The organism is Arthrobacter sp. BGA-UO-ETr-C19, from assembly GCF_059568005.1.
Genome location: NZ_JCAQPC010000012.1, coordinates 229,753 through 287,423 on the forward strand (window position 1 = coordinate 229,753; position 57,671 = coordinate 287,423).

Here is a 57,671-nt window from a genome sequence, read left to right on the forward strand (position 1 = left end):
CCAGCCGTCCATGGAAACGGTCCGTTCCGGCCGGCGCGGCTACGTGCCTTTGGACCAGCTGCACCTGGACAACCTGAAACGCGTCCTCGAACGGAACGGGCTCTCCCCTGCCGGATTCGCAAGCGAGGACCTCGAGGAACTCAACCGCGCCTGGGAACGCCTGCCAGCGTGGCCGGACAGCAGCGATGGCCTGAGCCAGCTGAAAAGCCGCTACGTCATCGGGCCGCTGTCCAACGGCAACACCGCCCTGCTGGTCAACATGGGCAAGGACGCCGGGCTGCCGTGGGATGTAGTTGTCGGCTCGGACCTGCTCCGGGTGTACAAGCCAGATCCCGCCGCCTATCTCGGCGCCGCCTCGGTCCTTCGGCTCGACCCGGGCGAGGTTATGCTGGTGGCCGCCCACAATGATGACCTCGGCGCTGCCCGGGACGCCGGGCTGGCCACCGGGTTCGTCCCGCGGGCCACCGAGCATGGGCCGGGGCAGACCACGGACCTGGCCCCGGCCTCAGACTGGGACGCAGTGGCGGCGGACTTCATCCAGCTGGCAAAAGTGCTGACCCTCGCCGAATGAGTTTTTGTACAGATATCGCGCCCTAATCGCCGCCTAAGTCGCGACAACTGGACAAAAACTCCAGAGGCTAGGCTTGGGGGCATGGCTCCCATTTACCCCTTCGCCGGCGACACGCCGGACATCCACCCCTCCGTTTTCGTTGCGCCGACGGCGTCGGTCATCGGCCGTGCCACGCTCGCCGAGGACGCCAGCGCGTTCTACGGCGTCTCGGTGCGTGCCGACACCGCCGCTATCACCGTGGGCACCGGCAGCAACCTGCAGGACAACGTGGTCCTGCACGCCGACCCGGGCTTCCCCTGCAGTGTCGGGGCGCGCGTCAGTGTCGGGCACAGCGCCGTCGTCCATGGCTGCACCGTGGAAGACGACTGCCTCATCGGCATGAGTGCCACCATCCTCAACGGAGCGGTGATCGGCGCCGGATCGCTCGTGGCCGCCGGCGCCGTCGTGCTGGAAGGCACGGTAGTCCCGCCCCGCTCGCTGGTGGCCGGTGTCCCGGCCAAGGTCCGCCGCGAACTCACCGATGAGGAGTTCGACGGCGTGAAGCGCAACGCGGCGCACTACCGCGAGCTCGCCCAGGCGCACCGCGAACTCCACGCACCCATGTAGGTCGCAGCACAGGGCGTTCCCAGCGCTGGGAACGCCCTGAAGTGCTACCCAGTTGGGCGCATTGGCTCAGTCCAGGCTGATCGGCCCCAGCTCGTCCAGCAGGTCGCCGGGGCCGGGATTGCCGGGTGCCGATGAGCCGCCGAGGTGGTTCACCACGCCCCACACCGCGTTCAGCCCGGTGGTCACTGCCCCCTCGGCCCAGCCGGCGGTGAAGGAAACGTCGTCGCCGGCGAGGAAGATGCCGCGCTGGCTTTCCGGCAGTTTGTCCTGCTTGAAGTGGGTGAAGAGCCGCTGCTGGTAACGGTAGTGGCCGGGCAGGTTCGCCTTGAACGCGCCCATGAAGTTGGGGTCGGCTTCCCAGGAGACGGTGATGGGCTGGCCCACGATGTGGCTGGCAATGTCCACGCCGGGGTAGATCTGCTCGAGCGAGTGCAGCATCAGCTCCACTCGTTCTTCGGCGTCGAGCGCCAGCCACTTCAGTGCGTCGTCGTTCCAGGTGTAGGACAGCAGGATCACGGCGGGCTGGTCGGGTCCGTTGTCCAGCAGGTACGTGGCGCGGTTGAGCCGGTCCGTGAGAGTCATTGACAGCACTTCCCTGCCGGTTTCCGGATCGATGTCCTTCCAGAACGGCCGGTCCACCATCACGAACGTCTTGGACGACTGCATGTAGTGCGAGCGCTCGATCGCTGTCCACAGCTCGGACGGGAACAGCGCCTCCTCGGTGTGGATCCGGGTGGACAGCAGCCATGACTGGCACGTGGTGACCACGGCCGGGTAGGAGGCTTCCCTCCCCCAGCGCTCCCGGATGCGGAGGTCGCCGTCGGCGTCCCGGCTGATCCGCTCCACCGCTCCGCGCGGGGAGCCTGAGTGCAGGGACGCCAGGGACGTCCCCTCCGGCCAGTGCACCATGCCCGACGGCGCGTGGCGCCAGAGTGCCTCGGGGAGCCTTTGCGCTCCGCCGGCGATGAGCCGGTGCTGGTCGTCGGCGTCGGTGTACACGACGCGCAGGATTTCCAGGATGGAGTTGGGGAAGTCAGTGTCCCAGCCGCCGGTGCCGAAGCCGACCTGGCCGAACGCCTCGCGGTGAGCGAAGCCCGCCTTCCGGAATGCCTGGCTGCTGGCGATGAAGCCGTAGAAGGTCTCCTCGTCGAGCTCCGGAAGAAGCTCGTTCCACAGTTCCTTGATCCGGGCCGTGTCCCGCGCCCGGATGGCCTCCTGCATCTGCGTGAACTGCGCGCCGTCGTTCACGGCTGCCTTCCAGGCGTCGGCCACTTCGCGGAAGAACGGCGGCAGGTCCGCGGAGGTGTTGGCGTAATGCTTCTGCCCTGCCAGCTCAATCACGGTGCTGGAGGTTGCCGGGGCCAGCGGATTCGGGAAATCCTGCGTCTCCAGTCCCAGCAGGTCAACGTAGTGGTAGAACGCCTTGCCGGAGACCGGGAACCGCATGCCGCCCAGGTCCGCCACCACATCCGGGGCTGCCGGGAAGCTGGCGGTGCGCAGGCGTCCGCCGAGCTGGTCTGCCTCGTAGAGCACCGGCCGCAGCCCGAGCTTCATCAGCTCGTAGGCGGTCACCAGCCCGGACAGCCCGGCGCCCACCACGGCGACTTCGGTGCCGTGCAGTTCCGGCGGGACCGAACCCAGTCCGTCCGGGTGGGCCAGATAGTGGTCGTAGCTGAACGGGAAGTCCGGGTTGAGCATGGTCACCGGGGCCTGGCCCGGCGCTCCGGCCCCGGGCAGGCCTGCTGCGGTGGTGGTCGTGCTGGACGGGTCGGAGGCCGGCAGTTCGGTAGCGGTTGTCATGGAAGGTCTGTCTCCGTGGTCTCGTGTGTTGTCTTACTGGTGAAGAGCTGTCGCTTCAGCGGATGCGGGGGCTGGGGAAAAGTCGCGGCCGGATAGTTCACGGTATTCCTCCTGCCCCAGCGCGGCCACCCTCGAGTGCCGCCTGCCGTAGCCGAAGTAGGCGGCCAGTCCCACGAGCATCCAGATCCCGAAGATCACCCATGTTTCCGCGCTCAGGTTGGCCATCAGGTAGACGCACATGAGCGCGCCCAGGATCGGCGTCAGCGGGAACAGGGGAACCCGGAAGCTCCGCGTGAGCTCCGGCCGGGTGCGGCGCAGGTAGATGACGGCCAGGTTCACCAGGGCGAAGGCGAACAGGGTGCCGATGCTGGTGGCGTCCGCGAGCGCCCCGAGCGGGACCAGCCCGGCAGTGAGGGCGACGGCGGTTCCCACTACCAGGGTTCCGGCAACGGGCGTGCCGGTGCGGTGCGAGACGCGGCCGAAGATGCCGGGAACCAGTCCGTCGCGGGACATGGACAGGAGGATGCGGGTCTGCCCGTAGAGGACGGTCAGCACAATGCTGGCAATGGCGAGCACAGCACCGACGGCGAACATCAGGGCGATCCACGGCTGGCCGGTGATTTCCTCCAGGATCTTCACCAGTGCAGCCTCGGTGCCGTCGAACCAGCCCCACGGGCGGGCGCCGATGGCGGCAACGGCAACCAGCACGTAGATGGTGGTGACGATCAGCATGGAGAGCATGATGGCCCGGGGCAGGTCGCGCTTGGGATTGCGGGCTTCCTCGCCGGCGGTGGAGGCAGCGTCGAAGCCGATGTAGGAGAAGAACACCCGGGAGGCGGCAGCCGAAACGCCGGCGGCGCCCATGGGCAGGAGCGGCTCGAAGTGGCCGCCGTTGAAAGCGGTGAAGGCCACAGCGCAGAAGAAGACCAGGATGCCCACCTTGACCAGCACGATCACGGTGTTGATCCACGCGCTCTCCTTGGCGCCGCGCACCAGCAGGATCATGGCCAGCACCACGATCAGCATGGCCGGGATATTGACCAGACCGCCGCCCCCGGGCGGCTGCGACACCGCATCCGGCAGGGCCTGCCCGAAGACCGCCAGCGTTTCGTTGACGTACTGGCCGGCGCCCACTGCCACCGCTGCCACGGAAACCGCGTACTCGAGCACTAGGCACCAGCCGCAGATCCAGGCCATGCCCTCGCCCATGGTGGCGTACGTGTACGAGTAGCTGGAGCCCGCCGCCGGCACCAGGCCGGCCATTTCGGCGTAGGACACGGCGGACAGCAGCGCGGCCAGGCCGGCGATGGCAAACGAGATCCAGATGGCCGGTCCCGCCAGCGGCACGGATTCGCCCAGGATCACGAGGATGCCGGTGCCGAGGGTGGCACCCACGCTGATCATCGTCAGCTGCAGGACCCCGAAGCTGCGGACCAGACGGGTTCCGCCGTGGCCTGTCTCGGCTTCCTGGACCATCTGCCCGATCGGCTTGCGGCGGAGCAGCTGGGCTGCCAGTCCGGGGCGGCCGGCCTGCACGGGAGGCCGCTGTCCTGCTTGGGTGGGCACAGTCATCGTTGACGTCCGTTCGTTGGTAGTTGGGGCGTTCCGTCCCTCCAGCCTAGGCGTGTGAGCCGTGTCTCACCGTTGTGCAAAATGACCTATAGTGTTTTGGCATGAGACGTAATGCACAACAGACAAGCACGCCAGAGGCGGTGCTTTCCGGGCAGGTCAGCGTTGATCTGTCCGCCATTTCAGACAACGTCCGGGCACTCCGGGCACTCACGCCGGCGCCACATTTCATGGCCGTGGTGAAGGGGAACGGCTACGGCCACGGCCTGGTCGACGTGGCCCGGGCAGCCCTCACGGCCGGCGCCGACTGGCTGGGAACCGCGCAGCTCACCGAGGCCCTGGCCCTGCGCCAGGCGGGCATCACTGCACCGGTGCTGTCGTGGCTGTACCTCGCCACCGCGTCAAGCGAAACGATCCGCGAGGCAGTCAGCCACGACGTCGACATCTCACTGGGCAGCGTCACGCAACTGGATATCGTGGCGGGCATCGCGCGTTCCCTGGGGCAGCCCGCGGCCGTCCACCTTGAGCTGGACAGCGGCCTGAGCCGTGGCGGCGCGCGTGCCGAGGACTGGGCCGTCCTGGTGGCGGCGGCGCGGCAGGCGGAGCTCGCAGGGCACCTGGTGGTGCGCGGCATCTGGACCCACCTGGCATGGGCCGACGTTCCCGCCCACCCGGGAAACGCGGCGGCGGTGGACGCATTCGAGACGGCCGTCGGCCAGGCACGCGAGGCAGGACTGGACCCGCAACTGCGCCACGTTTCCAGTTCGGCGAACATCCTGGACCGGCCGGAATTTGCGTTCGACATGGTGCGGGCGGGGCTGGCCATCTACGGCCTCGCTCCGGCGGACCACCTTAACCCGGCCGACTATGGTCTCCGCCCGGCCCTGTCAGTGACCGCCCCCGTGGTGCTGGTGAAGAAAGTTCCGGCCGGCACCGGCGTCAGCTATGAGCACCAGGCCATCACCCACGAGCCGAGGTCCCTGGCACTGATACCGCTGGGTTACGCCGACGGTATCCCGAAAGGCATTTCCGGCCGGAGTGTGGTGCAGCTGGGCGGCAGGAGGGTTCCCGTGATCGGCAAGGTGTGCATGGACCAGTTCATGGTGGATCTGGGGCCCGAACCTGGCGGAGTCAGCGTTGGTGACACCGCAGTCCTGTTCGGTGATCCGCGGAGCGGGGCCGCGAGCGCCGATGAGTGGGGCGCCGCCATCGGAAGCCACGGCGACGAGATCATCAACAGGATCGCACCGCGCCTGCCCCGCGCCTATAGCCTGCCGCAGGCACACGAGTGCCCGGATTACGAGGAGCCAGGGGACGGTGCCCCGGATGTCGCCTGAGGCAGGGGCGCGGACGGCGCCCGCAGCCAGTGCGGCGGCGGAGCGGCTGAGCGTCGTCACCCTGGAACAGTTCCTGGCGAAGCTGCCGCCGGAGCTCACGGTTCTTCACGACGGCGGCAACGGTTCGGGACTGCTGCGGTGGGTTGAGCCGAGTGAGCTGGAGGACCCCACGCCGTACCTGCTCGACGGCGAGTTCCTCCTCACGGCAGGTTTGCCCTTCGTTGGCGACGCGGGTGACGACGCCCGGGTTGACGCTTACGTGGGGCGCCTGGTGAAGGCCAGGGTGGCGGCCCTTGGCTTTGGCCTGGAGCCATACTTCAGCGCGGTGCCGGACGCTGTGGTGGAAGCCTGTGTCCGGCACAACCTGACCCTGGTGAAGGTGCCCAGCACGGTCCCGTTCGCTGCCATTGGGCTCGAGTTCTCCCAGTTGCTGGAGTCGGAGAACGCGAAAGTGTTCCGCCACCTCGCGGACACGAACCGGCAGCTCATGCGCGCCGTCCTGTCCGCCCGGCCCGAACATGAGCTCCTGGCCGCGCTGGTCCAGCGGGTCCCGGTCTGGGCCATGTTGGTCGGCGCGGACGGGCGGGTGCGCGCCCGGGCGGGCTCCGGCGTCGAGGTCACCATGCTGCAGCCGCTGCTGGACCGGCTGCTGGGGGGCAGCGGGCCGCGAGTGGAGATGGATTCCTTCGACGTCCCCGGATCTGCATTCGTGTTCGGTCATCCGCTGCGCAGCACCCGCGATGCCAACCTTGGCGCGCTTGTGCTGGGTACTGATTCGCCCCTGACCCCCGCGCAGAACAGCGTGGTCTCCTCCGCCGTCGGACTCCTTGAGCTGTTGGTCCGGCAACGGACCAGCGGGTCACTGGCACCGAGCCAGCTGGCGACGTCGCTGCTGCTGCACCCGGACAGCATGACCTCCGGCGGGGTGCGGCACATCAACGGGCTCCGGGACCTGCTGGCCCAGAGCACTTCCTCAACGCGTTCCGCTCCCCTGCGCGTCGTACAGGGCATCAGGGCGGGGCAGGGCATCAGGGCGGGGCAGGGCATCAGGGCGGGGCAAGCAACCGGGCGTACTGCGGAGAGCCCGGTGCGGGAGCTGCTGCAGTGGCGCCGCCTGTTCGACACCAAACTTGTGGAAATGACGGACTACGGTTTCGCCGCCATCACCCGGCTCAGGGTGGACGACGCACTGCTGGGCGAAGTCGAGAAGCTGGGGTGGCGGCTGGTCATCAGTGACGCCACCGAGCTCACGGACCTGAGCAGCGCCTACCAGCGGGTGACGGCGCTGCGGCAGCGCGTCCAGACAACCGGCAAGAGCGCCAGGGTGGGTGAAGTGACGTGGACCGTCGCCGGACTGCTGGGTCACGAAGCCGGAACCATGCTGGCCGGCCGGCTGCTGGAGCCCGTGCTCAGCCAGGACAGCGACCGCCGGACCGCGCACCTGTCCGTACTGCGGGCATGGCTCGGCGAGAACGGGAACTGGGATGCCACCGCCAAGGCGCTGGGACTGCACCGCAACAGCGTCCGGCGGCAGATCAACGCGGTGGCCGAACTGTTGGACACCGACCTGAACCAGGCGCAGGTCCGGGCCGAACTCTGGATCGCGCTGCAGTACGTGGACGGGCTGCCCGCCACTTAGCTGGACCCTATGACGGCTTTGCGGCGCCGCCGCTCCCTTCCCTGCCGTTCTCTTCCCAGGTGCGGTAAACATCAGGCCGCCGTTCGCGCAGATAAGGCACGGCGTCGCGCGCCTGGCGGGCCGCTTCGGCGCTGACCTCCGCGTACAGCAAGTCCGGGTGGGGACCGGCAGCGGCGAGCAGTTCGCCGTCGGGGCCGGCAATGACGCTTCCGCCCAGGAAAGTGCAGCCGTCCTCCTCCCCGGAGTGGTTGGCATACGCCACCGTCAACTGGCTCTCCAGGGCGCGGGCCCGCAGCAGCACCTGCGGCACGGATTCGAAGCCGTGGGCCAGCGCGGTGGGAACCAGGAGCAGGTCGGCGCCGGCGGCGGCCGCCGCGCGCACCGTTTCGGGAAACTCCACGTCATAGCAGATGGCCAGCGAGGTTTTAATGCCGCCCAGATCGACGACGGCGGGGGCTGCTTCCGCGGGGCTGAACGCCTTGCGCTCGTCCGGGCCAAAGAGGTGGACCTTGGCGTAGCTCAGGAGTTCGTCCCCGTGGCCGTCCAGGACCGTCGCGGTGATCTGCCACTGCCCGTCGGCCGTGACGGCGGGCAGGCTGTAGACCAGGGCGATCCGGCGCGTAGCAGCGATGCCGGCAAGGGTGCGCCGGATGCCGGGCAGGGTTTTGGGGTCCAGCTCCGCCCTGACGCGCAGCGGCGCATAACCCACCGGGAAAAGCTCGGGGGTCAGGAGCACGGCAGCGCCCGCTTCCGCGGCCCTCTGGGCCGCCTGGTCGATGGCTGCGCAGTTCCGTTCGATGTCCAAAACACTGGAGTTCGCCTGCATCAGCGCCAGCTTCACCGTGATCACCTCAAGTCTTCGTGCACGCCGCCCAACACCGGACGCCGTTTCCTTCAGCGTATCCGCGGCCGCGGCCGCGGATCCGGCCCATTTGCACCGTCCGGCACTGCCCGCGGGACGGTTTGCCCGTCGCATGCGCCTTTCCGGATGCCGAGGCATTGCGTTAACTTCTTGACTACAAGGCTGCCGATGGTGCAATGTTCATTTCATGCCCTCACCATCGCGCTCGACGAGGAGCCGAACCAAAAACCCCGGGTCGCAATCCGCCCTCAGGCACCTGAACCAGCAGCGGATCATCGAATGCCTGCTCAACGGCCCCTCGACCCAGGCGGAGCTTGCGCGGCAGACGGGACTGTCCACCGCGACGGTGTCCAACATCGTCAAAATCATGCAGGACTCCGGCCTGGCATCCACCGAACCGACCACCAGTTCCGGGCGGCGCGCACTCAACGTCCGGCTCAACAGCAACGGTGCCGTGGCAGTGGGCATCGACTTTGGCCGGCGGCACCTGCGGGTGGTTCTCGCCTCGCTCAGCTACCACATCATTGCCGAGGAATCCGTGCTCCTGCCGCTCGGGCACCACGCGGAGCAGGGTATCCAGGCCGCCGTCGCCCTGCTCGACAAACTGCTGGCCGACAGCGGGGTGGAGCGCAGCGCCGTGGTGGGTGCCGGCGTCGGAATCCCCGGTCCAATCGACCGCCGGACCAGCACGGTCGCCCAGGGGGCGATCCTGCCCGAGTGGGTGGGCATCGACATCCAGGAACGCCTCGAGGAGGCGTTCCAGTTCCCTATATTCATAGACAATGACTCGAATCTTGGCGCCTTGTCCGAGGTCACGTGGGGGCCGCACAGCGGCATCAGCAACCTGCTGTTCATGAAGATCGGTTCCGGCATTGGCGCGGGCCTGATCCTCAACGGCAACCCGTACTACGGCAACGTCGGGATCACCGGGGAAATCGGCCACGCGACCATCCACGAGCACGGCCTGATCTGCCGCTGCGGCAACAGGGGGTGCCTGGAAACCATTGCCTCCACCACCACCATGATTGAACTGCTGAGCCGGGGCGAGGAGCGGCCGCTCACGCCCGAGGACATCGTCCGCAAGGCACTGGCGAGGGATGCCGCCACCCTGCGCGTGGTGGACGACGCGGGTCTTGCGGTGGGCAGGGCGCTGGGGAACGTGGCCAACCTGATCAACCCCGAGGTGATCGTGGTGGGCGGCCCCCTGGCCGGGCTGGGGGACATCCTGCTGGACCCCATTAGGCGCGGGCTGGTACGGCATGCCGTGCCGGTCATCGGCGAAACCACCACCCTTACCATGTCCTCGCTGAACGACCGCGCGGAGGCCCTGGGCGCCGCATCCCTGGTCTTCCAGCATGCCGGAATCCGCCGCACATAGCGTTTCGTTATCCCGCCGTTGCGTTAAAGACTTGACGACAACGGCCTGCTCCATCTACTTTTTCATCAGACGGCCCTGCGGATTGCAGGGAAGACAACGAAGTCAATGCATTGGAGGCGTAAGGGCAAATGACGTCCCTCAACACGCAAAGCGAGCCGGTTCTCCTGGAGATGCGCTCCATCACCAAGGAATTCCCCGGCGTTAAAGCCTTGTCCGATGTGAGCCTGCGGGTGAAGGCCGGGGAAATCCACGCGATCTGCGGGGAGAACGGCGCCGGCAAGTCCACCCTCATGAAGGTCCTGTCCGGCGTGTACCCCTACGGCAGCTACAGCGGCGACATCGTGTACCAAAACGAGGTACAGCAGTTCAAGGACATCCGGGCCAGCGAGCACGCCGGCATCGTGATTATCCACCAGGAACTGGCGCTCATCCCGGAGTTGTCCATCACGGAGAACATCTTCCTGGGCAACGAACCGGTCAAGCGCGGCGTGATCGACTGGGCCGAGGCCCGCACCAGGACCCGCGAACTGCTCGCCCGGGTAGGCCTCCGCGAGGACCCGGACACCCCGGTCAAGGAAATCGGCGTCGGCAAGCAGCAGCTGGTGGAGATCGCCAAGGCGCTGAACAAGGCCGTGAAGCTGCTCATCCTCGACGAGCCCACCGCCGCCCTGAACGAATCCGACTCCCAGCACCTGCTGGACCTGATCCTGGGATTGAAGGGCAAGGGCATTACCTCGATCATCATTTCCCACAAGCTCAACGAGATCGAGCAGATCGCCGACGAGATCACCATCATCCGCGATGGAAAGTCGATCGAGACGCTGAACGTCAAACGCGACGGCGTCGACGAGGACCGGATCATCAAGGGCATGGTGGGCCGCACGCTTGAGTCCCGGTTCCCGGACCACGAGCCCAAGATCGGCGAGGTCCTGTTTGAGGTCAAGAACTGGACCGTCGGGCACCCGCAGGTCCAGGACCGGATGGTCTGCAAAGGCTCCAACTTCTTCGTCCGCCGGGGCGAGATCGTGGGCTTCGCGGGCCTCATGGGAGCCGGCCGCACCGAACTGGCACGGTCGGTGTTCGGCCGTTCCTACGGCCGCTTCATCTCCGGCAGCATCTATAAGAACGGCAAGGAACTCCACCTCAAGAACGTCAAGCAGGCCATCGACGCCGGGCTCGGCTACGTCACCGAGGACCGGAAGTCCCTGGGCCTGAACCTCCTGGACGACATCAAGACCACCACGGTCTCGGCCGCGCTGCACAAGATCAGCAAGCACTTCGTGGTGGATGCCAACAAGGAATTCACGGTGGCCGAGCAGTACCGCAAATCGCTGCGGACCAAGACGCCCTCCGTGGAGGAAGGCGTGGCCAAGCTCTCCGGCGGCAACCAGCAGAAGGTGGTGCTGGCCAAGTGGATGTTCACCGATCCTGACCTGCTGATCCTGGATGAGCCCACCCGCGGCATCGACGTCGGCGCCAAGTACGAGATCTACGGGATCATCCAGCAGCTGGCCAACCAGGGCAAGGGCGTGATCGTGATCTCCTCCGAACTCCCCGAACTGCTGGGCCTCTCCGACCGGATCTACACCATCTTTGAAGGCGCCATCACCGGAGTCCTGAACAAGGACGACGCCAGCCAGGAAAGCCTCATGAAACTCATGACCTCCGCCAGAAAAACCGCCTGACCCTCTGGAACCCTCCAGAACCTTCCAGAACAAGGACTGACAAATGAACGCGCTCAAGAAGCTCTTTGGCGGCAACACCCGCCAATTCGGCATGATCTTCGCCCTGGTTGCACTGATCGTCTTCTTCCAATTCGCCACCGAAGGCCGCACGCTCACCCCGGGCAACGTCATCAACCTCTTCAACGGCAACTCCTACATCCTGATCCTGGCCATCGGCATGGTGCTGGTCATCATCGCCGGCCACATCGACCTGTCAGTCGGCTCCGTCGCGGCCTTCGTCGGAGTCACCGTGGCCCTGGCCATCAGGGACTGGGGAATCCCCTGGTACCTGGGCATCCTGCTCGGACTCGCGCTCGGAGTCCTGATCGGGGCCTGGCAAGGGTTCTGGACGGCCTATGTGGGGATTCCGGCCTTCATCGTGACGCTGGCCGGCATGCTGCTGTTCCGCGGCTTCAACCAGTTCGTCGGCAAGTCCAACACCATCCCGGTCCCCGCCGACTTCCAGTACATCGGCTCCGGATACCTTCCCGAGGTCGGCCCGAGCACCGGCTACAACAACCTCACCCTGCTGCTGGGCCTGCTGGGGGTCGCGTTCGTGGTCTTCAGCGAACTGCGCGCCCGCCGCACCGCCAAGGCGCTCGGCGCTGAGGTCCCCGAGGGCTGGGTGGTCGTCACCAAGCTTGTGCTGGTCTGCGGTGCCATCCTGTACGCCACGTACCTCTTCGCCACGGGCCGCCCGGGAACCTCGTTCCCGATCCCCGGCCTCATCCTCGCCGTCCTGGTCCTGATCTACGGCTTCATCTCCTCCAAGACGGTCGTCGGCCGCCACGTCTACGCAGTGGGCGGGAACCGGCACGCGGCCGAGCTGTCCGGCGTCCAGTCCAAGAAGGTCAACTTCCTGGTCATGATGAACATGTCCATCCTGGCCGGCCTGGCCGGCATGATCTTCGTTGGCCGGTCGACCGCCTCCGGCCCGTTCGACGGCGTGGGCTGGGAACTCGATGCCATCGCAGCTGTGTTCATTGGCGGCGCAGCTGTCACCGGCGGCGTGGGCACCGTGATCGGCTCGATCGTCGGCGGCCTGGTCATGGCCGTGCTGAACAACGGCCTGCAGCTGCTCGGCGTCGGCGCCGACCTGACCCAGATCATCAAGGGCCTGGTCCTGCTGATCGCCGTCGCGTTCGACGTCTACAACAAGAGCCAGGGCAAGCGCTCCATCATCGGCATGCTGACCCAGGGCTTCAACCGCCCCAGCGGCGGCACCCCGCTCCAGCCCGACGAAGTGTCCTCCACCAAGGAAACCATCTCCCGGGAAGCCTGAGCACCGCCCGCTCCCCGGCTGCATTTCCCATCCCTAAAGAAAGTGAATCGAACAAATGCGAATGATTGGTAAGGCAGGAAAGGCGGCAGCAATCGCTGCCATCGCGGCACTGGCGCTGACAGCCTGCGGCCGTTCCGACTCAGGTACTACAGGCGGCGGCACAGCCGGCGGTGAGGCGTTCCCCAAGGATTCCTCGATCGGCGTCGCACTCCCCCAGAAAACCAGTGAGAACTGGGTCCTGGCGGAGAAGCTGTTCAACGACGGCCTCAAGGAAGCCGGCTTCAAGCCGGACGTCCAGTTTGCCAACGGCGGCGTCTCGGAGCAGCAGAACCAGATCAGCGCCATGATCACCAAGGGCGCCAAGGTCATCATCGTCGGCGCGATCGACGGCGCCCAGCTGGGCACCCAGCTGAAGCAGGCCAAGGACGCCGGCGCCACGATCATCGCCTACGACCGGCTGCTGCTGAACACCGCGAACGTGGACTACTACGTGGCCTATGACAACTTCAAGGTGGGCGAGCTGCAGGGCAAGGCCCTGCTGGACGGCATGAAGGCCAAGAAGCCGAACGGCCCGTACAACGTTGAGCTTTTCGCCGGTTCCCCTGACGATGCCAACGCCAAGGTCTTCTTCGACGGTGCCATGAGCGTCCTGCAGCCGAAGATCGACGACGGCACCCTCAAGGTGCTGTCCGGACAGAAGTCCTTCGAGCAGGCTGTCACCCAGGGCTGGAAGGCAGAAAACGCCCAGCGCCGTGCGGACACGCTCCTGACCGGCAGCTACTCGTCCGCGTCGCTGGACGGCGTCCTTTCCCCGAACGACACCCTGGCCCGCGCAGTGCTGACCTCGGTCAAGGCTGCCGGCAAGCCGCTTCCGGTGGTCACCGGGCAGGACTCCGAGGTTGAGTCGGTCAAGTCCATCATGGCGGGCGAGCAGTACTCCACCATCAACAAGGACACCCGCAAGCTCGTTGAGCACGCGATCGTCATGGTCAAGGACATCCAGGCCGGCAAGACGCCTGAAATCAACGATGACAAGTCCTACAACAACAAGGTCAAGACCGTTCCGGCCTACCTGCTGGAACCGGTCATCGTGACCAAGGAAAACGTCAAGACGGCCTACGTGGACGATCCGGTTCTCGGCCCGATCACCAAGTAGCGGCTTCGCCACAGACGCTGACCAGAGCCCCGGCTCCCCCGCGAGTGACCAGTTCACAAGGGAGGGCCGGGGCTCTTCCGTTACCACCCAATGCTCGCCCGCCGCCTGCGGCTCCTAACCCAACGCTCCCTCACTTTTCGCGCTCCTAGCCTCACAGCGGAAACATAGGCTCAGCCCGTTTCCTGCACAGCAGCGGGCACCAGTGTGGGATCCGAAGCCGGCCAATCCCCCGGCATGTGATCCCAAGGAGTGCAGTGAGCGTCCTCGCCCGAAGTGTAGGCAATGCGTTTAGAAACAAGGTCCGGACGGCCGCGGTTGTGGCCGTGCTGGCGGTCGCGATCGGGCTGGCTTTGGCCATGCTGGTGGCCAACCAGGCAGTCGGGGCCAAAGTCGAGGAGCTGAACGCCTCGGTGGGCACGGTGCTGACGGTGAACCCGGCCGGCGGCCAGGGCTTCGAAGGCGGCGGCGAGCCGCTCACTGCCGAGCAGGCGGCGACAGCGGCCGACGTTCCGAACGTGAGCGCCGTCGTCGGAACAAAAGCGCTGCGGCTGCGCAACGCGACCGAGGCCGCCGCACAGGCGGCAGCCGGCACCCAGGGCGGTCCGGGCGGCGGGCAGGGCGGCCCGGGCGGGCAGACCACCACCACGCTGACCACCAGCCTCACCGCCGCGGTCGACGCCGGAACTCTCGGCGCGCGCAACCAGGACAGCTCCGGAACCACCGGTGCCACGGGAAGTACGGGGACCACGGGCACCACCCCGGCCCGGTCCCTGCCCATCACGGCCACCGGCACCGGGGCAGAGGTGGACAGCACCGGCAAGGCCCTCGCACTGACGGCGGGCACCGGGCTGGGCGACTACGCGGCCGAGTCCACCAAGGCGCTGCTGGGCACCACCCTTGCCGAAAAGAACAACCTGAAGGTTGGCTCCACCTTCACCATCAACAGCAAGACCTTCACCGTTGCCGGCCTGTTCGACGCCGGCACCGCGTTCGGCAACAACGCCCTCTACGTCACTCTCCCCACCGCCCAGACCCTGGCCGAGCTGCCCGGCGAGCTGTCCACGATGATCGTGACGGTGGACAGCATGGAGCACGTCGACGCCGCCAAGACGGCACTGCAGAACGCGCTCGGCACCGACAAGGCCGACGTCACCCAGGGCCAGCGCAACCTCGAAACCGCCGTCACCTCCCTGGACAGCGTCAAGAACATCTCCATGGTGGCGTTCATCGCGGCACTTGGCACCGCGGGACTGATTATCCTGCTGATCATGGTCATGCTGGTCCGCGAGCGCCGCCGCGAAATCGGCGTCCTCAAGGCCATCGGCGCACCGAACCGCACCATCGGCCTCCAGTTCGTGCTCGAGGCCCTGGTCCTGGTGGCCCTCGGCAGCGTTGTAGGCGCCGTTATCGCCTCCTTCGCCAGCGGCGGCATCGCCTCCGCACTGGTCAGCTCCAGCACAGGCACGACGGCGGCCCCCGCCGGCCAGCGCGCCGGCGGGTTCGCCGGGGCGGCGGGCGGATTCCCGGGTGGCCAGGGCGGTCCGTTCGGCGGCGCCTCCCAGCTGCTCACCTCCGTCACCGCCAGCGTGTCCCCCGAAATCCTTGCGGCCGGCATCGCGGCAGTGTTCGGCGTCGCCATCATCGGCGCACTGGTTCCGGCCCTGCTCACCGCCCGCATCCGCCCCATCGAAGTCCTCCGAGGAGAATAGCCATGATTGAAGTCAAGGATCTGGTCCGCACGTTCAAGTCCGGCGACCGCACCATCAAGCCGGTCAACGGCGTCAGCTTCGAGCTGGAGCAGGGCACGCTGGCGTCAATCGTGGGCAAGAGCGGCAGCGGCAAGAGCACACTGCTTTCCCTCCTGGGTGCCCTGGACAAACCCACCAGCGGAGACGTCGTCGTCAACGGGGTGAGCCTGGCGGGCATGCCGGACGGCAAGCTGACTGACTACCGGCGCCGGGACATCGGCTTCGTGTTCCAGCAGTTCAACCTGGTGCCCAACCTCTCCGCGCTGGACAACGTCATGCTGCCCATGGAGTTCGCCGGGGTGCGGAAGTCCGTCCGGGCGGAGCGGGCCCGGGCTTTGCTGGAGCAGGTGCAGCTCGATCCGGACAAGCATGGCCGCCGCATCAACCGTCTCTCCGGGGGCGAGCAGCAGCGCGTGGCCATCGCCCGGGCCCTCGCCAACGAACCCAAGCTGATCCTCGCCGACGAGCCCACGGGCAACCTCGATGAGCAGACGGGCGAGCACATCATCGAATTGCTCAGCTCCCTCAGCCGCGACTACAACACCACGATCCTCGTGGTCACGCACGACCGCATGCTCGCCAACAAGACGGACCGCCGGTTCCGCCTCCAGCAGGGGAAGCTCACGGAGGAACCGGTCCGCGGCCGTGCTGCGGAGCCGGCGGCAGTGTAGGCAGCACGGAAGGTGCGGGCGGGCGTAAACCCTCCCGCACCTTCCGCAGGCTTTCACCCGATCCTTCCTCACCTCTCGCAGGCTTTCACCCGATCCTTCCTCACCTCTCGCAGGTTTTCACCCGATCCTTCCTCACCTCTCGCAGGTTTTTGACCCAACGCTCCCGCACCCGGGTGAGAGGATGGCGTCATGACGTCACCGATCGCCAAGCCGTGGCTCTTCAGCCAGTCCAATCAGGATCCCCTTGCCGCCACGGGCCAGCCGCTGCGGTGGGGTGTCATTGCCACCGGCCGGATCGCCTCCCTGGTGTCGCGGGACCTGGCACTTCTGGAGGACGCGGAGCTGTACGCCGTCAGCTCCCGCGCCCAGCACACCGCGGACGCGTTTGCGGGCGAGTTCGGCTTTGCCGTGGCCTACGGGGACGACGGCGGGCAGCACGGCTATGAGCGGCTCCTCGCCGACGACGCGGTGGACGTGGTTTACGTGGCCACGCCGCACGCGCAGCACCACCGGGTAGTGCTGGCGGCCCTTCGCGCGGGCAAGCATGTGCTCTGCGAAAAGGCATTCACCATCAACGCCCGCGAAGCCTCCGAGCTGATCGACGTAGCCCGTGAAAAGAAGCTGTTCCTGATGGAAGCCGTGTGGAGCCGCTTCCTGCCCAGCATGCAGAGGGCCTTCGAGATCGCACATTCCGGCGAGCTCGGAACCGTCCAGTGGGTCACGGCGGACCTCGGCTTCCCGGCACCTTACTCCCCCACCGCCAGGCTCTGGGCCGTCCAGGACGGCGGCGGCGCGCTTCTCGACATCACCGTCTACCCGCTGTTGTGGGCCCTCGGGACCCTGGGTTTTCCGCAGACGGTCAGTGCCATGGGCACTTTGAACGACGACGGCGTGGACGCCCAGAATGCGCTCACCCTGGGTTACCATCACGGCGCGCAGGCACAGCTCACTTCCTCCTTGCTCGCCCACGGCCCGCGCACCGCCACGGTTGCCGGCAGCCTGGGGTACCTGCAGACACTCGGCTCGATCAACAACCCCAGGAAGCTGGTAGTGGGGATCGGGCAGGAGGCACCGCGGACGGAACACTTCGAGGTGACGGGGCGGGGTTATACGTACGAGCTTCGTGAGGTGACCCGGTGCATCCAGCAGGGCCTCACCGAGAGCCCGGTCATGCCGCTCGAGGACTCGCTGAATACGATGCGGCTGTTCGATGGCGTCCGCGCCCAGCTCGGTGTCGCATATCCCAACGACGCCCACTGAGCAGCTTTTCCGGCCTTCGTCGAATCGAAAGAATTATTCTCCCGGGTCTGGACTCCCACTTTGGGGCAGGCTTAGGCTTTAGTCGATCGTCGATTCATTCGGTGAGCTTGGGGGTGTTAAGCATGACCATTGCGGGTTTGTCGTGGTCTGCGTTGCGCCCTTTGCGCCCGGTTTTCTTGGCCGGGGCCGCCGCTGTGGCCTGGCTTGCTGTATCCGCCCCGGCCGCCGACGCCGACACTTCGGACCGCTCTGACTCGTCTGGTGGCAGTATTTCCTCGGCCGTCTCGTCCGTCAAAGGAAGTGCGGACAGCGTGGTAGGACGCGTTGGCGCGCTGGTCTCCTCTAAGGCACATCAAGCCCGCGCCGCTGCTCAGCCCACGCCGGCCGTAGCTCCCCTGCCACTTCCAGCCGTCGACCCGGCAGCCATCCCGGCACCATTGCCGGCGACAGCTGGGCCGGCCGCACAGCCGTCGGTCGTTGCGCCTCCGCCCCCGCCTCCCACTCCGCCGGCGCCAACACCTGTGGCCGTCGTTGCCCCGGTTGTGTCGGACATTGTGGAGCCCGTTGACGCCGCGCTCGGCGGGGCGATTCCCGACGACACCCTGGCTGGGATTGCCGATCCCGTTGCCTCCGTTGCTGATGGGGCGCTGACGGACGCGGCCGAAACTATCGGCTCGCCGATCGCGGAGATCGTGAAGCCAGTTGCCGAGGTCGTGAAACCAGTCACAGACGCCGTGAGCCCGGTGACCGAGGCTCTCCCGGTTGAGCTTCCCGTCGAGCCAGTCACAGACGTGCTCGTGCAGACACCTCCTCTGACTGCGCCGATCGCTGCGCCCGCCAAGGACGTCGTGGCTGGCATTGTCGCGGATCCAAAACCGCTACCCGCAGTTGGCCTCGCCGTAACGGGACAAATTTCCGCAGGTCCGGCGGCCCCGCCTGGCATAACCGCCGGGCCCGTCGTGGTGTCCGCGGCGCCTGTCCAACCGGCCGCTGCATCGCCGGCTACTTTCAGCCACTCTATTGCGCCGAAACCCGCCAGCCCCACGGGGTCTGCCCCGAAGGTTCCGGCCGGCGGAGACTCCCCATCCGGTGGCGACGGCACGTCGTCTCCCGAGGCGCTGCTTCCCTCTCCCGCCTCAGGCTCGGGTAGTGGCACGTCCTCCAGCGGTCCTTCGGCTTCGGCAGCCTGGCTGAACAACCCCTTTGAATACCTGCCGCTCATGGGCTTTGTCCCTGTCAGCGGACCTCTTCAGCATGTTCCTTCGCCGGTGGCCATCGACCCCGGCTCCTCTCCTGACTAGTTGGGCCACCTCTGCCTCGCTGCGGCAGACACACGGCCAATCAGGTTGCCATGAGCACCTGACAACAACTTTTCAGGAGACATCACAATGCACCAGACAGTTCGCAGGGGCCTACTGGGCACCCTCTTTGCCGGAGGGTTGCTAGCCCTCGGCGCTACCGCGGCCAGCGCGGATACCACTGCCACGGGCGCGGTCAACATCGCGTCCGAAACCGTTTCGGCGGACCTTAATGCTTCGACGTCGCTGGGTCTGCTGGGTGGCCCAGCGCCGTCGAATTCTTCCGCGGTCAGCGTTAATGCCGACCTCGACCTCAACACCGGTACCCCAAACGGCAGCACCAGCGCCGTGGCACCGGCCGCGACCGCCCTGGTCGACGTCAACCTCGGAAACACGGCGGCGACCGGTGCCGCCCCGGCTGCCCCCGCAGCCAACGTGGCAGCCGCCGCCGACATCAACCTCGGTGGAACGGGTACCGGAACCGGAGCTGTCGCTCCTGCGACCGACGCCACCGCCCTGGTCGACGTCAGCCTCGGTGGGACAGGCACCGGAACCGGGGCTGTCGCTCCTGCGGCTGATGCCACCGCCGTTGTCGACGTGAACCTCGGCAACACCGCAGTCACGGGAACCGACACCACCGTTCCCGCCACCGACGCCACCGCCCTGGTCGACGTGAACCTCGGTGGGACAGGCACCGGAACCGGAGCTGTCGCTCCTGCCGCTGACGCCACCGCCCTGGTGGACGTGAACCTCGGCAACACCGCAGTGACAGGGACCGACACCACCGTTCCCGCCACCGACGCCACCGCCCTGGTCGACGTGAACCTCGGCAACACCGCAGTGACAGGGACCGACACCACCGTTCCCGCCAGCAGCGTGGCAGCCGCCGCCGACATCAACCTCGGTGGAACGGGTACCGGAACCGGAGCTGTCGCTCCTGCGACCGACGCCACCGCGGTGGTCGACGTCAACCTCGGCAACACGACCGGAACGGGTAGCACCACTCCGGCCGCCGACGTGGCAGCCGCTGTCGCCGTCAACCTGGGTGGAACCGCAACCGGAACCGGAACCACCATCCCCGACGCGACCGCCGTCGTCGACGTCAACCTCGGTAACACCGGTGTCCTCGGAGATGGTGCTGACGGCACCCTCGCCGACGCTCTCGTCGACATCAGCCTTGGCACCAACAGCGGCACCGGAACCGGAACCACCATTCCCGACGCGACCGCCGTCGTCGACGTCAACCTCGGCAACACGGGTTCCCTGGGAACTGGTGCGGAAGGCACCGTTGACCTCGGGCTCGGCACGGGTGCTGGTGCAGCCGTGGACCTGGGTGTCGACTTGGGCATCGGACTTGGCGCAGGAACTGTAACGACGCCGCCCGCTACTGATCCGGGTGACGGAACCGGCAACGGCTCCGATCCGGGCGACGGAACGGACGGAACCGGAACGGATGGAACCGGTACCGATGGAGCAGGAACGGGAGCCGACGGCACGGGCACTGACGGAACTGGCACCGGCACCGCCGGAACTGACGGCAGCGGATCCGGCACCGGCACGGCCGGTGGATCCGCAACCGGCGCTGGCACCGTGACCACCACGGCTGGCGCTGCCATCCTGCCCGCGGGCTCGGTGACCACGGGCGTATCCGCGTCGGAGAGCACGGCATCTATGGCCAACGGAAACATGGCCACCGCACAGCAGACGCTCGCCAACACGGGAGCCGACGCTGGGCTGCTGCCACTCGCCCTGGTCCTGCTCGCCATCGGCGCACTCCTGGTGATCCGCAGGAGGAAGGCCTAGCAGCCCGGATCCTGTCCGGACAGGAGTAACTGCCCTTCGTCGGCGGTCCGCATCACGGCAGTCCTCTGGACTTCCGGATCCGGGCCCCCGGCGAGGCCGTGCCCCCGCCTGCGCGCCATCCAGGCACCGTAGCGCCAGCCAGCAACCAGTCAGACAGCCACCCAGATAGCCAGCGGCCTGAATTACTAAGTACACGTATTATCCTTAACACCGAGCCAGAGCTGATAAGGACGGCAACGTGTTAGAAGAATCGCCCAGCGGGGTGACTACGGATGTACTGGGCGGGCGCTACCGGCTGGGCAAGGTGATCGGACGAGGCGGCATGTCGTCGGTCTATGCGGCCAGGGACCAGAACCTGGGCCGGGACGTTGCCCTGAAACTCTTCGCGCCGCAGGCCGCAGATGCCGATGAACTGAAAAGGCAGGAAGCCGAGATCAGGCTCCTGGCAACCCTGAACCATCCCAGCCTTGTCACCCTTTTCGACGCCGGCGTGGATACCCGCGTGCCTGACCAGCCCCGTCCCTTCCTGACCATGGAACTCGTGGAGGGCCAGGACCTGCGCAGCCGCATCCGGCACAGCCGCGTTCCGCTCGACGAGCTGTCCGTCGTCGGCGCCGGGGTGGCCGATGCCCTCGCCTACGTTCACGGGCTGGGCATCATCCACCGCGACATCAAGCCCGCCAACATTCTCCTCGTGCAGGTACGCCCCGGCGAGCCGGTGCGGCCCAAGCTAACAGACTTCGGCATTGCCCGGATCGCCGACGGCACCCGCCTCACGGCCACCGGCACCATGGTGGGCACGGCAGCGTACCTAAGCCCCGAGCAGGCAATGGGCTCCCCGCTTTCCCCCGCGTCGGACATCTATTCGCTGGGCCTCGTGCTGTTGGAATGCATCAAGGGCACGGTTGAGTACCCGGGCGGCGCGGTGGAGTCGGCAGTGGCACGGCTGCACCGTGCCCCGGAAATCCCTGGTGACCTGCCCACGGAATGGCAGCACCTGCTGGCCTCCATGACCGCGCTCGAGCCGCTGGAGCGGCCCTCCGCCTCGGATCTGGAAGCGGCCCTCCGGCACGCGCTCGTTTCACCGGAATCCGCCCCAGCAGACCTGGCCGGGGAGCACACCCGGGTACTCCCGGCGTTGCCGTCCCGGCCGCCGTCAGTTCTCCCGTCCGGGCCTTCCGGGACATCCGTGGCACCCGGTCTCTCCGAGACGCAGTCCACTGCCAAGACAACAGCAAAAACACCAGCGAGCCGGACATCAGCGCGCCCCGCCGGCCGGCCCGCCGGCGCGAAAAGGCGCCGGCGCTTCCGGATCGGCGCCGCCCTCGCCGCGGCAGTCCTGCTCGGCGGAGCCGCAGCGGTGACCGTCGCCGCCAACTCACCGGTAACGCCCGACGTCGTCCCTTACCCCAGCGTGAGCGGCACCTTGGGTGACCATCTCGTGGAGCTGCAAAGGAGCGTTGAACCATGACCCCAAGCCAGGCACCGGCCGCATGGCGCCGGGCGATGGCCGCCCTCACGGGGTTCACGTTGGCAGCCGCACTGGCAGGCTGCGGCGGCGCCGCCCCGGAGCTCGGAACGGACGCGGCTGCAAAGCTTCAGGAGCGGGTTCTTGAGGTCACCAGGTCTGCTGCGGTTAGCAACCCCGCCGCCGCCCTGAAGTCGCTGGCTCGCCTGTCCTCTGAGCTTGATGCTGCGGCGGCTGCCGGGCAAGTTTCCTTCAAACGCCACCGGAGCATTTCGGCGGCCATCAACTCCGTGCGGGCCGACCTCACAGCAGCGCAGGCAGCCAAGAACGCCGCTGCCCAGGCTGCCGCAGCGAAGGCCACGGCAGCCCCGAAGCCGTCACCGACGACTGCGCCGGCTGCCGTAGTCCCGGTCCCCGTCCCCGCGCCGTCCCCCGCAAACAGTGGAAGGCAAGGCAACTCCGGGAAGGGCAGCTCGGAGAGGAAAGGGGACAAGGGTTCGGGCAAGAACAAGGACTAGCCCGCCGTGGGCCAGTCCTTGTTCGTCAAACCTCAAGGACGTTTCTCCGCCCTTTAGGAACATTCGCCCGTCAGGAAGTCGCTGCCGGGAAACGCTCCCACGCCCGGTGGGCGGCCAACAGCTCCTGGATCTGCGAAACCACCGGCTCGGCACTGTCGCCCCGCACCACGCCTGCTGCGTCGTCCGGGATGCTCGCCGCGTCCACACCGGCAGAGCCTGACCCCCACGCGCCGATGGCCTTGGCGTGGCGGAAGGCCTCTGACAGCAGGAGCACCACGCGCGGATCAAGCGAAGCACCGGGATCACCGGCTTTCGCGTCCAGCCCCTGTTCGGCGTCGTCCGCCGGCGCCCCGGATCCTGCCACGATGACGGCGTCGAACTCGGTGGAGCGGGCGGTGAGATAGGTCCGCTGAACCGGGATCCCGCCGTCGGCCTCTCCCCCGAGCGTCCCGCCGGACGGTGCGATCACCAGCGGAACGATGCCGGCGTCGTCGAGCGCCTTGCGGGCGTCCCGGACAGCCTCGAGGTCACTGGACTCGTCCGCCACGATGCCGACGACGCGGCCTGCGACCGGCCAGGTCTTCCCCAGCTGGGACAGGGCCGGGCTGGGCTGGGCATCCGGCACGTCCTCGGTGGCCTCGGGAGCAGGCATCCCCAGCCCCCGGGCCACGGCGGCGCACAGCGCGGCATCGATGTTGGCCAGGGCCAGAAGCTGGCGCTCACGGACCGGCTTCTCGTAGCACTTGCCCAGCTCGAACGTGTAGGCCTGGATCACATGGTCCTGCTCTACCGGACTGAGGCTGCGGAAGAACAGCCGGGGCTGGCTGTAGTGGTCGTCAAAAGAGGCCGGGTTCTTCCGTTGCTTGATGGCCTCCGCCACCGCTTCCGGAACATCCACGAACGCCCCGAGGTCTGCGCCGGCCTTGAACGGGCAGCCGCCGTCGAGGGAATTGGGCCGGTACGGGGCAACACCGGAATGGACGGCTGTCTGGTGCATGCCGTCGCGCAGCATGTCGTTCACCGGGGCGTGGGGCCGGTTGATGGGGATCTGAGCGAAGTTCGGCCCGCCCAGCCGCGAAATCTGGGTGTCCAGGTAGGAGAACAGCCTGACCTGCAGCAGCGGATCGTTGGTGACGTCAATGCCCGGCACGAGGTGCCCGGGGTGGAAGGCTACCTGCTCCGTCTCGGCGAAGTAGTTCACCGGGTTGGCGTTGAGCGTCATCAGCCCGATCGGCTGCACGGGGGCCAGCTCCTCGGGCACGAACTTCGTGGGATCCAGCAGGTCGATCCCCTCGAACATCTGGTCCTCGGTGTCCGGGAAGGTCTGGATTCCCAGTTCCCATTCCGGGTAGGCGCCAGCCTCGATCGCGTCGGCCAGGTCCCGCCGGTGGAAGTCCGGGTCCATGCCGTTGATGATCTGGGCCTCCTCCCAGACCAGCGAGTGCACGCCCTGCTTCGGCTTCCAGTGGAACTTGACGAGCGTCGTGGCGCCTTCGGCGTCAACCAGGCGGAAGGTGTGGACGCCGAAGCCTTCCATGGTGCGGTACGAACGCGGGATGCCCCGGTCGGACATGTTCCACATGGTGTGCGCCTGCGCCTCGGTGTGCAGGGACACGAAGTCCCAGAACGTGTCGTGAGCGCTCTGGGCCTGCGGAATTTCGCGGTCCGGGTGCGGCTTTGCGGCGTGCACTATGTCCGGGAACTTGATCCCGTCCTGGATGAAGAACACCGGAATGTTGTTGCCCACAAGATCGTACGTTCCTTCATCGGTGTAGAACTTGGTGGAGAATCCGCGGGTGTCCCGGACCGTGTCGGCGGAGCCGCGCGAGCCGAGGACCGTGGAAAACCTGACGAACACTGGCGTTTCCACGTCCTTGGCGAGGAAGCCTGCGCGGGTGATGTTCGCCGCCGTGCCGTATGAGCGGAATACGCCGTGCGCGCCGGCACCCCGGGCATGCACCACGCGCTCCGGAATCCTCTCGTGGTCGAAGTGGGTGATCTTCTCCCGGAGGTGGTGGTCCTGCAGCAGGATCGGTCCCCGCGGCCCGGCCTTCAGTGAGTGGTCGGTGTCCGCCAGCCGGAGCCCCTGCGCGGTGGTCAGGTACTGGCCGGACTGCGCCCGGGAGTGTTCCGGCGCACCCGTGGGGCTGCCGGTCGGAGACACCGCTTCCGGCCCCTGCTGGTCCGGTTTGGGCGGCAAGGGTTCCCGCGGGTTCGTGGGTTCGACGACGGCGGGTTGCTCGCCTGCCGGCGCTCCCGGAATGTTGATTGCTGTTTCTTCAGGCACAGAGATGATCCTTTCCGAAGCGGCGGCCTAACCGGACTCGGCCTTGGGCGTTGGGCACCCGGCCGAAAGATAAGCCTGCTTAGTACCCTAGGAAATCCCGGGCCCGCCCACAACCGCGTCCGTCATTTGGGCAGTCCACGCTTCATAGTCAGCAGCCTTACCTTCTCTCTTCAAATGCCGACTGCTTCCCGCTACCTTGGAGATGTTCCATCCGAACAAGGCAATCAGAACCACGGGCCCATCCGCCCGTACGCTGAAGGAGTGAACCAAGCATGGCAACTGTCCAGGAATCGATCACTGTCGATGTCCCCGTACGCCAGGCCTACAACCAATGGACCCAGTTTGAGGATTTCCCCAATTTCATGAGCGGAGTGGACGCCGTCCGCCAGCTCGATGACACCACTGTTCATTTCGAAACCAGCATTGCCGGTGTGAAGCGCGAGTACGACGCCCAGATCACCGTCCAGGAGCCGGACCAGCGCGTCACGTGGGAGAGCCTGAACGAGCCACGCAACTCGGGCACCGTTTGGTTTGAGTCCCTCGGCGACAATGAAACCAAGGTGAATGTGGAGCTGACCTGGGAGCCTGAATCGGCAGTGGAGAAGCTTGGTGCGGCCACCGGACTCGATTCCCGGCAGGTCGCCTCGGACCTGAGGAAGTTCAAGAAGTTCATCGAGGAACGCGATACGGAAACGGGCGCCTGGCGTGAAAGCGTGAGCGGTGGCGAGGTGGAAGGTGACGCCGGTTCCACAGGAGTTGGCACAGGCGCCGGAACAACGGGAGCCGGAACGCCCGGCGCCGGAACAACGGGAGCCGGAACGCCCGGCGCCGGAACAACGGGAGCCGGAACGCCCGGCGTCGGACCAACGGGAGCCGGAGCGGCCGGCGTCGGCATGGGTGCTACGGCGGCAGGAGGCAACGGTGACCCGGGCGCAAGCACCGGCTACTCCGAGGGTGCCGGCATGGACGCAGTCCCGGGCCGCAGCTACGAGTCCGGTGACGCGTACGACGCCGCGGCAACGGAACGGCCGGTGGATGCGGACCCGGACATGGCGGTCGACGCCCCCTACGGGGAAGACGACGGCACTGGTGAGCCGCGGAACGAAACCCGGCACACGGACACGCGCCGCGACGATATCCCCGACAGGTAGGTCACCCGACAGGTAACTCAGGGTTCAGGCGGGCAGTCCCCGGCAAGCAAGGAAGCGCCCCGTCACTCCAACGAGTGGCGGGGCGCTTCTCAGCTCGGTAGCTCGGTAGCTCGGCCGCGGGGCCGGAGACCTAGCTCAGGCTGGCGACGATCTTGTTGAGGGTGGCGGACGGCCGCATGACGGCGGCAGCCTTCTCGGCGTCCGGGCGGTAGTAGCCGCCGATGTCCACCGGCTGGCCCTGGACGCCCAGCAGTTCGGAAACGATGGCCTCCTCGTTGGAGGTCAGCGCGTCGGCGACCGATGCGAAGGAGGCTGCCAGTTCTGCGTCCTCGGTCTGCTTGGCCAGTTCCTGTGCCCAGTACTGGGCCAGGTAGTAGTGGCTGCCGCGGTTGTCGATCTCGCCGGCCTTGCGGCTCGGGGACTTGTTCTCCAGCAGGAACGTGCCGGTGGCGCGGTCCAGGGTGTCGGCCAGGACCTGGGCGCGGGCGTTGTCCGTGGTGGTGGCCAGGTGCTCGAAGCTGACGGCCAGTGCCAGGAACTCACCCAGGCTGTCCCAGCGCAGGTGGTTTTCCTTCAGCAGCTGCTGGACGTGCTTCGGGGCGGAGCCGCCGGCACCGGTCTCGAAGAGGCCGCCGCCGTTGATCAGCGGAACGATGGACAGCATCTTGGCGCTGGTGCCCAGTTCCAGGATCGGGAACAGGTCCGTCAGGTAGTCGCGGAGCACGTTGCCGGTGACGGAGATGGTGTCTTCGCCCTTGCGGATGCGCTCCAGGGTGAAGGCGGTGGCCTTCACCGGGGACAGGATCTCGATCTGCAGGCCCTCGGTGTCGTGCTCCTGCAGGTATTCGCGGACCTTCTCGATGAGCTTGGCGTCGTGCGCGCGGGTCTCGTCGAGCCAGAACACAGCGGGGGTCTGGGAGGCGCGGGCGCGGTTCACGGCCAGCTTCACCCAGTCGCGGATGGGGAGGTCCTTGGTCTGGCAGGCGCGCCAGATGTCACCCGGGGCAACTTCGTGTTCGATCAGGACGCTGCCCGAGCCGTCAACCACCTGGATCTTGCCGGGAACCTGGGCCTCGAAGGTCTTGTCGTGGCTGCCGTACTCTTCGGCGGCCTGGGCCATGAGGCCAACGTTCGGGACGGTGCCCATGGTGGTGGGGTCGAAGGCGCCGTTGGCGCGGCAGTCGTCGATGACAACCTGGTAGATGCCGGCGTAGGAGCTGTCCGGGAGGACTGCCAGGGTGTCGGCTTCCTTGCCGTCCGGGCCCCACATGTGGCCGGAGGTGCGGATCATGGCGGGCATGGACGCGTCCACGATGACGTCGCTGGGGACGTGCAGGTTGGTGATGCCCTTGTCGGAGTCGACCATGGCGATTGCCGGGCCTTCTTCGAGGCCCTTCTTGATGGCGGCCTGGACGCCTTCGCGGACGTCCTCGGGCAGCTCCTCCAGTCCGTTGAGGATGGAGGCGAGGCCGTTGTTGGCGCTGAGGCCGGCCGCGGCAAGCTGCTTGCCGTAGGTGTCGAACAGCTCGGAGAAGTAAGCCTTCACCACGTGGCCGAAGATGATGGGGTCGGAGACCTTCATCATGGTGGCCTTCAGGTGTGCGGAGAAGAGCACACCCTCTTCCTTGGCGCGGACAACCTGTGCTGCCAGGAATTCGTCCAGGGCGGCGGCGCGCATCACGGTGCCGTCGATGACCTCGCCGGCGAGGACCGGGAAGGCCTTCTTCAGGACCTTGACGGTGCCGTCCTCGCGGACCAGCTGGATTTCGATGGTGCCGTCGGCCGGGATAACCACGGACTTCTCGTTGGAGCGGAAGTCGTCGGCGTCCATGTGTGCCACGTTGGTCTTGGACTCGGGGGTCCAAGCACCCATGGAGTGCGGGTTCTGGCGGGCGTAGTTCTTGACAGACAGCGGTGCGCGGCGGTCGGAGTTGCCTTCACGCAGGACCGGGTTCACGGCGGAGCCCTTGATCTTGTCGTAGCGGGACCGGATGGCTGTCTCTTCGTCGGACGTGGGGTTGTCCGGGTAGTCCGGCAGCTTGTAGCCCTGCGACTGCAGCTCGGCAATGGCGGCCTTCAGCTGCGGCACGGATGCGCTGATGTTGGGGAGCTTGATGATGTTGGCTTCCGGCTTCTTCGCCAGTTCACCGAGTTCAGCCAGGGCGTCGCCGATCCGCTGCTCTTCAGTGAGGTAGTCGCCGAAGACGGCGATGATGCGGCCGGCCAGCGAAATGTCGCGGGTCTCCACCTGCACACCTGCCGTGGAGGCGAACGCCTCAATGATCGGCAGGAACGAATATGTGGCCAGCATCGGCGCTTCGTCGGTGTGGGTATAGATAATTTTGGCCATGCTCGGGCGTCTCCCTGAAGGTCGGCTTGTATCTGGTATTCCGGCTATTTCACCAACCTTTAACTTACCCGAGGTGTACCGGATGAACCTTACCCGGACGGCCGGATGCCCTTCCATGACCCCATTCCCGTGACTTCCGCCACACTATCCATTGTCCCCGGCGCGGAGGAGCTCTAATCTTTCTCTCATAAAGGAATACCGCTTCGGCGGCTGAACTGAGTTGTACCCCTTGCGGCAGGGGCAGATCAGCACCACCCCTACCTGGCAAACAAAACTTGAAACGTTACTAACAGAGCTTGTCATCCCCGGGTAGGTCAATCAGTCACCCGGCGTGCCTCCCAGGCCCGCCCCACCTGATAGGTAGGACCGCAATGACGAGCAAAAAGACTCTGGCCGGCAGCCTTCTGAGCCTTTCCACAGGCCTGCTGCTGGCACTGAGCGCCATCGGCGGCGCAACGGCCTCTTCTGCAACGTCGCAGGACTCAACTCAACTGCAGGTCGCAAGCACCCCCGTGTCCAGCCCGCAGGGCTACTGGACACCCGAGCGCATGCGCGCCGCCGTTCCCGGCGATGTGCTGGCTGCCAAGGCCGTGGCCCGGCAGGACAACAAAGGCCCCTCGTCCGATGCCGCAGTGGAGTCGGGAGCCTTAACGAGATTTGCCGGCACCGCCGCGCAGACCCCGGTCACCACTGCCCTGCACACAAATGAAGCCCCGGTGAAGCACGTCGGCAAGGTCTTCTTCACCCTCGCCGGAAACAACTACGTCTGCTCCGGAAACTCCATCGCTGCCCAGAACAAGAGCCTCGTGGCCACAGCTGGCCACTGCGTTAATGAGGGGCCCGGCGCCTTCGCCACCAACTGGGTCTTCGTTCCCGGCTACGTCAACGGGAAGGCCCCCTACGGTCAGTGGCCGGCCCGGTCACTGCACGCCGCACGGAACTGGACGTCCGGCGGCGACATCCGGTACGACACCGGTTTCGCCGTGGTTGCCCGGGTGGGAGGCAAGTCCCTGGCCGACGTGGTGGGGGCGTCCGGCGTCGAGTTCAACCAGCCCCGCGGCCTGACATACAAGTCGTTTGGCTACCCGGCCGCGGCCCCGTTCACCGGCCAGACCCTGGTCAGCTGCACGGGCACGGCGCGGGATGACACCATCAACCCGCAGTTCAACTCCCAGGGCATTTCGTGCGACATGACGGGCGGTTCCTCGGGCGGCCCGTGGTTCGCCCAGGGCGACACGGACGCTGTGAGCGGGGCGGACGGCTTCCAGAACTCAGTCAACAGTTACGGCTATGGAACGAATTCCACCACGATGTTCGGGCCGTTCTGGGGCTCAACCACCATGAAGGTCTACGACACTGCACAGAGGAAATAGTGCCCAGAGGAAATAAGGATGACGCGGGCTCCTCGGGCGATGTGGTGAGCCACAGCGTCAGCGAGGCGCCTGAGGAGATCCTGTCCTATTGGACCCCGGAACGGATGGCCGAAGCGGTCCCCCGGGACATCCGGTTGCCGGATCCGGAGGATGGGAGCCCCAAGCCGAAAGAAGGTAGCCCAAGTTAAAGCCCGACGGCGGCCGTCCCCTTAAGGGGGCAGCCGCCGTCGGGCTTTACTTCCGGAGTGGAAGCTTTGCCTTGGCGCACGCCGAGGCGGTGGGGACTAGTGGAAGAAGTGGCGGGCGCCGGTGAAGTACATGGTGATGCCCGCAGCGTTGGCCGCAGCGACGACTTCCTCGTCACGGACCGAGCCGCCGGGCTGCACCACGGCCTTCACGCCGGCGTCGATCAGGATCTGAAGGCCGTCGGCGAACGGGAAGAATGCGTCGGAGGCTGCCACTGCGCCGCGTGCGCGCTGGGGTGCTCCGCTTGCATCGGCGTTGGTGGCGCCGCCGGCACCTTCGACGTCTGACTCGACCTGCACGCCCAGCGTGTTGGCCCGCTCAACGGCGAGCTTGCAGGAGTCCAGGCGGTTGACCTGGCCCATGCCGATGCCCACTGCGGCGCCGTTGGAGGCGAGCAGGATCGCGTTGGACTTGGCCGCGCGGCAGGCGGTCCAGGCGAAGGCGAGGTCGGCCAGCGTGGCGTCGTCAGCGGCTTCGCCGGCTGCAAGAGTCCAGTTGGCGGGGTTGTCGCCGTCCGCGTCTACCTTGTCGGTGACCTGGACGAGCACACCGCCGGAGACCTGGCGGATTTCGGCCGGGTAGCGGCCGTAGCCTTCGGGCAGCGCCAGCAGGCGGATGTTCTTCTTCTTGGAGAGGATCTCCACCGCCTCGGGCTCGAAGCCGGGGGCGATGACCACCTCGGTGAAGATGCCGGCCACGGTCTGGGCCATGCCGGCGGTGACCGTGCGGTTGGCCGCGATGACGCCGCCGAAGGCGGAGACGGGGTCGCAGGCGTGGGCCTTGGCGTGGGCGTCGGCGATCGGGTCTGCAGCGTCAGGGGACGCCACTGCCACGCCGCAGGGGTTGGCGTGCTTGATGATGGCCACGGCGGGCTCGGCGAAGTCGTAGGCGGCGCGGAGTGCTGCGTCGGCATCCACGAAGTTGTTGTAGCTCATGGCCTTGCCGTGGATCTGGTCTGCCTGGGCGATGCCCGCGGGGGCTGCCTTGTCGACATAGAGAGCGGCCTGCTGGTGCGGGTTCTCGCCGTAGCGCAGCACCTCGGAGCGTTCCAGCGCGAGGCCGGCGTAGGCAGGCCAGTCGATGACGCCGTCGCCGTCCTCGTCGAGGAACTGGCTGGCGGTCCAGGTGGCTACGGCGGTGTCGTAGGTGGCGGTGTGCGCGAACGCCTTCGCGGCGAGCCGGCGGCGGGTCTTGAGGTCGAAGCCCCCTTCAGCGGCGGCGCGGACCACGTCGCCGTAGAACGTCGGGTCCACCACAATGGCGACGGCGGCGTGGTTCTTGGCGGCGGAGCGCACCATGGCGGGCCCTCCGATGTCGATCTGCTCCACGACGTCGTCCTGCGCGGCGCCGGACTTGACCGTCTCCACGAACGGGTAGAGGTTCACCACGACGAGGTCGAAGGCCTCGATCTCCATCTTGGCGAGGGTCTCCATGTGGGCGGGGACGCGGCGGTCGGCGAGGATGCCGCCGTGGACGCGCGGGTGCAGGGTCTTGACCCGGCCATCGAGCATCTCGGGGGAACCGGTGACCTCTTCGACTTCCTGGACCGGAATGCCGGCCGCAGCGATCTTCTTGGCGGTCGAGCCGGTGGAAACAATTTTGACGCCTGCTGCGTGCAGGCCCTTGGCGAGCTCCTCCAGACCGGTTTTGTCGTATACCGAGATCAGGGCCCGGCGGATGGGAACACGGTCAAGCTGCGTCAAGCTCACAAAAGTCTCCGTCTTTATCTCGCGGTTGATGTGCCGCGGTTGGTGGGGATACGGCCCAGTTTATCGTGTCGACGGACCCCCTCCTGCTGGCGGGCCCAGTGTGAAGGCCGGGCTGTTCCCGACGCGGGGGCGGGCGTGGGGGCGGGCGCCGGGGCGGGCGTGGGGGCGGGCGCTCCCGGGGCATGCGCAACGTAAGGTTTAAGCAGGAGGCCGAGATGAACATTTACACCGCTGTGCCCAGTGGCGAGCAGGTAGTCCAGGAGCTGCCGTGGCGCTGGAAAGTGCAGGGCCGGATCTTCGTGATCGGCGGCCTGGGATTCATGTTCGATGCCTGGGACGTCACCCTCAACGGCATCCTCATTCCGCTGCTGTCCACGCACTGGAGCCTCACCCCGGGCGAGGCCGGCTGGATCGGCACGGCGAATCTGATCGGCATGGCGCTGGGTGCCTTCATCTGGGGCACCATCGCGGACACCATCGGGCGCAGGAAGGCCTTCACGGCCACGCTGCTGATCTTCTCGCTTTTCACGGTCCTCGGCGCCTTCTCCCCCGACTTCCTCTGGTTCTGCGTGTTCCGCTTCATGGCCGGGTTCGGCCTGGGCGGCTGCATTCCCGTGGACTACGCCTTGGTGGGTGAGTTCACGCCGCGCCGGCAGCGCGGCAGGGTCCTCACCGCCATGGACGGCTGGTGGCCTGTGGGTGCGGCGCTCTGCGGGTTCGTATCCGCCTGGCTCGTCGCCGCCTTTGCCGACTGGCGCCTGACCATGCTCGTTATGGTGCTGCCTGCCCTGCTGGTGTTCTGGGTGCGGCGCAGCGTTCCCGAGTCGCCGCTGTTCCTGATCCGCAAGGGCCGCCGTGAGGAGGCCGCCCGGGTGATTGACAGCCTGGTGGAGGCCACCGGCGCCGAGGCCCGGGCCTACAGCCTGCCCGAGCCGCAGGCTGTACCGCGGCTTTCCGCTGGCAGCGCGTGGCAGCAGCTGCGCGGGGTCTGGCAGTTCAACTGGAAGATCACGGCTGCTGCGTGGGCGCTGTTCATGAGCATCCTGCTGGTCTACTACCTGTCCCTCACATGGATGCCGCGGATCCTGATCGGCGCCGGGTTCGCCGAATACAAGGCGTTCCTGACGACGGCGGGGATGGCCGCCGTCGGACTCCTTGGCGTGATCGCGGCAGCGCTGCTCGTTGAGCGCGTGGGCCGCAAGTGGCTGCTGGCCATCACGGGACCGCTGTCCGCGCTCATCCTGGTGGTTGTGGCGTTCGTGGTGGACGTGCCCACGGCGGCGGTGTTCTGGCTGCTGGTGTTCGGGTTCGTGGTGCAGGTGGCCATCCCGGTGCTCTACACCTACGTGTCCGAGCTGTACCCCACGGAGCTGCGCGGCAGTGGCTTCGGCTGGGCGTCCACGTTCTCGCGGCTGGGGGCAGGCTTCGGCCCGCTCATTTTCGCGAACTACTTCTGGCCGCAGCTGGGGCTCGCCACTTCCTTCGCCCTCGCCGGCGGCCTGGTGGTCCTGTCCGTCCTGTGGATGGCGTTCTTCTCCCCCGAAACCCGCCAGCGCCGCCTCGAGTAGGTGCCTCTGTCCCCCAACTGACTCGCAGTTGTTGTCGTTTTGAGCCCTCAAAACGACAACAACTGCGAGTCACTTGGGTTACGGGCCACGCATCCGGAAGCGAGAAGCTGTTGCGCCGGACCGCTCTGATGTCGGAGGCAGCGGCTAATCTCCGGCAGGAAGGCTGGGGACCGACTCCGGCCATGGTTGGGAGGCCGAATGACTGCGAATGAGACGTCCTCAGGTTCGAGGCCTGATCACAGCACTGTCAGCGAAGTTCGAGGCTGGGTTGGGAATCGAGTTCGCCGGGCGGAAGTGGCCATGCAGGGATAGTGTGTCGCACCGCGGCAAACAGGAGACAGATGGAACTTTGATCTCGTGTCTGTATCTCCGAAGGGCATGGACTTTCTGTCCTGCACAATCTGGGAGGGCCAGGCTCCCAAGATCGATTCAAAGCTGCAAGAAACCGGACTTGCCCTGGAACAAGCCATGACGGCGGGAATGACGCTCAAACTGACCGGGACCACGTGGTTGGGCAAAGACGGCAAGGTAGGCGTGACCGTGGTGGCGATCGAGCCGGAGTTCGTGCGTCACGGTAGCCTCTACCTGGAGGACAAGAAGGCCATGGCCGCGTTGATGGCGGCTGGCGTGGCCAGCGAACGTTTGTGCGAGAGCTTCACTCACGACAACCCCAAGTCCGCCTTCCGCAACTTTGATCGCAAGCCTATGCGCGTACTGGTTCTGGGGCCCGCGGGGGCCCAGGGCATTGGCGATTTTGAGCGGCGTCTCCGCAATAGTAGGACTTCTTCGCCGAAGGTCGTCTACCGTGCTCTGTCCTGGACCCTTGGTGGCAATATACGAACCGTACAGGCGCATCTTGACGACGCGTACCGCCAAAAAATCGATCTGGTCCTTCTCGTTCAAGGTGGGGTCACTGGAGTATGCTCCGTGGCTACGAACGTGAAGACCTCGCCATTGCCATTCACCGCTCTCTCGTCCCCGTGGCAACAGCGGTTGGCCATGATGCCAATGTTTCTTTAGCGGACCGAGCCGCCAAGCTGTCTTTCATGACGCCGACGGCAGCAGCGGAAGCAATTGGAAACGCGTTGGACTACCAGCAATACCGGCAGAGGAACGGTGTCCGAGAGGCTGCTGCGCAGGAAAAGCGGAAGGCGGACCTCGCCGCAAAGACGGCCGAACGGGCAACTTTCACGGGAAAGATCCGTGACCTGAAGACCGAGGTTCAATGCCTGGAGAAAAAGTTGGCCAAGGCCCTGCGGGATACAGACCTTTCCCAGATGCAGCGCAGCGCGGATGTGCACCGGGCAACCTCTGCTCATAACCAGGACCTCCTGGAATCGGCGATGCAGCGGGTTCGGTTCATTTCGCGGCTGGCAACAGCGGCCACCTTGGTCGCAGTCGCCACGCTGATCGCTGGCACCCATGAGCTTATGGGCCTACTCCGGATCGATAGAGGTCCAGCCGAGCAATGGTTGTACGCGACCTCGCTCGCCCTACTCGGAGCAGCCCTGGTGCTCAGACAACGAGTGGCGAGACGAAACACCACGCGTCCATCGGCGACGCCCATGAAGCGCCCGCCCGCGAATGCGGATACATGGCGATTCGCCATCAAAAGGGTCCGTACCATCAGAGGTCTGCGCAAACTTCGCCACCACACCCCGCTATAGCTCCCCAACTGACTCGCAGTTGTTGTCGTTTTGAGCCCTCAAAACGACAACAACTGCGACTCACTTGGGTGACCAGCCCCTGCTGAGCAGCGCGGCGCGGACTTTCGCGACGGCGGGCCGAGCATCGTTCTGCATGTGGCGCTTCGAGATTCTGATGACCAGCCAGCCTGCACGGCTGTAGTCCTCCTCCCGGGCTATATCCCGAATGATCTGCTCGGCCCGAGAATGGCCCTCGCCCTCGTATTCCACGGCGACCTGATGTTCGGGATAGCCGATGTCGGGCTGACGTACGACGCCGGAACACAGTTCGGTGCGCACGTTCAGGTACGGTTCCGGCAGGCCAGCCTGCGCTAACGCCAGCCGCAGCCGCGTTTCCGGCGCAGAATCTGCACCGACACGTGCCAAGTCCAAGGCGAGCCTCGCCTTCCGGATGCCCGGCGTACCTTTGTGCCTGTCCAGCATGTCGGCCAACTGCTCGAGGGTTGAGTGCGGCTCTTCTCTGGCTTCAAACTCGGGCCGGGGAATTCGCACGAGATGGTCTGCCACCACGGTCAGCTCATCAACCGTCATCTTCCGTGCGATGTCCAGCCATGTCCGGACTCTGCTCGTCACCAGCAGTCCGTCAACACACACGATTTCGTCGTCGAAGAACTGTCCCACATGGCCGATGACGCCCGTGCGCCGGGGAATGGCCAACGTATCCGGCCGGGAGATGTGGACGCGCGGATCCTGTTGACCGGGCAGGAACCCAGGGAACTGCCAGAAGGTGAAGGCGGTGGCGTGGGATGCGGCCGAAAACTCGGTCACCCGCGTGAACGGTCGAATAGTCTCCGGCGTGCACGGCTCCGCCGGCGCAAGGGCGGCGGATCCATAATTGGGTACCCTGACGCCCCGGCTGGGTGTGTACAGCGCTTCATGCCGCAGCCGCCGCAGGCTGACACCGGCGGCGGCCGCTTCCTGGCAGGTGAACGGGGCTATGGCCAGTGACTCGGGAAGAGGACGAGGGGTCTTCACGGGACCATGGTCGCAAATCCGGAACTCGCTTCCGCGGTTATCCACAGGCCAATGTGCCGCTAGGCCAACTGACTGGCAGTTGTTGTCGTTTTGAGGGCTGAAAACGACATTAAATGCGAGCTAGTTGGGGGACTTCGCCGCGGAAGCGTACTCCGCAGCCAGCGACGCGAGCGTGGAGACCAGGAGCCGGCGCTCCACCACCTTGATCCGTTCGTGCAGGGTTTCCTCGGTGTCAGCGTCCTCGATGGCCACCGCCTCCTGCGCGATGATGGGCCCGGTGTCCACGCCGGCATCGGCCCAGTGGACGGTGCAGCCCGTGACCTTCACGCCGTAGGCCATGGCGTCGCGGACTCCGTGGGCGCCGGGGAAGGACGGCAGCAGGGCGGGGTGCGTGTTGAGGTATTTTCCGTCAAAGGCGTCAATGAACTCGGGGCTCACGATCCGCATGAAGCCTGAGGACACCACCACATCGGGCTGGTACGCGGCAACGGCTTCCGTCAGCGCGGCGTTCCACTCCGCGCGGTCCTGGTATGCCTTGAAGTCCACCACGAACGTGTCGATCCCGGCGGCGGCTGACCGCTCCACGCCGTAGGTTCCCGGGCGGTCCGCGCCCACCGCGGCGATTTCAACATCGAGGTCCCCGGCTTGAACGGCGTCAATGACGGCTTGGAGGTTGGAACCGGTTCCGGAAACGAGGACTACTATGCGCATTGCTCAAGCTTAGGCGGCCGCTCGCGTAGGCTGGAAAACATGAACCCCACTCCGGGCCCCCAGGGGTCGCAGCGGACCGCGCGTCCGCTCAGCGAGGAAGCCAAAGCCTCGCTCCAGAAGACGCACACGCTGTTCCGCATGTTCATTGTGGCCGTACTGGGCGCGTTCTTCGTGTTCCAGCTGGACATCGCCTACCTCTGGCTCACGGCCATTCTGACCGCGGCCGGCATCGCGCTGGGGATCATCGTGCTCATCCGGGCCATCCGGTTCAAGGAATCCAAACTGGTGCTCTTCGGCACCATCTCCGGCCTGGTGGTTACCGCCGTCATGATCCTCCTGGTCCTTACCTCGGCGCTGTTCTTCAACCAGGTACGGGACTTCCAGCAGTGCTCCCGCCAGGCACTGACCAGCAAGGCAAGCACGGAATGCCGGGTCCAGCTGGAGAACTCGCTGCCCGCACCGCTCAGGCAACCTGTGCGCTAGAGCCGCCCCGGCGCGGAAGACTTATTTACTGCTCGGGGCAGTCCCCAGCTCGGCGTCCCGCAGTTGCCGGCGTTCCAGCCACGGTCCCGCAGCGTACCCAATTACGACGCCGATGCCCACTTCCGCTGCCAGCCAGACTGCCGTCCACCACGGGTCCGGGCCAATCTCCGCTAGCCGGCCGATGCCGGCCGAGCCGCGCGCCAGCCACGCGAGGGCTGCGGCCAGCACACCGGCAGCGGCCCCTACGATCAGTGCCAGGAACAGCGTGGACGCGGCGGCGGTCAGCCATCGGACGCGGAGTTTGATGGACAGCCATTCATCGAAGTGGTTTTCACCTTCGCGCAGGAACCACCAGCCCGCCAGGACTCCGGCGAGCACGGGAACCACCAGCGCCACCGGCCCGAAATCGAGCGGGCCGGAGGGGATCGCAGCAAATACCGGGATAGTGGGCAGCGGTCCCACGGCGGTTCCCAGCGGGCCCACCTGGGAGCCTGCGCCGAGCGCGAATCCGGAGCCGGTCAGCCACGCGAGGGCGAAGACGGCGATGTTGGGCAGGAAGCCGAGCTGCGCAATGGTGAGGGCGGCGCCTCCTACGGGTCCGGCGTCGAGCGCTTCATAGACCGCCACCACAAGGTTCCAGTGGATGAAAAGATCCACGGCCAGCAACGCCGAGGAGATGGCGAGCGCCGCGATGACGGCCACGAAGCCCGCCTTGGCTGCCGAGGCCAGATATGATCCCGCCCACCGCGAATGCTGGCTGGTGCGGGCGATCCAGTCCACGGCGTCGACGCCGATCAGCCGGCTCCATGAACCGGCCTCCCGCCGGGCGCCGATCACCATCCCGAGGCCGAACGGAACCAGCGGAAGAAGTCCCGCCCACCACAGGAAAACCTCAACGTCCTCGGTCCGGCAAATGAACCCGGTGGCGATGCCAAAACCTGCATAGACCAGCCACGAGCCGAGCAGCGCCTGCCACAGCTGGTCCGTGTACGACGCCCTTGCCAGGCGCCTGCCCGCCCGCCAGGCCAGCAGGAACGGGATAAGGGTGAGGCCCAGCGGAAGCAGCGACAGTGTGCCGGTCTCCGGCCTCGCGGCAGCACCCTCCCCCACGGTGGTGAGATACAGGGGCACCCCGTGGATGACCAGCCACGCCTGGCCGGCCAGCCGGGCCAGGACATCGAGGCCTGCGTTCCCGAAACCCGAGGTCGCCCACACTGCAACGATGGGGGCGATGACCACCAGCGCGGAAATGATGGCCGCCTGCGCGGACTCAAGCCCGCCCTGCAGCCACAGGGGCATGGGTAGGCCACGGTCTCCGGTCTGGTCAGCACGCAGTTTCATCGCCTCCCATCGTGCCATGCGGGGTCCGGCCCGAACGTTTTCGACAGGCTCAACAGCGCGAGAATTCGGACGGGAATGCGCCTGCGCCGGTACACGGCAGGCTCGACTGCGGGCGCTTTTTCGGGAGGCCCGTCGTAAAATGAGGTTGTCCGCATTCAGTGGTTGGAGGCAGAAAATGACTACCGCATCCCCACATGCACACGGCGTCCACTTTGGCAGGACTGACGTCCAGAACGCTGGCATGGGTGTAGGTATTGTCTTGATGGTGGTCGGTGTGCTGGGGTTTATCCCGGGCATCACCGCGCGGTATGGCGAATTGATGTTCCTTGGGCCTGATTCGCACGCCATGTTCCTCGGCCTGTTCCAGGTATCCATGCTGCTCAACATCGTGCAGCTGGTCATTGGCGCAACCGGCTGGGCCATGTCCCGCGGCGAGATGGGTGCCCGGAGGTTCCTCATGGGAGCCGGTGGGCTGTACCTCGTCCTTAGCATCTACGGGCTCAGTGTCGGAGTGGATTCGGCGGCCAACTTCCTGTCGCTGAATATGCTGGACAACTGGACCATGATGGTGGCTGGTGTATTAATGATTGCCGCTGGCTGGATGTTTTCACGGCATTCGGTCGAGGACAGGAAATAGCCCGGAACGCGAACGCCGGGAACTAGGAGCCGCGAATGAATAGATATCTAATCTGAGTATTCGTACTACCGGTTGGTGCAGGCGGCCACGCAAGTCGTGGGCGGCTGCACCAACTTCGTGCGGAGCCTCTTTGTGTGGAACCTCTTTGTGCGGAAAAGCTGCTGCTTGCCCGCAATGACTGGCCGGCCGAAGAGGACTCGGCCGGTTTGCAGGAATCACGCAAGGGACAGAACGAAGGAGAGCACGAACCCGGCCGTCGTGCTGAGCGCCACTGCGGGCCCGCCGTGCTCGAAGGCCTCCGGCATCAGGGTGTCCGCGAGGGAGGCAATGACGGCCCCGCCTGCAAAAGCCAGCGGCAGGGAGATGGTTTTCGGATCCGTGCCGGACAACGGGCCAGCAGCGAGGACCACGGCTGCCAAGAGCAGCACGGCGCAGACGGTCCAGAGTGCCATGATTGCGGCCCACTGTCCCCCTCCGCCAGCGAAACGCCCAGGGCTACGTTCCAGCAGGCCAGGCGCGGCCCGAAGTACGGTGACAGCTATTTGAAACGAATCTGGACGTAGGGCTCACTGGGCAGATTCCCGGCAGTCCACGGCTCCTCGGACGGTTCCGTGCGGACTTCACCGCGCCCGTCGCGCAGGACGGCCAGCACTGTGGCCGCAATGGCGACGACGGCAATTACAGTCAACAGCACAAGGACGACGACGATGGATCCTGACATTCTTACGGCACCTTCTGCTTCAATTTTAGAGCGTTCCCACCCCCTCGATCATGCGCGAATGTTTTTCCTCTGGACGGAACCGGGCTCCGGGCATATTCTGGTCTCCCACCGCGCTGGGGGGTGATTCGGATGGGCAACAGCTTGTGGGTTCTCAAGTCTGCGGTTGTACGTGCCCTTCTGGTGCCCGTTCTCCTGGCGTTAGCCTGGATTATTTGGGGCGCAGCGTCCGCCGGTGCAGCCTCCGGGGACAGTGTCACGGGCGGTCAGGTTGGCGCTGTTTCGCTGGATACCGGTTCCCTCAACGCTGATTCCCTTGTCAAGAAGCCCGCGGCTACCATTGCGAAGTCGGCGGTGTCTGCTCCGCCGGCTTCTGCGGCTCCCCAAGTGGCCCCTGCGGCCAAGTTGCTTCCGGTCGTTCCGGTCCTGCCGGCGGCCCCCAACGTTACGGCCGCGGTCACCAAGCCTGTGTCGGCTGTGGTCGGCACAGTGGCGGACACGGCCGGCACCGTGATCAACGAGGCATCGACGGCACTCAACTCCGTGACCACTAATGTGGCACCCGTGCTCGACAAGGCGGACAGCCTGGTTTCGGCCGCGGAAGACATCGTTTCGGCGGTGCCGCAGCTGCCCGTGAGGCCAGGTATGCCCGCTATTCCTTCGCTGCCGGTTCCTACTCTGCCGGTCCCGTCGCTGCCGGTCCCATCTGTGCCTGTCCCGTCAGTGCCGGTCCCATCAGTGCCGGCGCCGGAGCTGCCCGCGGCTCCCGTACCGGGAGTTACGCCGCCGATGCCGGTCCCCGGCGCCGGAGGCAACCCGCAAGATCCCTCTGCACCGCCTCCAGCCGCTTCGCCGTCCCCGGTTCGGCCGGGGGCGAGCACTGCAAAGTCTGCGGACCATGAGCGGTCGGCAACAGCGGCCAACACAACAGTTCCGGCCAGATCCACTACCGGCGCCGGCCTGCCGCTCGCCGGCACGGGCCGCTCGCTGGCCGAGCTTCAGATGACCACGCCCGGGCAGCGAGAGCCGGCAGGTGCCAGCCCCGCAACCCAGAAAATACACGTTGGTCACCGGCCCGGCGACGGCCATTTTCAGTCCCTTGCCGTGCATGAGGGAACGTCGGGGAACTCCTCCTCAGGCTCCGAAGGCTCCGGCGCCCAGGCCGCTGAAGTGGCCGGAGATTGGGACCGGACGCCACTGCACGCCGGGGCCCGGGCGTTCGATGCTGCCCAGGACCTTCCCGACAGCCCAGCCTTCGATCCGGGGTCTTCCCCCGACTGAACAGGTCAGCCCTGCCCGCATTCCGGGCAGAAAAGACCACCTGCGCAACCCTGCGCAAGGACCACCAGTTCAGTCAGGAGAATATGTCATGTCTACGCACGCCCCGCTGTCTGCTGCCCCTCGCCCGTCTCGTCCGCAGTCCGGAGCCCACAGCGGCCGTATCGGAAACTGGCCCGACCCCATGCGCGGCCGGATCGGAAACTGGCCCGACCCCATGCGCGGCCGGATCGGAAACTGGCCCGACCCCATGTCCGGCCTCATCGGCAACTGGCCCGACCCGATGCAGCAGCGAAGCTAGAGTACGGTCCGGCCCTGAGCCCGGACCGGCATTCGCCAACCAGGAAAGTGTCGCCGCGCGCGGCGCGGCGACACTTGTCCTGCCTCAATGACCGAAACACCTACCCAAGGCAATAGGCCTACTCAGCGCCGGAGTCGCCCAGGCCGTTTGACTTCTGCCCTGTTCCGGCCCGGTCCTCCGGCGCCGGCGTAGCGTCCTGTCCGGCCTCTTTTGCTTCAGAGGCCGGTGCCCGCAAGGCAGGTTCCGCAGACGTGTCAGTGCCCGAAGCCTCCTGAATACCCTCTGTGGGCGTCGTCCCTTCCGCGGGCGGGCCCGCTGCGGGGGCGCTGGTTTCCGCGGTGTCCCCTACCGCCGGGTCGCCGGCAGCGGCCGGTGTTGAACCCAGGTGCTGAGCCGAGACCGCCTTGGCACGGCCGGGAAAGTAACTGATGACACGCGCCAGCTCTCGGCCCAGGACGGTACCCTCGACAACATCAGGAGGAAGTGCTTCCTGCTCAGCTTTCCGTGCCGCCTCCAGTATCTGGCGGCCTGCCTCCGTAATGGATACCTCGTTGTGCCGTCTGTCCAGCGAACTCGACTCGCGCGCCACGAGTCCTGCCGCCTCAAGCCGCGCCAGGACCCGGCCAATGGACTGACTGCGAACCTTGATGTCAGCGGCCAACTCTTCCTGATTAAGCGGACCGTCGAGGAGGCCCTGGAGCGCGATGACCGCGGCGTGGGTGAGGCCGAGTTCAGCCAAAGCCTGGTCCTGCCTGCGCTGAACAAGCCGGGCGGCCATGGACAGCAACTGATGAGGCCCCCACTGCTCCGCGTCAGGATTCGGGACCATCGGTTTAGACCTTCTTTCCCCTTTGAGCCCGTACTGGCAACACCGCCAGCCCAAAATGCCGCAACGCCGGGACCGGTAACCCGGCCCCGGCGTAAGGCACGTTAACGGCGGGTGTCCTCGACGCCGTCGGTCTCGATGCGCTCCTTGCGGACCTGTTCATCGACCGTCACTTCGTCCGTGACTGTCTCCGTGTCCAGCCTGACCCGCTCGACGGGAACAGTTTCCTTGTCCACCACGGGACGTTCCTCGTGGAGCACCACCTCATGTTCTGCTTCGCTGATATCCGGTCCCCTCAGCGCCTCGTCCCGGTTTCCTTCCGTAATCGGTTCGCGCTCCAACCGTACTTCCTCGCGCCGCACGGGAACTGTCCGGGTCTCGTTTTCGGTCACCACGTATTTGCGCAGACGGGCCCGGCCGGCGGCCTGCCTTTCTGTGCCCACATTCACGCGCTCCTCCGAACGGGTCATGGCGTCGCCGTCGGCCAGTCCAGACGTATCACGATCGAGCCTGTCATCCGCAGCGCTGTATGTTCCACCGCTGCCGGCGGCAGCGAACCCCGCATCCCGCTCGGTGGCGGAAAGGCCGGCACCGGACTGGCCGGCCGTCCGGCCGGAGTCGGCGCGGTGCCCGTTCGCAGCCTCGGTATAGGTCACGTTGCCGTTTAGCTGGTAGTGCTCGTAGAGCCGGTCCTCTTCTGACGGGTCAAGGTGGCCGTCAGCGTCCACGCGCGGAGCGTCCTTGACCTGGTCCTTGCTGTACGGGACAACAATGTCGGATCCCTCAAGCCGTGCTCCCTCGAGGGGAATAAACGACTCCGACGTCCCGAAAAGCCCAGTCCGAGCTGTCACCCAAGTGGGCTGTCCGTTGTCATCATCCGCATAAACCTGGCCGAGGGAACCAATCTTGTCTCCGTCTGCGGAGAGGATGTTTCCGTTCTTGTTGAGCAGGTCGTCGATATGTTCCTTGGTGAGCATGCTGTCTCCTTGGAGTTTGACTTCGTGTTCACATTTGGCTGTACACGCTGAGGCCGACGACGGCGAAGCGGCAGGTTAGGGCACACTGTCGCCGCCTTGGAACGGCATCTGCCGCACCCTGCCGGGGCAATCCGCCGTCACGGCCGAGACCGGTAATCCGACCCCGCACCTATACCCTAAGCATGCTTACTATCAGATTGGCAAGCCTGCTTAGCTTTTTTCTTGCGATCGACACCTGGGAGCAGGGGCGGGTCCCCATCGACAGCCGACGCCCGCCGGCGCTTCACGCCCAGACAGCAGAAGCGAGGGTAGGAAAAAATGGCAAGGGTGCTTACTATTTATTAGTAAACATGCTTACCATTGCATGCCAGCAACGCTGGTTCCTGTACAGCAGCTGCCCCTTTCGGAAAGAGAGAGCGAAGATGACTGAGAACCAATGGCCGCAGGATGAAGACCTCACCACTCCCCCGGCCACACAGAATTCGGGTTACGGCGCCGGCACGGCCGGCTACGGCGCAACTGGAGCGGGCACCACCGGCTACGGCACTTCCGGCTACCCGGACGACACGTCCTCGAAGAAGGACGTGGCAAAGGAAGAGGCCGCGAACGTCGCCGGCGAAGCTAAAGGTGCCGCACGGAACGTGGCGGAGACGGCGAAGGACGAGGCAAAAAACGTCGCGTATGAAGCCAAGAACAGCGCCCGGGATCTGCTGCACCAGGCGAAGTCAGACCTGACCAGCCAGGCCGGCACCCAGCAGACCAAGGCTGCCGAAGGCATCCGCAGCATCTCCTCGCAGCTGCGCTCCATGGCCGACGCCCCGGACCAGCAGGGCGTGGCCTCGGACCTGATCCGGCAGGCCGCCGACCGCTCGGAGTCAGTGGCATCCTGGCTGGATAACCGCGACCCGGGCTCACTGCTGGACGAGGTCAAGTCCTTCGCCCGCCAGCGCCCCGGCACCTTCCTGCTCCTGGCGGCAGGCGCGGGCCTCCTCGCCGGACGCCTGGGCCGCAGCCTGCAGGCCGGCGCCCCGGAAACCGGAACCGCCACGGGCTACGGATCCACCAGCGGCACCGTACCGCCCTACCCCGTCCAGTCACCGGCTACGGAAAGCAGCCTGGACGCCGGAGTCGGCGCACCGCTCTATGACCGCGCCGAACTGGGAGAACCCGCCTACACCCAGCCGGCCTACGGCGAGACAACATATGGGGAACAGGCCACCGGCCAGCCGGCCTACGGAGAACAGCCCGCCTACGGCGAACCGGCATACGGGGAGCCAGCCACCGGCCAACCCGCCTACGGAGAACAGCCCGCGTACGGCGAACCGGCATACGGGGAGCCAGCCACCGGCCAACCCCCGTACGGTGAGCCGGCCTACGGTGAGCCAGCCACCGGCGAACCTGCCACCGGCGAACCGGGATATGGCGAGCCGAGGCGGCGGGATACTGACGATACCGAGGGTGGGGGTCGTCCCCTGTGAGCAGCCAGATCCCCGATACCCCGCCAACGGCCGCGCACGCCAAGGCCGACACCACCTCCCTCGGCGACCTCCTCGGCGAGGTCACCCGGGACCTGTCCACCCTGATCCGGCAGGAAATCGAACTCGCCAAAGCCGAACTGAAACAGTCCGGCACCCGCGCCGGCAAAGGCGGCGGCATGCTCGCCGGCGCCGGCATCGCCGGGCACTTCGTGCTCCTGTTCCTCTCCGTCGCCCTCTGGTACGCCCTCGGCGAGCTCATGGGACTGGGCTGGTCCGCCGTCGTCGTCGCAGTGATCTGGGCCATCATCGCCGCGATCCTCGCCAGCGTGGGACGCAAGGAACTCAAAGCCATCAAAGGCATGCCCCAAACCGTCGAAACAGCCAGGGAAATCCCGCCGACCCTCAAACCGAACGGAGACCACCGATGAGTGAGAACCCGGACGCCATCCGCGCCGACATCGAAGCCACCCGCGCCCGCCTCGGCACCAACGTGGACGCCGTCGCCGACAAGGTCACCCCCTCCAACATCGTCCACCGCCAGACCAGCAAGGTCCGGGACGCCGTCTTCGGCGTAAAGGAGAAAGTCATGGGCACCGCAGAACACGCCACCCACAGCACCACCGGCGGCCTCCACCACGCCGCCCACACCACCAGCGGCGGGGTCCACCAGGCCACCGACGCCGCCGGGAACGCCCTCCACGGCGCCGGCGAAGCGATCGCCGACGCACCCCACCAGGTCAAGGCCAAAACCCAGGGCAACCCCCTCGCCGCGGGCCTGATCGCGTTCGGCGCCGGACTGCTCGTCTCCTCACTCATCCCCCCGAGCGAGAAGGAACGCGAAGCCGCCGACGCCCTGAAGACCGCCGCCGAACCCATGACCAGCCAGCTGACCGAAGCAGCCAAGGACATGGCCCAGGGCTGGAAGGAACCCGCCCAGGACGCCATGGAAAACGTCAAAGCCACCGCCACCGACGCCGCCCAACACGTCAAGGACGAAGGCCAAACCGCCGCCACCGACGTCAAAGCAACCGCCACCGACGCCAAAGACCACGTCCAAAACACGTAGTCCGCGAAGCAACTGAAAGACGACGACGGCCGGCCCGCTTTTGAGCGGACCGGCCGTTTGCCTGCGGTCAGGCGTCTGGGACCGGCCGACTCAACCGGGATGACCTTGGGAGCCCCCTCTCCTGAAGCGGCCGGAATTGCTGGACTATGCCCCGGCGCACCACCACACTGTCTATTACAGCTGGCAGTCCGGCGCCTAGAAGGATTTCCGGCATGGCAATTCCCGTGCTTATTCGTCATGATTTCGCGGCGAATAGGGGCGGACATAGCATTTGGGCCTTCTAATTGCACTGAGAGGACACCGCCATGGAGAACCTGGCAGCCATCCTGCCCCTGATTATCATTGTTGTCTCGGTGCTTCTGGGCATTCTGGTCATTTGGCTGGCCGTCAAACTCATGTGGAAGGTCGCCGAGCCAAACGAGGCCCTTATTATTTCCGGTCTGACGCGCGGCACCCTGGAAAGCACCGACGGGATGGACTTCAAGATCGTCACCGGAAAGGGCGCACTGGTGGTTCCCGGCCTGCAGACCGTCCGGACACTGTCCCTCACCCTGAACGAGACTGAGCTGAAGGTCTCCTGCGTGACGTCCCAGGGCATCCAGGTGGTGGTCGAAGGCGTCGTCATTTACAAAATCGGGGACGCCCCCGCGTTTATCGCCAATGCCGCCCGAAGGTTTCTTGGCCAGCAGCCCAAAATGGAAAGCCAGGTGTACAACGTCTTCGAAGGCCACCTGCGGTCCATTATCGGCAGCATGACGGTCGAGGAAATTATCCGCGAGCGCGATAAGTTGGCCTCCCAGGTCCGCGGGGCAAGCGGCGTGGAAATGGAAAAGCTCGGCCTGGTGGTGGATTCCCTGCAGATCAAGGACCTCCAGGACCCCACCGGCTACATCCAGAACATCGCCAAACCGCACATCGCCCAGGTCAAGATGGAAGCCCGCATCGCCGAGGCCACGCGGAACCGTGAGGCCGCGGAACGGGAGGCGGAGGCCGCCGCACAGATCGCCGATGCGCAGAGTGTCTCCGCCATCAAACAGTCGGTGGCACAGGCAAACGCCGAGACGGCCAGGGCCAACGCGGCGCAGGCTGGCCCGCTGGCCGACGCCACAGCCCGCCAGCAGGTGGTGGTCCAGGAAACGGAAGTGGCCAAGCTCGAGGCGGACCGCGAGGAACAGAAGCTGCAGACCAGCATCCGCAAGCCCGCCGACGCCAAGGCCTACGCGCAGCGCACAGAAGCGGAGGCGCAGAAGGCAGCGGACATCAGCGCCGCCGAAGCGCGGGCCAAGCGGACGGAACTCGAAGCCCAGGCCAATGCCCGCCGGGTTGAAGTCGAAGCCCAAGCCAATGCGACCGCCGCCGCGGCAACTGCAGGAGCCACCCGGGTGACTGGCGAAGCCGAGGCAGCGGCCACGAAGGCGCGCGGCGATGCAGCAGCGTCCGCCATCAAAGCCAAAGCGCTGGCCGAGGCCGAAGGCATCAAAGCCCGCGGCGAGGCCCTCGAAAGCAACCAGGACGCGGTCATCTCCCAGCAACTGGCGGAAAACATGCCGGCCATTGTTGCGGCGGCCGCCGAACCGTTCGGGCACGTGGACCAGCTCACCGTCCTGAACGGCGCTGACGGCCTCAACAGCATGGTCGGCGGGATCATCACCCAGGCCGGCTCGTTCCTTCCGCGCCTGTCGACTGCCCTGAAAAACGGGCAGGGCCACGCCAAGCAGGCGCCGAAGCAGCCCGGCGCCTAGGCACAGCGCCCAAGGTAACCCAGGGAAGCGCGGAACATGGTGCACAGAAACGTTGACCGGAGCCTGACCGGGAAGATCGGCCGGGTAACCGGGCGGATCGGCCCCGGCACCGTCGGTGAGGTCATGCTCCCGTACCGTGGCGGGGTCAGCGCATTCCACGCCTATCCGTTCGACAAAGTAAGTGTCTTTCCGGTGGGTGACCAGGTGCTGATCATCTACCTCGACCCGCCGCAGACCGTCTTCGTGGACGAACTGCCGGACGTTCTCCGCCACGAGGAACGCTAGCCCCGCCTGTTAACCCAACCTTCCCTTCACCGTCACGCCTGCTCCCCCGCACGGTTAGACGGCGGGAACACCGTTGAGGGGTGAGGATCGCTATCGTTGCCGAATCATTCCTGCCGCTAATGAACGGAGTCACGCACTCCATCCTGCGAGTGCTTGAGCATCTGCAGGAACGGGGCGATGAGGTACTGGTGATTGCGCCGTCGACGTCGGACACTGATGTTCTGGACGTTGTGCACGGCGCGTTCGTGCACCGGCTGCCCTCCGTTCCGCTGGCGGGTTACACGAACGTGCGGGTAGCGCTGGGGGGTGTGTACCGGGTCAAGAGAATCCTTGCCGACTATGCACCGGACGTGGTCCACCTGGCGTCGCCGTTCGTGCTCGGCTGGCGGGCGGCGCAGGCCGCGCATCAGCTGGGCATCCCCACGGTGGCCATCTACCAGACCGAGGTTCCCAGCTACGCCGCCCGCTACGGGGTGCCGTTCCTGGAGAACTGGGCCTGGAACAGGGTGGAAAACATTCATCTCCTGGCGTCCCGGACGCTGGTGCCGTCCACTTTCGCGCTGAACCAGTTGCGCGGCCGCGGGATTCTGCGGGTGGGCATGTGGCGGCGCGGTGTGGATACCGCGCGTTTTGCACCGGGAAAGCGCGACGACGGGTGGCGGGCTTCCGTGGCGCCGGGCCGTGAGCGGATCATCGGCTATGTCGGCCGGCTGGCCGTGGAGAAGCAAGTGGAGGACCTCGCCGTGCTGGCAGACGTCCCCGGCACCCGCCTGGTGATCGTGGGTGACGGTCCGCAGCGGGCGGCGCTGGAGGAAGCCCTTCCCAATGCCGTGTTCACCGGATTCCTCGGCGGCGAGGAGCTGGCCCGGGCCGTGGCGTCCTTTGATCTGTTCGTCCACCCGGGCGAGTTTGAGACCTTCTGCCAGACCATCCAGGAAGCCATGGCATCCGGGGTGCCGGTGGTGGCCACGGGCCGCGGAGGGCCCCTGGATCTGGTGGAAAATTCCCGCACCGGCTGGCTCTATGAGCCCGGCGACCTGGCCGGCCTGCGCCGGCACGTGATGGACCTGATGGGCGACGACGCCAAGCGCCGCGCGTTCGCGGCGGCGGCCTACGCCTCGGTCCAGGGCCGGACGTGGCCCGCCCTGAGCGCACAGCTGGTGCGGCACTACAAGGACGTGATCGCCGGCACCCCTCTGGTCGAGCCCGTCCCGCTGGTTGAGGCCCTCCCGCTGGTTGAACGTGCCGAAACCACAACCACCCGCACCCAAGGAGCCACCCTGTGAAAATTTCCGTGATCGGCTGCGGCTACCTCGGCGCAGTGCATGCGGCCACGCTCGCGTCCATGGGCCACACGGTGGTGGGGATCGACGTCGACCCCGCACGTGTCGAGCAGCTGGCCGCCGGCCGGGCCCCTTTCTTCGAACCGGGGCTGGACGAACTCCTGCGCGACGGCCGGGCCACCGGCCGCCTTCGTTTTTCCACTGCCTTCGCCGATGCCGCCGCGGCGCAGATGCACTTCCTGTGCGTGGGCACGCCGCAGTCCAAAACGTCCGACGGCGCCGACCTCAGCTACCTGGTCTCCGCCACCAAAAGCCTCCTTCCGCACCTCGGCAGGGGTGCCGCCGTCGTCGGTAAATCCACAGTGCCAGTGGGGACCGTTGACAAGCTGGGGCGCATGCTCACGGCACGGCCTGACGTGCTGCTGGGCTGGAATCCGGAGTTCCTGCGGCAGGGCACGGCGGTGAAGGACACGCTGGTGCCGGACCGCCTGGTGTACGGGGTGCGCGGCGGCAAGGAAGGCGCATTCGGGCGCCGCAGCGACGGGACACAGGGACCGGCCCGCGGTGTGACCGCCGTGCTGGACGCGGTGTACGAGCCGCTGCTGCGCGCCGCCATTCCCCGGCTCGTGTGCAATTTCGCGACCGCGGAACTGATCAAATCGGCGTCGAACGCCTTTTTGGCGACGAAGGTCAGCTTCATCAACGCCATGTCGGAACTGTGCGACGCCGCCGGTGCCGACGTCACCGAGCTGAGCGAGGCGATGGGCATGGATCCGCGCATCGGCAACCGGTACCTGCACGCCGGGCTGGGTTTCGGCGGCGGCTGCCTGCCCAAGGACATCCGCAGCTTCCGGGCCCAGGCGCAGGCGCTGGAGGTCCGGTCCGTGGACGACTGGATGGGCGTGGTGGACTCCATCAACCTCGGCCAGCGGGCCCGGACCGCGGAGATTGCCAAGGAACTCTGCGGCGGCTCGATCGCCGGCCGGACGGTGACCGTGCTGGGCGCGGCGTTCAAGCCGGACACGGACGACATCCGGGACTCCCCCGCCCTCGACGTCGCGCTCCGGCTTGCCTCGGCGGGTGCGCACGTCACGGTGACTGATCCAAAGGCCATCAACAACTCATGGATGCGCTACCCGCAGCTGCGCTTCGAGGCCTCCACTGCGAGGGCACTTGAGGGTGCCGAGCTGGTGCTGCTGCTGACCGAATGGGCCGAGTACCGCGACCTGTCACCGGCCGCCGTCGGGCAGCTGGTTCGGCGCCGGACGGTGCTGGACGCGCGGAACGTGCTGGACGCCGGGGCGTGGCAGGCGGAAGGCTGGACGGTGCGGGGCCTCGGCACCCAGGCGGCGCAGCTGGCTGAGCACATCCCTGCTGGCTGAGCCCCCCTCCGCTGGCTTGAGGCAGTCCAAACCAGTTGAGCCTCGATCTCGACAAGCTCGATCAGCGGTACGATCTTGCTGAGGGGGTGGACGCTCAATGAGTTTCTCGCGGTCTCACGCAACGGCGGCATGACGGCGGCTTCCCCGCGCCCTGATGCGGATCCGGCCGGCAGTTCCGCTGTCCTGTTCGACGCGCTGCCGGACGCGGTAGTGGTGGTGGACGGCGGCGGGGTCATCACCCAGGCCAATGCCGCCGCCGAGCGGCTCTTCGGCTATGGCAGGCTTCAGCTCGTGGGCCAGGACCACCGGATGCTCCTCGCCGAAGGCTACCGCAGCGGTTTCGACCGGCTTTTCGCCAGCCTGCGCAGCGGGTCCGGAGCCAGCGCCGCCACGCAGACCCCTTTCGAGTCCTACGGCCTGCGCAGTGATGGCACAGAGTTCCACGGCGAGGTGGCCTGCTCGCTGCTGGAGTCCGACGGCGGCCCATGCCTGATCGCGTCGGTCCGGCCCACATTTCACAGGCAAGAGGCCGACGCCGAGCTGCGGGAAGCGATGTCGCTGCTCAGCGCTACCCTGGAGTCTACGGCCGACGGGATCCTGGTGGTGGGCATCGACGGCAAGATCGCCGGCATCAACGAACAGTTCACCAAGATGTGGGGTATCCCGCGAGAACTACTGGCCACCGGCGACGACGCCGCAGTGATGAATCATGTGCTTGGTCTCCTCTCGCACCCGGAGAGCTTCGTGGACAAGGTCAATGAGCTGTACGCGCACCCCGCCGCGGAAAGCCACGACACCCTGGAGTTCCTCGACGGCCGCACCTTTGAACGGTACTCACGGCCGCAGCGGGTGGGAAACGCCGTGGTGGGCAGGGTCTGGAGCTTCCGGGACGTGACGCCGCGGCGCCGTGCCCAGGAACAGGCCCGGCAGGCGATGGCAGACCTCGCTGAGCAGGCCGCGCAGCTCAAGGCCATGGCGTTCCAGGATCCGCTGACGGGACTGGCGAACCGCAAGCTGTTCCACGACCAGCTGTCTGAAGCGCTGCACGGCAGCTACAGTGCCGCCGTCGACATCCTCCTTCTGGACCTTGACGACTTCAAGGAGGTCAACGACATCCTTGGCCACGCCGCCGGGGACCAGATGCTGGTGGAGGTGGCCCGCCGGCTGAGGGCCTGCGTCCGGCCGGACGATACGGTGGCCCGGTTGGGCGGCGACGAGTTCGTCGTGCTCCTGACCGGAGCCACGGATGCCGAGGCCGTCGCGGAGCGGATCGTGCAGTCCCTCAACGTCCCCGTGCGGATCGAGGGGTCCATGCTGCGGCCCAGCCTAAGCTTGGGGATCGCTTCACTGAGCGACGACGCGGTGGCTGCCTCGGAGCTGCTGCGGCGCGCGGATGTGGCGATGTACGCGGCCAAGGCCGCCGGCAAGAACCGGTACATGCGGTTCAAGCCGGAGATGATGACGGCCCTGGTGCAGCGGACGGACATGGAAGCGGGCCTGCGGCTCGCCGTCGACAATGACCAGATCAATGTGAGCTACCAGCCGGTGGTGTCGCCGCGGCTGGGCGAGGTGATCCAGTTCGAGGCCCTGGCCCGGTGGGAGCGCGACGGCAGGAATGTCCCGCCGTCGCAGTTCATTCCGACAGCGGAGCGCAGCGGGCTGATCTCTGCGATCGGTTTGCAGATGATGCGGGAAAGTTTCATTCAGCTGGGGCCGTGGCTTTCAGCCGGCGCCGAGCGTTCCCTGGCGGTCAATGTGTCCGGCGTGCAGCTGCGGGACTCCGACTTCGCCAGCAGCGTGCTGGGCATGGCCGAGTCGCACGGCATGGATCCCCGGCGACTGGTGCTGGAGGTGACGGAGAGCGTATTTTTCGACGCCGACGACCACCTGATCAACCAGCTGGCGAGCCTGCGCAGCGCCGGCGTCAGGGTCGCACTCGATGATTTCGGCACCGGCTACTCCTCGCTGGGCCGGCTTCAGGACCTGCCGGTGGATGCAGTGAAGATCGACCAGTCCTTTGTCTCCATGGTCCGCACCGGGGCGGAGAAGCTGCCGATCCTCAGTTCCATGATCAACATGGCCCACAGCCTGGGTCTTGGCGTCACCGCCGAGGGCATCGAAACTTCCGAGCAGGCCGCCTACCTGACGGACCTGCAGTGCGACGCCATGCAGGGCTACCTGTTCTCGGTTCCCGCATCCGAGGCCGGGCTGGAACAGGCCATCAGCCGCTCGGCCGCAGCACTCGAGGCGCTTGAAGGGCTGCGCCTGCGCCGCTGACCCCGGCCAGACCCTCCCTCACCTCTCGCCGCTTGACCCCAAACCCTCCCTCACCTCTCGCCGCTTGACCCCAAACCCTCCCTCACCTCTCGCCGCTCAAACCAAAACCCTCCCTCAGCTTTCGCCGCTCAACCCCAAACCCTCCCTCACCTCTCGCCTGGCCCCAAACCCTCCCTCGGGGGCCTCCTTTTGAGGGGCCCTCCTTGCTGCTCCCTCAAGGTTCCGCAAGTTGGCGACGTGACGATTAGGCAGGAGAACTGCTCACGGCGAGGAGGTACGCGCTATCCGCGGACGTCGCTACCTGCTATTGGACCCAGGGGAAAAATGAACACCAACCAGACACGGCAGCGCGGCAAGGGGCTTGCTGTTCTGAGTCTTCTGCTGCTGGCGGCTACTGCCTGCGGAAACGGCCAGACGGCCAGCAGCAGCGTGGCTGCGGCGAAAGGCGTCTCGCAGTCGGCGGCCGCCGCACCGTCACCCAGCGCAATTGCATTGACGCCGTGCGAAACGGCCGAGGAACAGACATCCCAGGAGGCCGACACCTTCATCTGTACAGAGGATGCATCAGACCAACTCGTATGGCTTGAGGCGTCCACGTCCAAGGCAATAACGGACAAGCGCGCTGCCGATGTTGCCGCCAAGGCCGCAGCCGTCAAGGCCGCAGCCGCCGAGGCGGCAAAGAAAGCCGCGGCCAAGGCCGCTGCCGAGAAGGCGGCGAAACTGGCGGCCCGGCAGGCTGCCGCCAAGAAGGCCGCGGAGGCAGCGGCCGCCGCTCAGGCAGCGCAACGTGCAGCAGAAGCCAAGGCAGCCCAGGAAGCTGCCGAAGCCAAAGCGGCGGCGGAAAAGGCAGCCCAGCAGGCCATCGTTGCACCGCCTGCCCCGCCTGCAGCCGCCCCCTCCAACTGCGACCCGAATTACTCTGGCGCTTGCGTGCCAATCGCCTCAGACGTGGATTGCGCCGGCGGCAGCGGAAACGGGCCCGCCTATGTACAGGGTCCGGTGACCGTCACTGGTTCGGACATCTACGGGTTGGACAGGGACAGTGACGGCATAGGCTGCGAAGGTTAAGACCTTCCGGCTGGCACATGTCAGGCGTTGTCCAGTTCAGGCTTCTCCAACGGCTCGCCGGCGCTGACTAGCTCCAGGCTGCGCTCCCAGAAGCTCCTCGCCAGCTCGGCGTCATAGGCCTGCTTGTTTGCCTTCGCCAGCGCACGCTTGACGTAGAAGGCACCGGGCACCCAGTCCCGTCCGGGCGTGGATGTAGCAAGCCACACGAGCGTGTCGGCGCCCTGCTCAGCAGAGAGCAGGAACCGGTTCAACACGGTCTTGTAGGCATGCCGGAACCAGCTTGTGGACTCCGCGGCGAAGTTGGTGGCCACGACGCCCGGGTGGAAAGCCGCCGCCGCAATGCCGTCCGCCCCGTAGCGGTTCTGCAGTTCCGCGGTAAACAGGATGTTGGCCAGCTTCGCGGTGCCGTAAGCGCGGTTTGTCGAATAGCTGCGCTCTGAGTTGAGATCCGCCAGATCCAGGCGCCCGAACCCGTTGGCAGCGCTGGAGGTGTTGATGATGGTGGCACGGCTGGCGGTGAGGGTATCCAGCAGCTCACTCGTGAGCAGGAACGGCGCCAGATGGTTCACCTGGAACGTCTTCTCGTGGCCGTCCACGGTCAGCTCGTGGCCCCGCATGATCCCGCCGGCGTTGTTCACCAAGACATCGATTCGCGGATACCTTTCGCGCAACGCCGCGGCCAGCTCCCGCACCTGGGCCAGCTGAGCGAAGTCGCAAACGAAGTAGTCAACGCCCAGTTCCGCACCTACCGCTGCGGTCTTCCCCGGGGAACGCCCGACGACGACGATCTGCTCACCTGCCCGCGCCAGGTACCGCGCGGCTGCTGCGCCAATGCCGTCGCTGGCGCCGGTAATGACGATGATGCGCTGGGGCATGAGGTGTCCTTTGCTGTGATTGAGCCGCTCAACCATGAGTCGGCCTCCCACATACAACGGCGTCCGGCCGGGACATGTTCCCGGGCCCGGACGCCGTCTGCTATCTATGGCCCTCATGGACTATGACTAGAAATTCAATGCCGGTCGGAGGCTCAGAGCATTGCCTGCGTTGAGCAGCCTGGGCCCGATACCCAGCATTTCCTCGGTGGAACGGAGAAGCGAGTAGTGGCTGTAGGAGCCCTGCACGGTTGTCCCCGGAACCACGGAGGGGGCGACTATGAAGTTGGGCACCGGGGTGTCTTCGTCGAAAACAACCGCTATGGCTGTTCTGCCCGCCTGGTAGGACGGGCTGTTCAGGATCGCAGGGAGCCAGCCGGACAGCCATGTGTCACCCGTTGCGATGCTGCAGTCGTGCATGTCGTTGCAGACATTCGGCGTGATGAGGGAGAAGTTCGGCAACGTATTGTTCGCGAGGTCCCGCTGGAGATTCCCGGATGCCGGCGTACCGAGCGAGACATTGTTGACGGCACACGCTGCCCTGTCCCCGGGGCCCTGGTAGTAGGCCTCGGGGTTGTGCCGGACCGCGTACAAGCCAGACCCGCTCAGACGGCAGTTCGAGCCCATAGATTCCTCATAGCTCTTGTAGGTCAGGCCAGCCGTCCGCACCTGCCGGAATATATTGTCCGCCGTGATCGGCGGCAAATTGCTCGGATCCGAATCGGAGGTCACCCCCTGCGTACTTCCGGAAGTCAGAGCCAAATAACTGGGAAGCGAAGGCAGGCCTAGTCCGGCGTCACTCCAGGTGGTAACGGAGCCGCACTGCCGGGCAACCTGGGTCATGTAGGGGGCATTCGCGCTCCCGATAACCTGCGAGTACGTCTTGTTCTCGAAAAGGAACCAAATCACGTGGTCATATGTGGCCGGTGGAGCTGCCGTCTTGCCGCAAGGGTTCGCGGCAGGCGGCGGTGGTGGCGGTGGTGGCGGAGGCGGAGGTGGGGGTGTCCCGTTGGTCGTCAGGACCAGCTGCGGCCGGTGTGTGGTGTCCGCTATTTCCTTCGAGGCGTAGATAACACCGTCGCTGGAGGTGTTGTTGATGCGGAAGGAGTATGTGCCGTCGCCTTTGACAACGCTGAAGACGTCAACCTCCACAAAGGTGTTGATCTGAGCGGCCCCCACGGAAGCAATTACTGTGGTGTCGGCCGCCGGCGCATTGGACCAGTTGATGGTGTTTTCGCTCCAGGTCGTGTTCTGCACGCGCCGGAACTGGCCGCCAAGATTGGATGGATCAGAAATAAACAGGCGGAGCTTGGCCCCCGTCACCGTGCTTCCGGTACCGGCCACCGTGAATTTCAGGAATGACATCTCAACCGGAGAATTGTCTGCCTTCAGACCGATCGCGGCACCGAAGTTTGTGTTGGGTGTGTCCCGTTTGACCACGGCATCTGCAGAGGGACCGATTGTGACAGTAGCTGCCTGGGCAGTCCCCCCAATCAACGAAATGGCGGCAATGAGCAGGACAGTCAAAACTGCTGAAATCCAATTGGCCGGTGGAATTCCGCGCTTAAGGCGGTGCCTTCCAGTTCTCTTCCGACCAATCAGGAACTCCGATCCTGAGTGCATCAGGGACTCCTTTGTCCGATGGACGCGTCGCCGTCGACACGTCCGTACACGGTAGCCCGGAGCCATCGGGAAACAGTGGGAATTTCTGAATATAGCCTGTAAAAACCTTGGTACCGCGCCGCAAAGTCCCCAATAGTCACCCCTTGATTCCCCGAGAGAATTAGAAGCGATAGCAGGATACCGGCTGGAATTTTGACGACGCCGATTGCGCACCGGGTCGCCAGGGTGATAGCTTTCCGGTGATCGTGATCTATCGGCAGGAGGTGAGACCCATGAACGCAGTATCCGCAATGGGTGCTCCCCTGCAGTCCACGATCGCGCGACTGAAGTAGTCGCCACCGGGAGCGCCGCCAGGCAATTCGCGAAAGGCGACTCCCATGAACACAACACCTTATTCAAATCCGCACCCCACCTCGACGACGGCCTCCGACCGGTCGACGTCCGGCCAGGATCAGCCGCAGGTCGAGGCCACCAAGCGGGTGCGCCCCCCGGGCGAGCGAGCGTTGGTCCTCGGTGGCGGCGGATCGACAGGCAATGCCTGGCTGATCGGCGTCATCGCGGGCCTGTTCGATGCCGGGCTGGACGTGACCACCGCTGACCTGACCATCGGGACGTCAGCCGGTTCCACGGCCGCGGCCCAGATAGCTGGGGCGACCCCGACCGAACTGCTTGCCGCCATCCTTGCCGCGGAGACCGAGCGGCGGACGGGTCCGGCCGGATCCGGCAGCGGACGCGCTTCGATCAGGCCGGTGGCAGACCACCTGGAGAGAACGGGCAAGATCATCACCGCCGCCGAGGATGCGGCCGATATGCGCCGCAGAATGGGCGCGGCGGCACTCGACATGGATGCGGCGCGGGATGGCTCCGTGCAGCAGCGGTGGCGCTCGACCGTCGCCGCCCGGCTGCCCAGCCAGCACTGGCCGCAACGAACGGTGCTCATCACAGCGGTCGATGCCCAAACCGGTGAACCCGTCGTCTTCGACCGCCACAGCGGAGTCGACCTGGCGGACGCCGTCGCCGCCAGCTGTGCCAGTGGCTTCGCTTACAGGATCGGGGACAACTTATATATCGACGGCGGCTATCGACGATCCAGCGAGAATGCTGACCTGGCAAGCGGATACGGGCGGGTGCTGGTGCTGTCCCCGTTCAGCGGCAGAACACGGACGCCGTTGGAATGGGGCATGCATCTTGCAGCACAGGTCGACGAGCTACGTGCCGGCGCCAGCAGAGTCGAAACGATCTTCCCGGACAGCAACTCCGAGCACATG

Annotated in this window: 49 protein-coding genes (2 of these 49 only partly in view); 34 read left to right on the forward strand and 15 right to left on the reverse strand. The window is 66.2% G+C overall.

What is annotated here, in order from left to right; genetic code table 11:
• Window positions 1–571, forward strand: partial view of a haloacid dehalogenase type II gene (locus AC57BR_RS06665; RefSeq protein WP_496358979.1) — the 3' portion only. It extends 173 nt beyond the left edge of the window; only the last 571 of its 744 coding nucleotides appear in the window; the start codon falls outside the window, past its left edge; it ends in the stop codon at window positions 569–571.
• 81 nt (window positions 572–652) lie between these two features.
• Window positions 653–1,177: a gamma carbonic anhydrase family protein gene (locus AC57BR_RS06670; protein ID WP_395402305.1), complete on the forward strand. Its 525-nt coding sequence runs from the start codon at window positions 653–655 to the stop codon at window positions 1,175–1,177.
• 66 nt (window positions 1,178–1,243) lie between these two features.
• Here AC57BR_RS06670 and AC57BR_RS06675 read toward each other — a convergent pair whose 3' ends face one another.
• Window positions 1,244–2,977 carry a flavin monoamine oxidase family protein gene (locus AC57BR_RS06675; RefSeq protein WP_496358980.1) on the reverse strand — a complete coding sequence of 578 codons (1,734 nt, stop codon included), beginning with the start codon at window positions 2,975–2,977 and terminating at the stop codon, window positions 1,244–1,246.
• A gap of 33 nt (window positions 2,978–3,010) precedes the next feature.
• Window positions 3,011–4,549 (reverse strand): amino acid permease, encoded by a 1,539-nt coding sequence (locus AC57BR_RS06680; RefSeq protein WP_496358981.1) that lies wholly within the window; start codon window positions 4,547–4,549, stop codon window positions 3,011–3,013.
• Between the two features lie 101 nt (window positions 4,550–4,650).
• On the opposite strand from AC57BR_RS06680, the gene alr reads away from it, so the two are divergent.
• On the forward strand, window positions 4,651–5,883 hold the full coding sequence (gene alr / locus AC57BR_RS06685; protein ID WP_496358982.1) for an alanine racemase: 1,233 nt from the start codon (window positions 4,651–4,653) through the stop codon (window positions 5,881–5,883).
• A complete protein-coding gene (locus AC57BR_RS06690; RefSeq protein WP_496358983.1) occupies window positions 5,873–7,522 on the forward strand; it encodes a PucR family transcriptional regulator in 1,650 nt (549 codons plus the stop codon). The genes alr and AC57BR_RS06690 overlap by 11 nt, the downstream gene beginning before the upstream one ends.
• Window positions 7,523–7,529: 7 nt before the next feature.
• Here AC57BR_RS06690 and AC57BR_RS06695 read toward each other — a convergent pair whose 3' ends face one another.
• A complete protein-coding gene (locus tag AC57BR_RS06695; RefSeq protein ID WP_496359035.1) occupies window positions 7,530–8,348 on the reverse strand; it encodes a nitrilase-related carbon-nitrogen hydrolase in 819 nt (272 codons plus the stop codon).
• Between the two features lie 223 nt (window positions 8,349–8,571).
• On the opposite strand from AC57BR_RS06695, the gene AC57BR_RS06700 reads away from it, so the two are divergent.
• The 11 genes from AC57BR_RS06700 to AC57BR_RS06750 all read left to right on the forward strand — a co-directional run bounded on the left by AC57BR_RS06700 (window position 8,572) and on the right by AC57BR_RS06750 (window position 22,690).
• Window positions 8,572–9,762, forward strand: coding sequence for an ROK family protein (locus AC57BR_RS06700; RefSeq protein WP_494021013.1), 1,191 nt, complete (start codon window positions 8,572–8,574; stop codon window positions 9,760–9,762).
• A 128-nt stretch (window positions 9,763–9,890) separates the two neighbouring features.
• The gene (mmsA, locus tag AC57BR_RS06705) at window positions 9,891–11,447 is read left to right on the forward strand and encodes a multiple monosaccharide ABC transporter ATP-binding protein (RefSeq protein WP_496358984.1); all 1,557 of its coding nucleotides are present in this window, start codon (window positions 9,891–9,893) and stop codon (window positions 11,445–11,447) included.
• Window positions 11,448–11,490: 43 nt separating this feature from the next.
• A complete protein-coding gene (mmsB, locus tag AC57BR_RS06710) occupies window positions 11,491–12,768 on the forward strand; it encodes a multiple monosaccharide ABC transporter permease (protein ID WP_496358985.1) in 1,278 nt (425 codons plus the stop codon).
• Between the two features lie 55 nt (window positions 12,769–12,823).
• Complete coding sequence (locus tag AC57BR_RS06715; protein WP_496358986.1) at window positions 12,824–13,924, forward strand: substrate-binding domain-containing protein; 1,101 nt, start codon at window positions 12,824–12,826, stop codon at window positions 13,922–13,924.
• 254 nt (window positions 13,925–14,178) lie between these two features.
• Window positions 14,179–15,633, forward strand: coding sequence for an ABC transporter permease (locus tag AC57BR_RS06720; RefSeq protein ID WP_496358987.1), 1,455 nt, complete (start codon window positions 14,179–14,181; stop codon window positions 15,631–15,633).
• 2 nt (window positions 15,634–15,635) lie between these two features.
• On the forward strand, window positions 15,636–16,343 hold the full coding sequence (locus tag AC57BR_RS06725; RefSeq protein ID WP_496358988.1) for an ABC transporter ATP-binding protein: 708 nt from the start codon (window positions 15,636–15,638) through the stop codon (window positions 16,341–16,343).
• A gap of 189 nt (window positions 16,344–16,532) precedes the next feature.
• Window positions 16,533–17,603: a Gfo/Idh/MocA family protein gene (locus AC57BR_RS06730; protein WP_496358989.1), complete on the forward strand. Its 1,071-nt coding sequence runs from the start codon at window positions 16,533–16,535 to the stop codon at window positions 17,601–17,603.
• Between the two features lie 521 nt (window positions 17,604–18,124).
• Complete coding sequence (locus tag AC57BR_RS06735) at window positions 18,125–18,904, forward strand: hypothetical protein (RefSeq protein ID WP_496358990.1); 780 nt, start codon at window positions 18,125–18,127, stop codon at window positions 18,902–18,904.
• 87 nt (window positions 18,905–18,991) lie between these two features.
• Window positions 18,992–20,704: a hypothetical protein gene (locus AC57BR_RS06740; protein ID WP_496358991.1), complete on the forward strand. Its 1,713-nt coding sequence runs from the start codon at window positions 18,992–18,994 to the stop codon at window positions 20,702–20,704.
• Window positions 20,705–20,942: 238 nt separating this feature from the next.
• The gene (locus AC57BR_RS06745) at window positions 20,943–22,175 is read left to right on the forward strand and encodes a serine/threonine-protein kinase (protein ID WP_496358992.1); all 1,233 of its coding nucleotides are present in this window, start codon (window positions 20,943–20,945) and stop codon (window positions 22,173–22,175) included.
• Window positions 22,172–22,690: a mucin-associated surface protein gene (locus AC57BR_RS06750; protein ID WP_496358993.1), complete on the forward strand. Its 519-nt coding sequence runs from the start codon at window positions 22,172–22,174 to the stop codon at window positions 22,688–22,690. Before AC57BR_RS06745 ends, AC57BR_RS06750 begins: the two co-directional genes overlap by 4 nt.
• Before the next feature lie 70 nt (window positions 22,691–22,760).
• On the opposite strand, the gene AC57BR_RS06755 is transcribed toward AC57BR_RS06750, so the two are convergent.
• Window positions 22,761–24,977: a catalase gene (locus tag AC57BR_RS06755; protein WP_496358994.1), complete on the reverse strand. Its 2,217-nt coding sequence runs from the start codon at window positions 24,975–24,977 to the stop codon at window positions 22,761–22,763.
• 272 nt (window positions 24,978–25,249) lie between these two features.
• On the opposite strand from AC57BR_RS06755, the gene AC57BR_RS06760 reads away from it, so the two are divergent.
• Window positions 25,250–26,128: an SRPBCC family protein gene (locus AC57BR_RS06760; protein ID WP_496358995.1), complete on the forward strand. Its 879-nt coding sequence runs from the start codon at window positions 25,250–25,252 to the stop codon at window positions 26,126–26,128.
• Between the two features lie 130 nt (window positions 26,129–26,258).
• Here the strand turns inward: AC57BR_RS06760 and AC57BR_RS06765 are convergent, their stop codons facing one another.
• On the reverse strand, window positions 26,259–28,478 hold the full coding sequence (locus tag AC57BR_RS06765; protein WP_496358996.1) for an NADP-dependent isocitrate dehydrogenase: 2,220 nt from the start codon (window positions 28,476–28,478) through the stop codon (window positions 26,259–26,261).
• 371 nt (window positions 28,479–28,849) lie between these two features.
• Here AC57BR_RS06765 and AC57BR_RS06770 point away from each other — a divergent pair, with 371 nt between their 5' ends.
• On the forward strand, window positions 28,850–29,851 hold the full coding sequence (locus tag AC57BR_RS06770) for a trypsin-like serine peptidase (RefSeq protein WP_496358997.1): 1,002 nt from the start codon (window positions 28,850–28,852) through the stop codon (window positions 29,849–29,851).
• A 284-nt stretch (window positions 29,852–30,135) separates the two neighbouring features.
• Here AC57BR_RS06770 and purH read toward each other — a convergent pair whose 3' ends face one another.
• Window positions 30,136–31,806 carry a bifunctional phosphoribosylaminoimidazolecarboxamide formyltransferase/IMP cyclohydrolase gene (purH, locus tag AC57BR_RS06775; protein ID WP_496358998.1) on the reverse strand — a complete coding sequence of 557 codons (1,671 nt, stop codon included), beginning with the start codon at window positions 31,804–31,806 and terminating at the stop codon, window positions 30,136–30,138.
• A 215-nt stretch (window positions 31,807–32,021) separates the two neighbouring features.
• On the opposite strand from purH, the gene AC57BR_RS06780 reads away from it, so the two are divergent.
• The 3 genes from AC57BR_RS06780 to AC57BR_RS06790 all read left to right on the forward strand — a co-directional run bounded on the left by AC57BR_RS06780 (window position 32,022) and on the right by AC57BR_RS06790 (window position 35,041).
• Window positions 32,022–33,374: an MFS transporter gene (locus AC57BR_RS06780; protein WP_496358999.1), complete on the forward strand. Its 1,353-nt coding sequence runs from the start codon at window positions 32,022–32,024 to the stop codon at window positions 33,372–33,374.
• 357 nt (window positions 33,375–33,731) lie between these two features.
• The gene (locus AC57BR_RS06785) at window positions 33,732–34,394 is read left to right on the forward strand and encodes a hypothetical protein (protein ID WP_496359000.1); all 663 of its coding nucleotides are present in this window, start codon (window positions 33,732–33,734) and stop codon (window positions 34,392–34,394) included.
• A complete protein-coding gene (locus AC57BR_RS06790; RefSeq protein WP_496359001.1) occupies window positions 34,295–35,041 on the forward strand; it encodes an exodeoxyribonuclease VII large subunit in 747 nt (248 codons plus the stop codon). Before AC57BR_RS06785 ends, AC57BR_RS06790 begins: the two co-directional genes overlap by 100 nt.
• A gap of 60 nt (window positions 35,042–35,101) precedes the next feature.
• Here AC57BR_RS06790 and AC57BR_RS06795 read toward each other — a convergent pair whose 3' ends face one another.
• Window positions 35,102–35,848 carry a putative endonuclease domain-containing protein gene (locus AC57BR_RS06795; RefSeq protein WP_496359002.1) on the reverse strand — a complete coding sequence of 249 codons (747 nt, stop codon included), beginning with the start codon at window positions 35,846–35,848 and terminating at the stop codon, window positions 35,102–35,104.
• 327 nt (window positions 35,849–36,175) lie between these two features.
• Complete coding sequence (purN, locus tag AC57BR_RS06800) at window positions 36,176–36,766, reverse strand: phosphoribosylglycinamide formyltransferase (protein ID WP_496359003.1); 591 nt, start codon at window positions 36,764–36,766, stop codon at window positions 36,176–36,178.
• Between the two features lie 39 nt (window positions 36,767–36,805).
• Here purN and AC57BR_RS06805 point away from each other — a divergent pair, with 39 nt between their 5' ends.
• A complete protein-coding gene (locus AC57BR_RS06805) occupies window positions 36,806–37,249 on the forward strand; it encodes a hypothetical protein (protein ID WP_496359004.1) in 444 nt (147 codons plus the stop codon).
• Between the two features lie 21 nt (window positions 37,250–37,270).
• On the opposite strand, the gene AC57BR_RS06810 is transcribed toward AC57BR_RS06805, so the two are convergent.
• Complete coding sequence (locus AC57BR_RS06810; protein WP_496359036.1) at window positions 37,271–38,590, reverse strand: cell division protein PerM; 1,320 nt, start codon at window positions 38,588–38,590, stop codon at window positions 37,271–37,273.
• 175 nt (window positions 38,591–38,765) lie between these two features.
• Here AC57BR_RS06810 and AC57BR_RS06815 point away from each other — a divergent pair, with 175 nt between their 5' ends.
• Window positions 38,766–39,227: a DUF4383 domain-containing protein gene (locus AC57BR_RS06815; protein ID WP_496359005.1), complete on the forward strand. Its 462-nt coding sequence runs from the start codon at window positions 38,766–38,768 to the stop codon at window positions 39,225–39,227.
• 215 nt (window positions 39,228–39,442) lie between these two features.
• On the opposite strand, the gene AC57BR_RS06820 is transcribed toward AC57BR_RS06815, so the two are convergent.
• Window positions 39,443–39,679 (reverse strand): hypothetical protein, encoded by a 237-nt coding sequence (locus AC57BR_RS06820; RefSeq protein ID WP_496359006.1) that lies wholly within the window; start codon window positions 39,677–39,679, stop codon window positions 39,443–39,445.
• 86 nt (window positions 39,680–39,765) lie between these two features.
• Window positions 39,766–39,948 carry a hypothetical protein gene (locus AC57BR_RS06825; RefSeq protein ID WP_496359007.1) on the reverse strand — a complete coding sequence of 61 codons (183 nt, stop codon included), beginning with the start codon at window positions 39,946–39,948 and terminating at the stop codon, window positions 39,766–39,768.
• A 129-nt stretch (window positions 39,949–40,077) separates the two neighbouring features.
• Here AC57BR_RS06825 and AC57BR_RS06830 point away from each other — a divergent pair, with 129 nt between their 5' ends.
• Both AC57BR_RS06830 and AC57BR_RS06835 read left to right on the forward strand, forming a co-directional pair.
• Window positions 40,078–41,226, forward strand: coding sequence for a hypothetical protein (locus AC57BR_RS06830; protein ID WP_496359008.1), 1,149 nt, complete (start codon window positions 40,078–40,080; stop codon window positions 41,224–41,226).
• A gap of 88 nt (window positions 41,227–41,314) precedes the next feature.
• A complete protein-coding gene (locus AC57BR_RS06835) occupies window positions 41,315–41,524 on the forward strand; it encodes a hypothetical protein (RefSeq protein ID WP_003802764.1) in 210 nt (69 codons plus the stop codon).
• 118 nt (window positions 41,525–41,642) lie between these two features.
• On the opposite strand, the gene AC57BR_RS06840 is transcribed toward AC57BR_RS06835, so the two are convergent.
• A complete protein-coding gene (locus tag AC57BR_RS06840) occupies window positions 41,643–42,353 on the reverse strand; it encodes a MarR family winged helix-turn-helix transcriptional regulator (protein WP_496359009.1) in 711 nt (236 codons plus the stop codon).
• A gap of 101 nt (window positions 42,354–42,454) precedes the next feature.
• Window positions 42,455–43,327, reverse strand: coding sequence for a PRC and DUF2382 domain-containing protein (locus tag AC57BR_RS06845; RefSeq protein WP_496359010.1), 873 nt, complete (start codon window positions 43,325–43,327; stop codon window positions 42,455–42,457).
• A 422-nt stretch (window positions 43,328–43,749) separates the two neighbouring features.
• On the opposite strand from AC57BR_RS06845, the gene AC57BR_RS06850 reads away from it, so the two are divergent.
• From AC57BR_RS06850 to AC57BR_RS06890, 9 genes are all read left to right on the forward strand, one after another.
• Window positions 43,750–44,805 (forward strand): hypothetical protein, encoded by a 1,056-nt coding sequence (locus AC57BR_RS06850; RefSeq protein ID WP_496359011.1) that lies wholly within the window; start codon window positions 43,750–43,752, stop codon window positions 44,803–44,805.
• On the forward strand, window positions 44,802–45,233 hold the full coding sequence (locus tag AC57BR_RS06855; protein WP_496359012.1) for a phage holin family protein: 432 nt from the start codon (window positions 44,802–44,804) through the stop codon (window positions 45,231–45,233). Before AC57BR_RS06850 ends, AC57BR_RS06855 begins: the two co-directional genes overlap by 4 nt.
• Window positions 45,230–45,871, forward strand: coding sequence for a DUF3618 domain-containing protein (locus AC57BR_RS06860; RefSeq protein ID WP_496359013.1), 642 nt, complete (start codon window positions 45,230–45,232; stop codon window positions 45,869–45,871). Before AC57BR_RS06855 ends, AC57BR_RS06860 begins: the two co-directional genes overlap by 4 nt.
• Before the next feature lie 305 nt (window positions 45,872–46,176).
• Window positions 46,177–47,613 (forward strand): flotillin family protein, encoded by a 1,437-nt coding sequence (locus tag AC57BR_RS06865; protein ID WP_496359014.1) that lies wholly within the window; start codon window positions 46,177–46,179, stop codon window positions 47,611–47,613.
• 36 nt (window positions 47,614–47,649) lie between these two features.
• Entirely contained in the window at window positions 47,650–47,898 is a 249-nt protein-coding gene (locus AC57BR_RS06870) for an NfeD C-terminal domain-containing protein (RefSeq protein ID WP_496359015.1), read from the forward strand.
• 80 nt (window positions 47,899–47,978) lie between these two features.
• Window positions 47,979–49,184 carry a glycosyltransferase family 4 protein gene (locus tag AC57BR_RS06875; RefSeq protein ID WP_496359016.1) on the forward strand — a complete coding sequence of 402 codons (1,206 nt, stop codon included), beginning with the start codon at window positions 47,979–47,981 and terminating at the stop codon, window positions 49,182–49,184.
• Complete coding sequence (locus AC57BR_RS06880) at window positions 49,181–50,563, forward strand: UDP-glucose dehydrogenase family protein (protein WP_496359017.1); 1,383 nt, start codon at window positions 49,181–49,183, stop codon at window positions 50,561–50,563. Before AC57BR_RS06875 ends, AC57BR_RS06880 begins: the two co-directional genes overlap by 4 nt.
• Window positions 50,564–50,692: 129 nt before the next feature.
• Window positions 50,693–52,840 carry a putative bifunctional diguanylate cyclase/phosphodiesterase gene (locus AC57BR_RS06885; protein WP_496359018.1) on the forward strand — a complete coding sequence of 716 codons (2,148 nt, stop codon included), beginning with the start codon at window positions 50,693–50,695 and terminating at the stop codon, window positions 52,838–52,840.
• Window positions 52,841–53,164: 324 nt separating this feature from the next.
• Entirely contained in the window at window positions 53,165–53,908 is a 744-nt protein-coding gene (locus AC57BR_RS06890; RefSeq protein ID WP_496359019.1) for a hypothetical protein, read from the forward strand.
• A 20-nt stretch (window positions 53,909–53,928) separates the two neighbouring features.
• On the opposite strand, the gene AC57BR_RS06895 is transcribed toward AC57BR_RS06890, so the two are convergent.
• A complete protein-coding gene (locus AC57BR_RS06895; protein WP_496359020.1) occupies window positions 53,929–54,783 on the reverse strand; it encodes an SDR family NAD(P)-dependent oxidoreductase in 855 nt (284 codons plus the stop codon).
• A gap of 126 nt (window positions 54,784–54,909) precedes the next feature.
• Window positions 54,910–56,469 carry a CBM96 family carbohydrate-binding protein gene (locus tag AC57BR_RS06900; RefSeq protein ID WP_496359037.1) on the reverse strand — a complete coding sequence of 520 codons (1,560 nt, stop codon included), beginning with the start codon at window positions 56,467–56,469 and terminating at the stop codon, window positions 54,910–54,912.
• A gap of 311 nt (window positions 56,470–56,780) precedes the next feature.
• On the opposite strand from AC57BR_RS06900, the gene AC57BR_RS06905 reads away from it, so the two are divergent.
• Window positions 56,781–57,671 carry the 5' portion of a patatin-like phospholipase family protein gene (locus tag AC57BR_RS06905; RefSeq protein WP_496359021.1) on the forward strand. Its footprint extends 105 nt past the window's final position, so only the first 891 of its 996 coding nucleotides appear in the window; the start codon lies at window positions 56,781–56,783; the stop codon falls past the right edge of the window.

Coding starts and splice junctions, on each gene's coding strand:
- AC57BR_RS06845 (WP_496359010.1), bottom strand. CDS start 43,327: ATGCTCACCAAGGAACATATCGACGACCTGCTCAACAAGAACGGAAAC.
- AC57BR_RS06765 (WP_496358996.1), bottom strand. CDS start 28,478: ATGGCCAAAATTATCTATACCCACACCGACGAAGCGCCGATGCTGGCC.
- AC57BR_RS06730 (WP_496358989.1), top strand. CDS start 16,533: ATGACGTCACCGATCGCCAAGCCGTGGCTCTTCAGCCAGTCCAATCAG.
- AC57BR_RS06760 (WP_496358995.1), top strand. CDS start 25,250: ATGGCAACTGTCCAGGAATCGATCACTGTCGATGTCCCCGTACGCCAG.
- AC57BR_RS06715 (WP_496358986.1), top strand. CDS start 12,824: ATGCGAATGATTGGTAAGGCAGGAAAGGCGGCAGCAATCGCTGCCATC.
- AC57BR_RS06810 (WP_496359036.1), bottom strand. CDS start 38,590: ATGAAACTGCGTGCTGACCAGACCGGAGACCGTGGCCTACCCATGCCC.
- AC57BR_RS06820 (WP_496359006.1), bottom strand. CDS start 39,679: ATGGCACTCTGGACCGTCTGCGCCGTGCTGCTCTTGGCAGCCGTGGTC.
- AC57BR_RS06690 (WP_496358983.1), top strand. CDS start 5,873: ATGTCGCCTGAGGCAGGGGCGCGGACGGCGCCCGCAGCCAGTGCGGCG.
- AC57BR_RS06680 (WP_496358981.1), bottom strand. CDS start 4,549: ATGACTGTGCCCACCCAAGCAGGACAGCGGCCTCCCGTGCAGGCCGGC.
- AC57BR_RS06870 (WP_496359015.1), top strand. CDS start 47,650: ATGGTGCACAGAAACGTTGACCGGAGCCTGACCGGGAAGATCGGCCGG.
- AC57BR_RS06780 (WP_496358999.1), top strand. CDS start 32,022: ATGAACATTTACACCGCTGTGCCCAGTGGCGAGCAGGTAGTCCAGGAG.
- AC57BR_RS06750 (WP_496358993.1), top strand. CDS start 22,172: ATGACCCCAAGCCAGGCACCGGCCGCATGGCGCCGGGCGATGGCCGCC.
- AC57BR_RS06900 (WP_496359037.1), bottom strand. CDS start 56,469: ATGGCTCCGGGCTACCGTGTACGGACGTGTCGACGGCGACGCGTCCAT.
- AC57BR_RS06860 (WP_496359013.1), top strand. CDS start 45,230: ATGAGTGAGAACCCGGACGCCATCCGCGCCGACATCGAAGCCACCCGC.
- alr (WP_496358982.1), top strand. CDS start 4,651: ATGAGACGTAATGCACAACAGACAAGCACGCCAGAGGCGGTGCTTTCC.
- AC57BR_RS06840 (WP_496359009.1), bottom strand. CDS start 42,353: ATGGTCCCGAATCCTGACGCGGAGCAGTGGGGGCCTCATCAGTTGCTG.
- AC57BR_RS06895 (WP_496359020.1), bottom strand. CDS start 54,783: ATGCCCCAGCGCATCATCGTCATTACCGGCGCCAGCGACGGCATTGGC.
- AC57BR_RS06670 (WP_395402305.1), top strand. CDS start 653: ATGGCTCCCATTTACCCCTTCGCCGGCGACACGCCGGACATCCACCCC.
- AC57BR_RS06700 (WP_494021013.1), top strand. CDS start 8,572: ATGCCCTCACCATCGCGCTCGACGAGGAGCCGAACCAAAAACCCCGGG.
- mmsA (WP_496358984.1), top strand. CDS start 9,891: ATGACGTCCCTCAACACGCAAAGCGAGCCGGTTCTCCTGGAGATGCGC.
- AC57BR_RS06890 (WP_496359019.1), top strand. CDS start 53,165: ATGAACACCAACCAGACACGGCAGCGCGGCAAGGGGCTTGCTGTTCTG.
- mmsB (WP_496358985.1), top strand. CDS start 11,491: ATGAACGCGCTCAAGAAGCTCTTTGGCGGCAACACCCGCCAATTCGGC.
- AC57BR_RS06815 (WP_496359005.1), top strand. CDS start 38,766: ATGACTACCGCATCCCCACATGCACACGGCGTCCACTTTGGCAGGACT.
- AC57BR_RS06825 (WP_496359007.1), bottom strand. CDS start 39,948: ATGTCAGGATCCATCGTCGTCGTCCTTGTGCTGTTGACTGTAATTGCC.
- AC57BR_RS06740 (WP_496358991.1), top strand. CDS start 18,992: ATGCACCAGACAGTTCGCAGGGGCCTACTGGGCACCCTCTTTGCCGGA.
- AC57BR_RS06865 (WP_496359014.1), top strand. CDS start 46,177: ATGGAGAACCTGGCAGCCATCCTGCCCCTGATTATCATTGTTGTCTCG.
- AC57BR_RS06830 (WP_496359008.1), top strand. CDS start 40,078: ATGGGCAACAGCTTGTGGGTTCTCAAGTCTGCGGTTGTACGTGCCCTT.
- AC57BR_RS06790 (WP_496359001.1), top strand. CDS start 34,295: ATGCTCCGTGGCTACGAACGTGAAGACCTCGCCATTGCCATTCACCGC.
- AC57BR_RS06805 (WP_496359004.1), top strand. CDS start 36,806: ATGAACCCCACTCCGGGCCCCCAGGGGTCGCAGCGGACCGCGCGTCCG.
- AC57BR_RS06850 (WP_496359011.1), top strand. CDS start 43,750: ATGACTGAGAACCAATGGCCGCAGGATGAAGACCTCACCACTCCCCCG.
- purN (WP_496359003.1), bottom strand. CDS start 36,766: ATGCGCATAGTAGTCCTCGTTTCCGGAACCGGTTCCAACCTCCAAGCC.
- AC57BR_RS06770 (WP_496358997.1), top strand. CDS start 28,850: ATGACGAGCAAAAAGACTCTGGCCGGCAGCCTTCTGAGCCTTTCCACA.
- AC57BR_RS06695 (WP_496359035.1), bottom strand. CDS start 8,348: ATGCAGGCGAACTCCAGTGTTTTGGACATCGAACGGAACTGCGCAGCC.
- AC57BR_RS06675 (WP_496358980.1), bottom strand. CDS start 2,977: ATGACAACCGCTACCGAACTGCCGGCCTCCGACCCGTCCAGCACGACC.
- AC57BR_RS06885 (WP_496359018.1), top strand. CDS start 50,693: ATGACGGCGGCTTCCCCGCGCCCTGATGCGGATCCGGCCGGCAGTTCC.
- AC57BR_RS06725 (WP_496358988.1), top strand. CDS start 15,636: ATGATTGAAGTCAAGGATCTGGTCCGCACGTTCAAGTCCGGCGACCGC.
- AC57BR_RS06835 (WP_003802764.1), top strand. CDS start 41,315: ATGTCTACGCACGCCCCGCTGTCTGCTGCCCCTCGCCCGTCTCGTCCG.